The organism is Ferrimonas sp. YIN67 (assembly GCF_057219095.1).
Genome location: NZ_JBXVVJ010000010.1, coordinates 114,149 through 171,819, shown reverse-complemented (window position 1 = coordinate 171,819; position 57,671 = coordinate 114,149). Strand labels below are relative to the sequence as shown.

41 protein-coding genes are annotated in these 57,671 nt (G+C 58.3%); 19 read left to right on the top strand and 22 right to left on the bottom strand.

Annotated elements, in window-relative coordinates; translation table 11 throughout:
- Positions 1–25 precede the first annotated feature (25 nt).
- The 5 genes from AC2D8U_RS18630 to AC2D8U_RS18610 all read right to left on the bottom strand — a co-directional run bounded on the left by AC2D8U_RS18630 (position 26) and on the right by AC2D8U_RS18610 (position 8,159).
- Complete coding sequence (locus AC2D8U_RS18630) at positions 26–1,303, bottom strand: glycosyltransferase (protein ID WP_484620582.1); 1,278 nt, start codon at positions 1,301–1,303, stop codon at positions 26–28.
- Positions 1,300–2,031: an acyltransferase gene (locus AC2D8U_RS18625; protein ID WP_484620581.1), complete on the bottom strand. Its 732-nt coding sequence runs from the start codon at positions 2,029–2,031 to the stop codon at positions 1,300–1,302. Before AC2D8U_RS18625 ends, AC2D8U_RS18630 begins: the two co-directional genes overlap by 4 nt.
- A 77-nt stretch (positions 2,032–2,108) precedes the next feature.
- Positions 2,109–5,843 carry an autotransporter assembly complex protein TamB gene (gene tamB / locus AC2D8U_RS18620; RefSeq protein ID WP_484620580.1) on the bottom strand — a complete coding sequence of 1,245 codons (3,735 nt, stop codon included), beginning with the start codon at positions 5,841–5,843 and terminating at the stop codon, positions 2,109–2,111.
- Complete coding sequence (locus tag AC2D8U_RS18615; protein ID WP_484620579.1) at positions 5,840–7,612, bottom strand: autotransporter assembly complex protein TamA; 1,773 nt, start codon at positions 7,610–7,612, stop codon at positions 5,840–5,842. Before AC2D8U_RS18615 ends, tamB begins: the two co-directional genes overlap by 4 nt.
- Positions 7,613–7,850: 238 nt before the next feature.
- Entirely contained in the window at positions 7,851–8,159 is a 309-nt protein-coding gene (locus AC2D8U_RS18610) for a hypothetical protein (RefSeq protein ID WP_484620578.1), read from the bottom strand.
- 86 nt (positions 8,160–8,245) lie between these two features.
- On the opposite strand from AC2D8U_RS18610, the gene AC2D8U_RS18605 reads away from it, so the two are divergent.
- Together AC2D8U_RS18605 and cysE are read left to right on the top strand one after the other, a co-directional pair.
- Complete coding sequence (locus AC2D8U_RS18605) at positions 8,246–8,662, top strand: CBS domain-containing protein (RefSeq protein WP_484620577.1); 417 nt, start codon at positions 8,246–8,248, stop codon at positions 8,660–8,662.
- Positions 8,663–8,766: 104 nt separating this feature from the next.
- Positions 8,767–9,552, top strand: a complete 786-nt coding sequence (cysE, locus tag AC2D8U_RS18600; protein WP_484620576.1) for a serine O-acetyltransferase — start codon at positions 8,767–8,769, stop codon at positions 9,550–9,552.
- Positions 9,553–9,629: 77 nt separating this feature from the next.
- Here the strand turns inward: cysE and AC2D8U_RS18595 are convergent, their stop codons facing one another.
- Together AC2D8U_RS18595 and AC2D8U_RS18590 are read right to left on the bottom strand one after the other, a co-directional pair.
- Positions 9,630–11,189 (bottom strand): tannase/feruloyl esterase family alpha/beta hydrolase, encoded by a 1,560-nt coding sequence (locus AC2D8U_RS18595; protein ID WP_484620575.1) that lies wholly within the window; start codon positions 11,187–11,189, stop codon positions 9,630–9,632.
- Positions 11,190–11,297: 108 nt separating this feature from the next.
- Positions 11,298–12,311: a DUF2860 family protein gene (locus AC2D8U_RS18590; protein ID WP_484620574.1), complete on the bottom strand. Its 1,014-nt coding sequence runs from the start codon at positions 12,309–12,311 to the stop codon at positions 11,298–11,300.
- Positions 12,312–12,552: 241 nt separating this feature from the next.
- On the opposite strand from AC2D8U_RS18590, the gene AC2D8U_RS18585 reads away from it, so the two are divergent.
- On the top strand, positions 12,553–13,464 hold the full coding sequence (locus AC2D8U_RS18585) for a LysR substrate-binding domain-containing protein (RefSeq protein ID WP_484620573.1): 912 nt from the start codon (positions 12,553–12,555) through the stop codon (positions 13,462–13,464).
- Positions 13,465–13,545: 81 nt separating this feature from the next.
- Here AC2D8U_RS18585 and AC2D8U_RS18580 read toward each other — a convergent pair whose 3' ends face one another.
- Positions 13,546–14,157: a LysE family translocator gene (locus AC2D8U_RS18580; protein ID WP_484620572.1), complete on the bottom strand. Its 612-nt coding sequence runs from the start codon at positions 14,155–14,157 to the stop codon at positions 13,546–13,548.
- Positions 14,158–14,451: 294 nt separating this feature from the next.
- Between AC2D8U_RS18580 and AC2D8U_RS18575 the strand changes: the two genes are divergently transcribed.
- The gene (locus AC2D8U_RS18575) at positions 14,452–15,219 is read left to right on the top strand and encodes a DeoR family transcriptional regulator (RefSeq protein ID WP_484620571.1); all 768 of its coding nucleotides are present in this window, start codon (positions 14,452–14,454) and stop codon (positions 15,217–15,219) included.
- Between the two features lie 68 nt (positions 15,220–15,287).
- The gene (gene ybaK / locus AC2D8U_RS18570) at positions 15,288–15,761 is read left to right on the top strand and encodes a Cys-tRNA(Pro) deacylase (RefSeq protein ID WP_484620570.1); all 474 of its coding nucleotides are present in this window, start codon (positions 15,288–15,290) and stop codon (positions 15,759–15,761) included.
- 4 nt (positions 15,762–15,765) lie between these two features.
- Here the strand turns inward: ybaK and AC2D8U_RS18565 are convergent, their stop codons facing one another.
- On the bottom strand, positions 15,766–16,026 hold the full coding sequence (locus AC2D8U_RS18565) for a DUF5062 family protein (RefSeq protein WP_484620569.1): 261 nt from the start codon (positions 16,024–16,026) through the stop codon (positions 15,766–15,768).
- A 56-nt stretch (positions 16,027–16,082) separates the two neighbouring features.
- A complete protein-coding gene (locus AC2D8U_RS18560) occupies positions 16,083–17,318 on the bottom strand; it encodes a diguanylate cyclase domain-containing protein (RefSeq protein WP_484620568.1) in 1,236 nt (411 codons plus the stop codon).
- Here AC2D8U_RS18560 and AC2D8U_RS18555 point away from each other — a divergent pair.
- A complete protein-coding gene (locus tag AC2D8U_RS18555; RefSeq protein ID WP_484620567.1) occupies positions 17,304–17,438 on the top strand; it encodes a hypothetical protein in 135 nt (44 codons plus the stop codon). The genes AC2D8U_RS18560 and AC2D8U_RS18555 overlap by 15 nt on opposite strands.
- A gap of 14 nt (positions 17,439–17,452) precedes the next feature.
- On the opposite strand, the gene AC2D8U_RS18550 is transcribed toward AC2D8U_RS18555, so the two are convergent.
- Together AC2D8U_RS18550 and AC2D8U_RS18545 are read right to left on the bottom strand one after the other, a co-directional pair.
- Entirely contained in the window at positions 17,453–18,589 is a 1,137-nt protein-coding gene (locus AC2D8U_RS18550) for a response regulator (RefSeq protein ID WP_484620566.1), read from the bottom strand.
- Entirely contained in the window at positions 18,586–22,440 is a 3,855-nt protein-coding gene (locus AC2D8U_RS18545; RefSeq protein WP_484620565.1) for a hybrid sensor histidine kinase/response regulator, read from the bottom strand. Before AC2D8U_RS18545 ends, AC2D8U_RS18550 begins: the two co-directional genes overlap by 4 nt.
- A 563-nt stretch (positions 22,441–23,003) precedes the next feature.
- On the opposite strand from AC2D8U_RS18545, the gene AC2D8U_RS18540 reads away from it, so the two are divergent.
- Positions 23,004–24,404: a glycoside hydrolase family 30 protein gene (locus tag AC2D8U_RS18540; protein ID WP_484620564.1), complete on the top strand. Its 1,401-nt coding sequence runs from the start codon at positions 23,004–23,006 to the stop codon at positions 24,402–24,404.
- Positions 24,405–24,619: 215 nt separating this feature from the next.
- Here AC2D8U_RS18540 and asnB read toward each other — a convergent pair whose 3' ends face one another.
- Complete coding sequence (gene asnB, locus AC2D8U_RS18535; protein ID WP_484620563.1) at positions 24,620–26,284, bottom strand: asparagine synthase B; 1,665 nt, start codon at positions 26,282–26,284, stop codon at positions 24,620–24,622.
- A 345-nt stretch (positions 26,285–26,629) separates the two neighbouring features.
- Here asnB and AC2D8U_RS18530 point away from each other — a divergent pair, with 345 nt between their 5' ends.
- The 4 genes from AC2D8U_RS18530 to AC2D8U_RS18515 all read left to right on the top strand — a co-directional run bounded on the left by AC2D8U_RS18530 (position 26,630) and on the right by AC2D8U_RS18515 (position 33,881).
- Positions 26,630–29,284: an alpha-L-fucosidase gene (locus tag AC2D8U_RS18530; RefSeq protein WP_484620562.1), complete on the top strand. Its 2,655-nt coding sequence runs from the start codon at positions 26,630–26,632 to the stop codon at positions 29,282–29,284.
- Between the two features lie 66 nt (positions 29,285–29,350).
- Positions 29,351–30,898 (top strand): sulfatase family protein, encoded by a 1,548-nt coding sequence (locus AC2D8U_RS18525; protein ID WP_484620561.1) that lies wholly within the window; start codon positions 29,351–29,353, stop codon positions 30,896–30,898.
- 79 nt (positions 30,899–30,977) lie between these two features.
- Positions 30,978–32,462, top strand: a complete 1,485-nt coding sequence (locus AC2D8U_RS18520) for a sulfatase-like hydrolase/transferase (protein ID WP_484620560.1) — start codon at positions 30,978–30,980, stop codon at positions 32,460–32,462.
- Positions 32,463–32,477: 15 nt separating this feature from the next.
- Positions 32,478–33,881, top strand: coding sequence for a sulfatase family protein (locus AC2D8U_RS18515; RefSeq protein ID WP_484620559.1), 1,404 nt, complete (start codon positions 32,478–32,480; stop codon positions 33,879–33,881).
- A 243-nt stretch (positions 33,882–34,124) separates the two neighbouring features.
- On the opposite strand, the gene AC2D8U_RS18510 is transcribed toward AC2D8U_RS18515, so the two are convergent.
- Entirely contained in the window at positions 34,125–35,048 is a 924-nt protein-coding gene (locus AC2D8U_RS18510; protein WP_484620558.1) for a LysR family transcriptional regulator, read from the bottom strand.
- A 461-nt stretch (positions 35,049–35,509) separates the two neighbouring features.
- Positions 35,510–36,883 carry a serine hydrolase domain-containing protein gene (locus tag AC2D8U_RS18505; RefSeq protein WP_484620557.1) on the bottom strand — a complete coding sequence of 458 codons (1,374 nt, stop codon included), beginning with the start codon at positions 36,881–36,883 and terminating at the stop codon, positions 35,510–35,512.
- 777 nt (positions 36,884–37,660) lie between these two features.
- Here AC2D8U_RS18505 and AC2D8U_RS18500 point away from each other — a divergent pair.
- The 4 genes from AC2D8U_RS18500 (at position 37,661) to AC2D8U_RS18485 (ending at position 44,858) form a co-directional block, all read left to right on the top strand.
- Complete coding sequence (locus tag AC2D8U_RS18500) at positions 37,661–40,345, top strand: alpha-L-fucosidase (protein ID WP_484620556.1); 2,685 nt, start codon at positions 37,661–37,663, stop codon at positions 40,343–40,345.
- A 564-nt stretch (positions 40,346–40,909) separates the two neighbouring features.
- Positions 40,910–42,358 (top strand): sulfatase family protein, encoded by a 1,449-nt coding sequence (locus AC2D8U_RS18495; protein ID WP_484620555.1) that lies wholly within the window; start codon positions 40,910–40,912, stop codon positions 42,356–42,358.
- A 77-nt stretch (positions 42,359–42,435) separates the two neighbouring features.
- Positions 42,436–44,028 carry a sulfatase family protein gene (locus tag AC2D8U_RS18490; protein ID WP_484620554.1) on the top strand — a complete coding sequence of 531 codons (1,593 nt, stop codon included), beginning with the start codon at positions 42,436–42,438 and terminating at the stop codon, positions 44,026–44,028.
- Positions 44,029–44,204: 176 nt separating this feature from the next.
- Positions 44,205–44,858, top strand: coding sequence for a cupin domain-containing protein (locus AC2D8U_RS18485; RefSeq protein ID WP_484620553.1), 654 nt, complete (start codon positions 44,205–44,207; stop codon positions 44,856–44,858).
- A 74-nt stretch (positions 44,859–44,932) separates the two neighbouring features.
- Here AC2D8U_RS18485 and AC2D8U_RS18480 read toward each other — a convergent pair whose 3' ends face one another.
- On the bottom strand, positions 44,933–46,192 hold the full coding sequence (locus AC2D8U_RS18480; RefSeq protein ID WP_484620552.1) for an NRAMP family divalent metal transporter: 1,260 nt from the start codon (positions 46,190–46,192) through the stop codon (positions 44,933–44,935).
- A gap of 318 nt (positions 46,193–46,510) precedes the next feature.
- Between AC2D8U_RS18480 and AC2D8U_RS18475 the strand changes: the two genes are divergently transcribed.
- Both AC2D8U_RS18475 and AC2D8U_RS18470 read left to right on the top strand, forming a co-directional pair.
- Positions 46,511–46,777 (top strand): DUF4212 domain-containing protein, encoded by a 267-nt coding sequence (locus AC2D8U_RS18475; RefSeq protein WP_484620551.1) that lies wholly within the window; start codon positions 46,511–46,513, stop codon positions 46,775–46,777.
- A 4-nt stretch (positions 46,778–46,781) separates the two neighbouring features.
- The gene (locus tag AC2D8U_RS18470; RefSeq protein ID WP_484620550.1) at positions 46,782–48,536 is read left to right on the top strand and encodes a sodium:solute symporter family protein; all 1,755 of its coding nucleotides are present in this window, start codon (positions 46,782–46,784) and stop codon (positions 48,534–48,536) included.
- A 54-nt stretch (positions 48,537–48,590) separates the two neighbouring features.
- On the opposite strand, the gene AC2D8U_RS18465 is transcribed toward AC2D8U_RS18470, so the two are convergent.
- Complete coding sequence (locus AC2D8U_RS18465) at positions 48,591–48,818, bottom strand: hypothetical protein (protein ID WP_484620549.1); 228 nt, start codon at positions 48,816–48,818, stop codon at positions 48,591–48,593.
- 239 nt (positions 48,819–49,057) lie between these two features.
- Here AC2D8U_RS18465 and AC2D8U_RS18460 point away from each other — a divergent pair, with 239 nt between their 5' ends.
- Positions 49,058–50,905, top strand: coding sequence for a DUF294 nucleotidyltransferase-like domain-containing protein (locus AC2D8U_RS18460; RefSeq protein ID WP_484620548.1), 1,848 nt, complete (start codon positions 49,058–49,060; stop codon positions 50,903–50,905).
- Positions 50,902–51,570 (top strand): exonuclease domain-containing protein, encoded by a 669-nt coding sequence (locus AC2D8U_RS18455; protein WP_484620547.1) that lies wholly within the window; start codon positions 50,902–50,904, stop codon positions 51,568–51,570. The genes AC2D8U_RS18460 and AC2D8U_RS18455 overlap by 4 nt, the downstream gene beginning before the upstream one ends.
- Positions 51,571–51,756: 186 nt before the next feature.
- Here AC2D8U_RS18455 and AC2D8U_RS18450 read toward each other — a convergent pair whose 3' ends face one another.
- From AC2D8U_RS18450 to AC2D8U_RS18430, 5 genes are all read right to left on the bottom strand, one after another.
- A complete protein-coding gene (locus tag AC2D8U_RS18450) occupies positions 51,757–53,085 on the bottom strand; it encodes a sulfatase-like hydrolase/transferase (protein ID WP_484620546.1) in 1,329 nt (442 codons plus the stop codon).
- 244 nt (positions 53,086–53,329) lie between these two features.
- Entirely contained in the window at positions 53,330–54,661 is a 1,332-nt protein-coding gene (locus tag AC2D8U_RS18445) for a sulfatase-like hydrolase/transferase (protein WP_484620545.1), read from the bottom strand.
- A gap of 276 nt (positions 54,662–54,937) precedes the next feature.
- Positions 54,938–55,438, bottom strand: a complete 501-nt coding sequence (locus AC2D8U_RS18440) for a DUF6691 family protein (protein ID WP_484620544.1) — start codon at positions 55,436–55,438, stop codon at positions 54,938–54,940.
- A gap of 11 nt (positions 55,439–55,449) precedes the next feature.
- A complete protein-coding gene (locus tag AC2D8U_RS18435; protein WP_484620543.1) occupies positions 55,450–55,848 on the bottom strand; it encodes a YeeE/YedE family protein in 399 nt (132 codons plus the stop codon).
- A gap of 73 nt (positions 55,849–55,921) precedes the next feature.
- Positions 55,922–57,574, bottom strand: a complete 1,653-nt coding sequence (locus tag AC2D8U_RS18430) for an FAD-dependent oxidoreductase (RefSeq protein WP_484620597.1) — start codon at positions 57,572–57,574, stop codon at positions 55,922–55,924.
- Positions 57,575–57,671: the final 97 nt, after the last annotated feature.

Here is a 57,671-nt window from a genome sequence, read left to right as displayed (position 1 = left end):
TGTCACTGTCATCGGCCGGTCAACTCTATGCCAGGTGCTTAATGCACCCTCTTCCCTGCAGTGAACCGGGGAGTTCCATCAGCAGGCGTTCGAACTGCTGAGCTAGCACCTGAGGGTGGAATGACGTTGAGAACCCGGGATGCGGTGTTTGGCTGTCAAGATCCCCCCGAGCCTTGGCTCGGACCAGGCGTGTCAGACTCTCCTGCCATTGCTCTGGGGTGTTGGCGACTTCATATTGCCGGCCGTACTGCCGCAACAGATCCAGGCTGTCGCCTTCGGGCAATTGGGCCAGAATGGGTTTGCCACAGGCCAGATAGTCGATCAGTTTGGCGGCGATGTGGGTATCCCGGGTGCCGGGATCCGGCTCCCCCTTATTGATGAACAAGAGATCGGTTTGAGCCAAGAGGCGCCCTAACTCCTCCTTGGGCTGGCTGGAGTAGCAAGTGATGTTTTTCTGAATGCCCAGAGTGCGTGCCCAATGGCTGACGATGGCATTACCGCTGCCGGCACAGTGGAAGTGCCAGGGATGCGCAAGCCGAGATAGGGCTTTGAGCAGGGCTTCGGGAGAGCGGCGAAAACCATCCCAACCGCCCAGATAGGTGATGTGAAGGCAGGGATCGTGAGCGGGACCAGGGTGAAGGCGATCGAAGGGGGCGTCGAAGCCGTTGGGGAGCAGGCTAACCGGAGTGGGCGTGAGCTGGCGGTAGTAGGCCTGATCGCTGGGAGAGGTGACGATCAGTGCATCTGCCATGGTGACCAGTCGATGCTCCCAGTGGTGATCGGCGCCAATCCCATGATAACCGGAGCCCCCCCAGCCATCACGAAAGTCCAGAACCAGGGGCAGGTTGAAACGGCGTTTGAGCATCATGCCAACGACGGCGGCGCTAAAGGGGGGACAGGAGACGTAGAGGCAGTCCGGACGTTGCTGATGGATCTGCTTGCAGGCGGCCCGGTAAGCTGGCCAGATCCAGCCCCACTCAAGATCGAGAAACCAGAATCGGCGCGCGATCTCGAAGTCTGTTTTTTCTGTCAGCCCCAGAGCCTTGCGGCCCCGTCGAATCAAGGCGGTTGGCCACTGCCAAAGGGGAGCTATCGGCAGGGGGCTGATCCTATCGCAGGGGATCGGGCGCAGGGAGTCCGGGATCCGGCCGTTACCGGGATGAAACGGGCTGTCTCCGGCAACGCTGCTGATCACCCGGCATTGGTGTCCACGGGCGTGCATATGGCTGAGAAACCTCTGAGTCCGCAGGGTTCCGACACTGGTGTGGGGAGGATAGTAATAGGCCAAGGTGAGCAGATTCATATTGTCTCCTCCAGGCTGTGCTGAGCTGGGCTTAGGGGACGGATCACCTTTGCCGGGACACCGCCCGCCAGCACATTGGCGGGGAGATCGGATGTGACTACGCTGCCCGCAGCGACCACGGTGCCACGACCTATGGTGACACCGGCGCCGACAAAGACCCGGCTGCACAACCATACGTCTGGCTCGAGCACGATGTCACCACACTGTTCATCCAGTTCAGGTGCGCCATCCGCCCGGGCCCTGGCCCCCAGGGGATGGCCGGGGAATCCGGCGAGCTGACACCCTCCTGCCAGGCGGACGTTGTTGCCCAGGTATACGCGGTGACCCACCGAGATGGTACATTGCCAACCTATGTCGCAGTTATTACCGACGATCAGGTGAGGCCGATGACTGCTCGCCCTGCCAAACAGGCTGCTCTTGCCGCAGATCCGGCAATCGGCGCCGATGGTCAGTTCGAGAGGGCCAGCCACCTGAGGCATGCCGCCGTAGAGGTGCAGTCGAGGGGCATCATGGGTCAGCCGGGTTTTGAACAGGGGCAGAAAGTAGAGTTGCTGCCCAACTCCATGGAGCAGTGCGATGCTGGCCAAATGGATCTGGTAGAGGGGACCAAATAGCCAGGGGAGCCGTGGCAGTTGCAAATTGCGAAGCGACTTATAGCTGCTAAACAGGAATTGACTGATTGGATTATCTCGTTGTTTTACCCATTTTTTCAGCGTTGATGTCGTCATGCCCTTGTCCTCTCTTTGGTGGAATTACCGGCCAGTGAGGGGACGCTGCGAAAATCGCGCCAAAATGGGCGCCCAGATCAGTCGATATCGAAGGAGTAATAGAGATCCAGTGATTGTTCGGCGACGTCGGTCATGGCGCTGACCGCTTCCAGCCAGAGGCGTTGCATCAGATCGTAGCGCACGGTTAGCTCGTTGATGGACTCAAACACGCCAACCCCGTACTTGATGTACAGCCGGCGACCGACATAGCCGCTGATGGTGATCTGGGTCTCCTCACCACTGCCTTCTGCATCCAGAGAGACATCCCGAAACCCCAGCCCCTCCCCAAGGGTGGTGACCAAGCCCCCCGTGGTCCCAACACCCAGGCTGACTGCCGCCGAGGCAAACAGGGAGCTCCCACCGTCGGAGGCGTTGAGCCCCTGTCCCCGGGTCAGGTAGGAGAGGATCTCCTGTTGCTCCATGGCCGGGGAGGAGAACAGGGTTAACTGCGGGGTCGCAGGCGTACCTGTGATCCGCACTCCCGCAGTCACATCATCCACATCAATTGTCCTTGAAGCCTCGACGTCAAGATTGGGCAGGGTGGGAGGGCCATTGAAACTGACCTGTCCTCGCTCGATGGCGAGTCGTTGGCCAAATGCCCGGAAGCGCCCCTTCTCCAGGGCTAATTCGCCAAAGGCCTGCAGGGGTTGGCCCGGACGTTGACGCAACGTCAGATCCCCGCCAAGCGTACCGGTCACCCCCAGCGCACTGATCTGAATGTTGTTGTCTATCAGCAAGCGAAGATCCATCGCAGTGCGGGTACTTAACGGGCTTTGGCTATCGACTCGACCGTCGACAAACACCACATCATCGCTGATCTGAACTGTCCCTTCCGGCAGGCTCTCTAGGATGAGGCTGCCTTGGGTCAGGCGCAGATCCCCCGTGAGCTGGATCTGTTGGGGGGTCAGGGCAAGGGTGAGATCTGGACTGGCTTCCAGTACCAGCAGGGGGGGATAGAGCACGCTCAGGCGTTCACCCTGCAGTTGTAACTCTGCCGACAGCCCCTGTTGCCAGGCTAGCGTTCCGGTCAGCTTCGCTTCTCCTTCCCCCATACGGGCGAGGCCTGACAGCTGGGCGTGATCGCCAACAAACTGGGCTGTTATCGAGGCGGCGTCCAATGTCGTAGGATTTCGAATCGAGCGCAGTTGCCCTTCCCGAATGGCGAGCTGGCCATGAAGCAAGGGAGCCTGGAGGGAGCCGGAAAAGGCAAGCTGGCCATCGAGCTTGGCTTCGGCCACCGCCAGGCTGTCAAACCAGGCCAGGTAGGGAGCCAGGTCCAGCGATTGGCTCTGCAGGCTGCCACTGAGTGTATAGGGGGCCTCACTGCCCAGGTTAATCGTGAGATCCAGGCTGCGAGCCTGGTCGACATCGGCCTGAGCCTGCAGGCTGACGCCGGAAGGGTCGAGCTGCAGATGGGTGTCGAGGCGTTGCCAGGTCAGCAGGCTCGGGGGGAGGCCGTCCCCCTGATCCAGTTGCACTTGCCCCTTTTCGGTACTCAAGTCCAATAACAGACGGGGTAATTGTCCGGGCTGCCAACTGACGCTGGCACTGCCCTCAAGGGCAGAGTGTGGTTTCAGGCGCGAGGGGAGCCAGGGCTCAAGCATCATCGCTGCATCCGCTTGCACTGTGGCCGCCAGGGCACCACGCTCTCCGATCAGGGCCGGTCCGGTCAGACACAGATCACTTCCTCGGGCTTGCCAGCAATGCTGGCCGATCACCAGATTGCGCGCGGTGGGATCGAGGCGCAGGGTGGCGCCCTGACTCATGCGCCAGGGCCAATCCCTGACCGAGATCACCCCTTGAGTCCACTGGCCCAGCCACAGGGCCGGTTCCTCCTGCCACTGCCCCGCAAAGGCGAGCCTGACGGGCACCTCGCCATCAAGCCTCAGTTGGGCCTTTTGCTGGAGATCCCCGCCGTCAGCCGTTAGTGACAGTGCCCCGAGCTGGGTTTCTCCATATTGGTTACTCTGGCTGCTGACACTCAGGGAAAACTCATGCTTCTGACGGGGTCGATAGTTCGCCTGAAGGGCAATCTCCTCGAAGTGTGCCGTTTGCCAGCTCAGTGTCGTGCTTCGGCCACTGAGTTTCAGTCGGGGCGCCTGCGCGTCTCCCTCAACCGATAATGTCAGTTCAAGATCACCGGCCAGGTTGGGCTCCCAGCGACTGAGATCGCTTCCGATCAGTTGACCTTCGACCTGCCATTGTCCCTGATCCAACCCCCCATTTAGCGTCAAGTCAGTATCGTTGAAGGAGAGATTGATCTGTTCGGCGTAGCCTCGCCACTGTGAATCCAACTCGCCACTGCCCTGGAGGCGCAACGGGTACCCCAACAGCTGACCGTCCAGATCGGCGTCTTGCAGAGCAATCTCCCAGCCTTGATCTTGCCAGTGGCCACGGCTGTGTAATCGGCCGTTGAGCTTCGGGCTTAGCTTAGGGAGGTACTGGCTCAGATCCAGTTCCTGGGCGCTTAGCCAAGCCTGCCAGCGCAGTCCCTGGGCATAGTCGAGGTTACCTTTGAGCCAGGCATGACCCATCTCGCTGTCGAGTTGAGCGCGGTGTAAGGTAACAATCTGGTCGGCATGCTTCCCCCGCAGGGCCATATCGATGGGCGGGAGGGGGCCGCTTTGCAGTCTTCCCTCCAGGGTGAAACTCTGTGCGTCCAGATCGCCAGTGGCGACCAGGCTTACTTCCTGGGCAAGCCATGTGGGGTCTCCCGTCAGGGGCCATTGCAGAGCGTGACCGGACAGGGAGAGTTCAAATGGCAGGCTGGATGAGGTGAGGGAGAGCCACCCCGTCGTATCGCCAGCCAAGCCACTGTCACTGTGCAGGGAAAAATGTAAGCGTTGGAGATCCCCGCTGATCTGGCTTTGGAAGGCTTGGTCGGTCAGCTGCGGCAGCCAGGGGAGGCCGGTAAGACGACCCACCAGGCGCGCCTCCAGCGGATAGTTGTCGCGGAAGTCCAGGCTGATGTTTCCCTGAGCCTCTCCCCAGTTGTGCTCCAGCGTGAAATCGGCCAGTGTCAGGAGGGTATGATGCCAACGCCCTCGTGTGTTGAGGTGGTGGATGTGGTGAAACTGGTCACCGATCCAGACTCGGCTATCACGGATCTCGGTGCCGTGCAGGCGGATCTCGAAGGGCAGGGGGACTTCGGGCAACTGGGCCAGGGGCCAGGTGTCGTCCTCGGGATCACCTTCCGCCAGGGGAATACGGATCTCGGCACCATCGAGCCGAGCGTCGGTCAGGGCCAGCAGGATGTTGTCGAGGGCAACCTGGCCGCTAAGCTGTTCGGCATTAAACTGCATATCGTCGACCCGGACCCGGATCTGGCTCAGATCCGCCTGTGCCACATCGATGCGCAGCGGCAGATGGATCCCGCTGTAACCGGAAGGATCCACAACTTCAGACGAGAGGGTGGACGGCGTCTGTTCGTCATCCAGATCCAGATCCACCTCCACCTTGACCTTGGCCGCGCGAACCTTGTCGGCACAGATCCTTTGTGTCGTCAGGCAGTGCAGACGCCACTGAACGGCGACGTCTTTCACTTCAACGCGAACCGAGTCCAGCTCCAGCACAAAGTGGGAAAGGGCCAGATCGCGATTGAGGCTGCCGCTTTGATAGCGCAGGGAAAGGCCGGGCACCAAGGCATCCAGTGCAGTCACCAGCACGGCACTGCCCGGTGCGGTGCCTACCAGCAGGGCGAAGAGCATCAACAGCATCAGGGGCAGGGCCAGTAGCCATCGCAGGATCTGTCTCAGCCTCTTTGTCCTGGTCATAACTCCGCCCCTATGGTGATGTGCAGCCGCCATGGGGTATCGGGTTCACTGATCCCAAATCCGAGATCCAGACGAATGGGTCCCACGGGTGAGATCCAGTGTATGCCACCGCCGACCGAGGTCACGATACTGAAGGCCTCGGAGTCGTAGGTATCAAAGGCGTTACCGGCGTCGATAAAGGTAGCGAGTCGCCACTTGTCTTTGACGTAATACTGGTACTCCAGACTGCCCACCAGCAGGTAGCGACCGCCGGCATTGATGGTGGTTGGTGATTCGGCGTCCTCATCGATCACCACTTTAGGGCCCAGGGACTGATAGCGAAATCCTCGGATCGATTGATCCCCCCCCGCGAAAAAGCGCAGGGAGGGCGCCAGCTCCAGCAAGGAATCGTCGTTGACCATATTGGTTCCGATATCGAGGCGAGAGCTGAGCCGGTGGCGAGGCCAGGGGGTGGTGACCCAACGCAACTGACCCTGAAATCGGGTGATCCTCTGGCTGGCGATCACACCAGGTTCGCCATGCTCCAAGCGGTAGTGTTGGCGAAAACCTCGGCTGGGATCCAACTGAGGCCCTGAGCGCCGGGTGCGCAGAAAGCTGATCCCTGGAAGCAGGTAACTGGCCTGGGAGTCCAAGGTGGACTGGCGCCAGTTCTCATTGAGATAACGCAGATAGAAGGTACGCACCCAGCCCGAATTGGTCACGGTTCGGCGGCCGATGGTCCCCTGGTACTGGGTGCTGTCGATGTCGCCATACTTCTCTTTACCGACACTGGCCCTGAGTTGCAGTTGATCGTTAAGAGGGTGATCCAGGGGGATCCGGTATTCGAAACTGAGTTTGGGATTCAGCTCGGAAAGCTCTGCCTTGGTCTCCTGGCTGTGGCCGTACCGGTTGACGACCGGAGTACGCCAGGTGGTTGAGAGACGGGCTCGAGTGTCAGTGGCATAGCCGACGCCGACCTCAATGGAGTGGCGGGGCGGGGGCGACAAGCCGGCTTCGACCGGGATCAGCCCATCCTCGGCCTCCTTGGGGTGAGGCAGTACCTTGACGTCCTTAAAATAGCCTGAGCTGAACAGGCTGTTGGTGAGCTTGCCGATCTCGACGCTGTGATAGGGGGTACCGGGCTTAAAGGGGACCAGTTTTTGCAAAATGTCCGGGTTGAGCTCCGAGGCCCAGAAGTTGACTTCGCCCAGTCGGTAGCGTCGACCGCTGTCATACAGCAAGATCAGATCGGCGCGATTGCGGTCTCGATCGATCTCCAATCGCTGCACTCGCATTGCCCCATCGAAATAGCCACGTACCAGTCCCAACGAGATAAGATCGGCTTTGAAACGCTCGTAACGACCATGATGCAAAACGTCACCGGGCTTGAAAGGCGCCTCGTCCAGTTTCTCGATAAACGCTGCATCGTTGCGTGCATCCCCTTCAAGTAAGAGCAGTACATGTTCGAGCCGGACCGCTTCGCCCGGTGAGATGGTCAGGGTGAGGTGCCAGTCTTTCTGCGCACGGACCAGCGTTGGGGTGATCTGTGCCTGGTAATAGCCCATGGCCTGCATCGCTTCCTGGGCTTTCTGTTCATAACTGAACAGGAAACTGGCGCGCTCGGCGGCGCTCTTGGGCAGGGGAGAGAGATGACCCTTGATGTTGTTTGCCAGTGCACCCTTGACCCCCTTGAGCGTTAGTTTGAGTCCGCCGCCGGGATCATACTGGGTCCCCAGCCGAGTCTTGGAGGGACGGGGGCCGGTGAGCTCGTTGGAGGGTGCTTTTGCCATTAGGTTGCTGCTGGCAAAAACGGTTAGCAGAATAAGCAACGCGCGCAGCAAAGCGACTCCTGTCGGCTGTGTGCCTGTCTACCCGGTGTGGCCACGGGAACAGGGAGGTTGGAAAAACAGGTTAATTTTAAAAGCTTAGACCTTGATAGCCAATCAAAAAGCCTGATAAAAGGACAATTGACCAGAACCGCGCTAACCGGCCTGCCCGTTTGCCCCCCATTACGGGGGTACCGCCTGGTTACAGCAAGAGGTGTTCACCATTGTCGAGCGCATTACTGGCCGCGAAGGGGATCCCTTTTTGCTGTGCCCTTGAGGCTGGCTTATGGCGGGTGATGCCTTTCCTGGCTGTTGAGCCGTTCATACGCCAATGAACGAAGGCATTGGCCACATGGATTTGACCCATGTCATCGAAGCTTACTGAAATTGATGCGGTTATCCATCGCCAATGGAGTCTTTCTTGTTTCAGTGTGGCAGTATGCTGGGTAAGGATTTTGTTGGTCGCGGCGGCTAAGGGCGGCGTGCTGGTGAAAATTTGTCCTGCTGTCATTCGAATGCAGCAATCGTCATTTTGCGCTGCCCGTTGCGTCGGGATGGCGCTATGGTTAGGTAGTAAACACGCGAACAGGAGATGCGATGGAATCGGTAAAAGTTTTGGACTACATGGACCGTCACCCGGTGTTGCTGACGTCATCGATGCCCTTATCCGTTGCGGTAGAGACACTGTTGGCCGCAGGCCAAAGTGGTGCATCTGTCGTTGATGCAGAGGGATATTTGCAAGGGTTTGCCTCGGAGCAGGATTGCCTGGCACTGATGCTCAAGAGCAGTTATCACTGTGATCTGACGGCGACGGTTGCCGACGTAATGCGTACCGACGTTTTGACGGTCACGAAGGAGAGTTCGGTACTGAGTCTGGCGGAGCAGATGTTGGAGCAAAAGCCCAAGATCTATCCTGTGGTCGATGAGGGCAAGGTTGTGGGTATGATCGACCGTACTCGGGTACTCAAGGCGGTGGCAACGCACCTGAAGGAGTGCTTCCGTCACGCAGTGTGATTTTTTTGCTTTCGGGCAAGTGAAATCATGCCAATAAAAAGCGGTCAGACAGGCCGCTTTTGCCTTACTATTGAAGGCTGGTGAGGAAGTTGGAGAGTCAAGTAATGAAAAAGCAGATCTGGGAGCAGCTACGTCGCGAGGCTGAGGTGGTCACCCAGAACGAACCCTTGCTGACCAGTTATGTTCACACCTGCGTGTTGAGCCACCGTAGCCTGGGGGGAGCCTTGAGTTTTCTCCTCGCCAACAAGGTCGCGGATGAGGTGATGTCGGCGGTAGTGCTTCGGGAGTTGTTGGAGGAGGCCTATCTCAAGGATGAAAGCATCATTGATTACGCTGCTTTCGATCTGGATGCGGTCTTCCATCGGGATCCGGCGATCAAAAAGCAACTGACCATTTTATTGTATTTGAAAGGATTTCAGTCCATTCAGTTGCACAGACTGGCTCACTACCTGTGGAACAGCGGGCGCCAGGCACTGGCCCTGTTCCTGCAGAGTCGCAATTCCGAAGTGTTTGGTATCGACATTCACCCTGCGGCCCGGATCGGCAAGGGGGTGATGTTTGATCATGCGACGGGCATTGTGGTCGGGGAAACGGCCGTGATTGAGGACAATGTTTCTATCCTGCAGTCGGTCACCCTTGGCGGAACGGGCAATGAGTCCGGAGATCGCCATCCGAAGATCCGCTCCGGGGTCATGATCGGAGCCGGTGCCAAGGTGTTGGGCAATATCGAGGTGGGCGAAGGTGCCCGGATTGGGGCGAACTCCGTGGTGCTCAATCCCGTGCCTGCTCATACGACAGTGGTCGGGATCCCGGCACGGGTTGTCGGTAAGCCGACCAGAGATCAGCCCTGTGAAACCATGGATCAGAACTTTCTCAGCGACGGGATTTAGACCCGTCAAAGCAAGCTAAACGCCGCGCAAATGCGCGGCGTTTTTCATTGGTTTGGGCGAGTGACGCCGGTCCTCGGCTAGGGTGAGACACAACGGAAGCTGTCGACAGCGCGCGGATCGCCTTCGCCCTTGTACTGCAGCACCTGGGGGTAGGCACAGACCGGGCGAGCGCCATCAGGCGTGCCCTGCTCATCGAGCCAATGGGCGGTCAGTGCTTGGGGCGCTTCGCCGCTCTCGACCCAAAGGTCGATCTCATCCAGGAAGTTGACCCAGGAGGGGCCAGGGCCGCCAAAGCAGTGCTCCACACCGGGCATCATAAACAGACGCACATCCTCGGAGGCGCTGCTGTCGTGATCGATGACCTGGTCGTAGTAGCCGATCACCGCATCCGCCGGCACTGCCGCATCGGACCAACCGGAGTAGACCAGCATCTTACCGCCGCGCTGACGAAACGCGGAGAGATCCGGATCCGTGGCATTAAGGGTGTTGGCCACCGCCGCACCGTCCTGACGCAACCGGTCGTAGTCAGTATCCACATAGCTCCAATCATGGTCGTGATAGATAAAGTGGCGCATGATCCCAAGACCAAAGCCGTACATGGCGCTGGGCAACTGGGGCTCGGCATGGCCGCCGACACTGATCCCTGCCTGGAACCCTTCGTCGTCCTCTGCCCCGTCAGCCAAGCCTCCGGTCAACCAGCGCGACCAGCCACCGGCGGCGGTTTCACCGCCAAAGGGAAAGCCATAAAACAGCGCATTGCCCTGGCTGTCCCTGGGTCCCTGGTACACCACTTGCGCGGCGGCCAGCTGCTGGGCGCTCAGGCAGTCCTGGGTTTCTCCCTCGGGACACTGCAAGGTGGCAATGTCGAAGTCGCACAGGCGGGGATCATTGAGGTAACCGTCTTTCAGACCATTCTGGCCGTCACACTGGGCCAGATAAGCCGATTCGATCAGCGCTTGCTCGGCCGGCCCGATCACCGCCTGACGCAGATCGTTCGGATCCGGGTACATCGCATGAGTGATCTGGGTAGCCAGCGCAGCCACACCAACGAAGTCATAGTTCGGTGCACCGACCACGATGGCGTCAAAGTCATCGGGATAGCGCTGCGCAGCCATCAGGCCTTGGCCACCGCCGCGGGAGCAGCCGGTAAAGTAGCTGCGATCGATCTCGCTTTGGTAATGGTTCTGGATCAACGCCTTGGCGGTGACCGTGGTGCGATGCACCGCTTTATGGCCAAAGTTAACCAGGCGCTCCAGGTTGTTGTGGGCCCAGCTGGCGTCAATGGGGTGGGCCTGATGGCCGGTGTCGGTGCCCACGGTGGCGTAGCCGGATTGCAAGGCGCCAAACATCAAGGCGGTGTTTTGCACCGTACCGACGAAGCCGCCGCCACCGCCCATCACGAACTTTTGGTTCCACGCCTGGGGCAGCAGCAGTTCGAAGTGGATCTCTTGTCCTATCACCCCCTCGACCTTGCAGTGGGGAACGGGCGCGGCTTGTGCGGTGGCTGCGGTCAGCCGCACATCGGGCAGGGTGGCAAACTGCTCAAGATCGCAGCTTAGCGGCTGGGCCTGGGCACTGACCGCCAGAAGCGGTAATGCGGCCAGGCTGAGGGAGGGAAGGGCGTTGATGCGTGTCATGATCTGCTCCGGTTATCCAGGATTCAGGGACGGTCGTCGGGTCAGCCGGACCCGCTTTGGCTGAGAGAGGCAGCCAAAGGGGCAGGGCAAGGGGTCTGTGGGGCGATATCAGAAGCGGTAGATCACGCCCAGGGTGAGGTTGGTCACATCCATGTCGTGAAACGCCACGTCGTTATCGGATTGGTAATAGGCAGCCGAGAACAATCCGGTCAGGTTTTCGTAACCAAACAGGCGGTTGCGAAAGGTGTTGAGGCCGATCCCCAGTTCCTTGGAATCGGTTTTCGTATCGAACACCGGGTTGAGCTCATCGAAGCTGACACGTCCGGCAAAGCCGTTGAGGACGTAGGTCCAGTCGCCAATGATGTGGGTGTAGGTCAGTTCGGCCATCAGGCGATCGTTGGCGATGGCGCTACCTTCGGCGTTACGCTGGCGGTAGATGATCGACGGCGTCAGGAACTGAGTGGCGCTGATCCCGTGGTGGTATTTCAGCTCAAAACGGTGATCTTCGCCGTTACGATCGAGGCGCTGGCGTTCGGCTTGGCTCAGATCCAGCCCTTCACCGCTGCGCTCTTCATCGATGTCGATGTTACGAAAGGTGTAGCTCGCGCTGACGTTGCTGTTGGCGATCTGTTCCCACTCCAGGCGCACCCCTCGAGAGCCCCGGTCGGTTTCGTTGCGGGGGGCGCCGATCAGGTAGGGATCGGCCCACACCTCGGTGGGCAGCCCGGAGAACACCAGTCCGGCAGAGACGATCCCCAAGTCGTCAAGCTGGTGGCGTACGCCCAGTACCTGGGTCAGATCAAAGCGCACGGCGTCTTGGATCCGGTTACCTAAGACCAGTTGGGTGCGACCGTTGGCGAAGGTGTAACGCAGATCCAGGTAGGGAGCCAGGATAGAGGTGGACTGGCTGCCCGGTGCATGGTCCAGAGCGTCGACCTGACGGTCGCTGAGGTTATTCATGCCGTTGCCAGCGATCAGATTCGAGGCGTAGTCCATATGGCTTGCAGTGATCCCAACAAAGCCTGAGAAGCCGGCCTCCTGGGGGATCGGGGAGGGCAGTGCCTGGGCGCCCGCAGTGGCAAGTGTGATGGCGGTGGCGAGGATAAATTTTTGCGTTTTCATGGTCAGTGTCTCTGTCGGCAGTTTGGGTTGCGGCTCTCCCCAATACGGCAAACAGTGGGGTCCTGAGCTTTACGTTGAAGCCATGATGTCATTAAATCGGAGCCGATTCTGGTTTGCGGCCTGCGCAAATTTGCGCAGAAGTTGGCCTGCCCTGCTTAACATTGAATAGTACGCACAGGTGGAAGTATAGTGATAGTGCCGCCGTTCGCAGTCCGGTGGCAATCTTGGAATGGGAGGTGGCATGAAGCCGGTACTGGATCTCAATCTGCTCAATACCATCTCGGTACTGGTCAGCGACCCGAGGCTGAGTAGCGCGTTAAACCGTTTGGGAGTCAGCCGCTCGACGCTGAATCGGGGATTGGCAAGCTTGCGTGAGCACTATCAGGATGAGCTGTTTACCTTGGTCGATGGCGCGTTTCGGCCAACCGCCCTGGCTCAAGAGCTGGCTGGCCAGATCACCCCCGCTGTGGAGACCCTGAATTCGGCGTACGAAAAGCGCAAGGAGTTCGATCTCGCTCAGATCTCGGGAACTTTGAGGCTGTATGCACCCGCCACCTTAGGCGAGTTGATCACGGCCGAGCTGCTGGCATTGCTGGCGCAGGCCAAAAGCCCGCTACGATTGGAAAGTGTGGTCTGGTCCAGCCATGGGCCTGCGCCCTTGGTGACCGGTGAGATGGCGTTGTGCGTCGATGTGTTCCCGCTGGAGCTGGGGCGTGATCTGGTGCAACGTCGATTGGGCTGGGTGCCGCTCGGGGTCTATCTGCGTCCCGATCACCCCTTATGTCAGCGCGAGCAGCTCACCCTGGCGGATCTGGCGGATCTGCCCATGGTCCGGCAGTGGGCCGGAGAGACCCGCCATTATGGCACGCTGGCCCGGGAGGCGGCTTCTGCCGTACCCAATGTCGCGGTCAGCGTGACGACCGTATTGGCGGCATTGCGCTGTGCCGAACGCTTTAATTACGGGGTGATCGCCGCCAATTGCTACCAGCAAGAGGTCGGAGACCGGCTGACTTGGCGTCCCTTGATGCGCACTGAGGGGCCCATCGCGCTGGAATATGGCCTGTACTTTCATCGCAGTTGGTACAACCACCCGCTGATGTTGGCGCTTGAGGGGATCCTGCACCAGTGCCATGAGCGAATATTTGAGGAGTAGCCAAGCCTTATGTTGCACCTGGAGAATGACACAGCCCCTCCCCTTATCGTGCTAGGGGAGGGGGGCTGATGGGATCTTCAGTTAGATCCAAACGACACGAATGGCCAGCACCGTCAGGATCAAAGCCGTCGCCCGATCCAGCCACACGCCATTGTGCTTGAGCCAGCCCATCAGGGGCGTCCGGGCGACGCCCAGGGCGACTAGCGCATACCATAGGGCATCAATACCGCCTGCGGTGGCCATCATGATGATCTTGTCGGCCCACCCTGCATCCTCGTGAACAAATTGGCTGAAGAGGGCCAGGAAGAACAAGGCGATCTTCGGATTAAGAAAGGCCACCAGGAATCCGCCGCTGAATCCTTGATAGCGGCGATAGCTGCCTTCCCCGTCTTGAGCGGCAGCGGCTGCCGGCTTTGGCTTGATCGCCTGCCAAGCCAGATACAGCAGGAAAGCGGCACCCACATAGCGGATCCCATCGAACAGACCAGGGGTTTGGGTGATCACCAGACCCAGGCCCATGGCCACCAGCAGGGCATAGAGGGCGATCCCCAGGCCATGGCCGACGGCGGTAAGCAGACCTCGGCTGATCCCGCCAGCAACGGTATTGCGGATCACCAGGGCCAGGGAGGGGCCCGGGCTGATGGCACCCAGGGTGCAGATTGTGGCCAGGGAGAGCCAGAGAGTGAAAGACATTGGAGTCCTTGTGGTGGAAGAGCACTATTCGCATAGGATAACGAAATGATCATAAAGGGAAAAACCCTTCGTGAATCGGGCTTGTTTCACAATTCGAAACCCCTAGGGGAAAGCTTGTAAACTTAGGAGGGCGTCAAAGCTGTGATGTGGCTCGGGTCGATGGGATCGGGCTGGGCGAAGCGCGACAAACGCATCGCGGGAGTTGAGTTCCGGCGGGGCTCAGGTAAAATCTACCGACTGATTGAAAGGTAAGACCTAATTACCGTTTTTGGCTAGGCATTGAAGGTTGGCAATATGATCCCTGCGGAGCGACAACGAATCATTCTAAAAATGCTGGAGTCTCGTGAGATCTGCACCATTGGTGAGTTGACCGAGAAACTGGGCGTTTCCCATATGACGGTGCGACGGGATATCGCCAAGCTGGAGAGCAAGGGCCGGGTATTCTCCGTCGCCGGTGGCGTTCAGCGTACCGAAACCGTGCGGGAAGAGCTGACCCACCAGACTAAGAAAAGCCATAACATAGAGATAAAGCGCGCTTTGGGCAGGGCTGCCGCACAGATGATCCCGCCTCGGGCAACCGTCTACCTGGATGCGGGCTCCACCATGATGGAGGTCGCGCGCCAATTGGTTGATCGTGATGATATCCTACTGGTAACCAACGACTTTTTTATCACCGCCTATTTGGCCGAACACGGTCGTTGCGAGATCTACCATACCGGGGGCAAGGTGGACCGGAGGAATAACTCTTGTGTTGGCCAGCAGGCCAAGTCATTCCTTAAGCAATTGAATATTGATGTTGCCTTTATCGCTTCGGCTTGTTGGGACAATCGTGGGATCTCCTCCCCCAGTGAAGACAAGGTGATGGTCAAGCAGAAGGTGGCGATGGTGTCCCGTGAGGTGATCCTGGTCTGTGACTCGAGTAAGTTTGGCAAGACGGGTACCTTCCTGGCATTGCCGAACGAGGCGTTTGATCGCATGTTGACCGATGACGGATTGCCTGCGGGTTACTCCGAACAACTGGCGCAAAACGATGTTGAGGTGGTGCTGGTTCAACCCGAATGAACGGTACTGATTGCGCGACACTAGCCGCCCAGGGCCTGGAGTAAGGCTCATGGGCTTTTGAGGTTCCCATGACTCCTGCGGTGAAGCTGGCGGAAAAAGCCAAGATCCCCTTTACATTGCATCAGTATGACCATGATCCGGGCGTCGACTCCTTTGGGCAGGAAGCGACCCAGGCGTTGGAGCAGGATCCCAGACAGGTGTTTAAGACCCTGCTGGCGTCGAATGAGACGGGAAAGCTGTGTGTCGCGGTGGTGCCTGTCGCCGGATTGCTGGATCTGAAGTTGTTGGCCAGGGCCTGGGGAGCGAAGAAGTTGGTGATGGCTCCCCCCGCCGAAGCCGAGAAACAGACCGGCTACGTGGTGGGCGGGATCAGCCCTTTGGGTCAGAAAAAGCGCTTGCCGCTGTTTCTGGATGAAACGGCTCGAAGCTTCAAGCGGATCTACGTTTCAGCCGGACGGCGAGGTTTGGAGATCGAGCTGTCCCCGGCCGATCTGGTGCGACTGACCGGGGGAAAATGGGCCGAGCTGGCCCGGGAACGATAGGCGGCTATTGCAGCAGGGGATGATCTTTGGGCAGTTTGCCGGCAATCCATTTTGCCAGGCGTTGACGCATATGCAGGCCATTTTCCTGCTCCTCGGGCAGGGGAACCAGCAGCTTGTCATTGACCAGCAATCGATAGATACACTCTACTTTTTGATCGGCTGAATCGGTTGGCCCAAATGTTTTGAAACCCCGCTTAACGGCGTAATCCTGGCCGACCTCAAGCGCTTTTTTTAAGAGTTCTTTTTCGTGTTTCAATTTTTTCATGGAAGGCTCCTTTGACCACACCAGCTTAACGCAAAGCATCCCGTGAAGGCGATAGTTCAACTCACCCTATCAGCAGTTTGCGCCACCAGTTGCAAGCAGGGAAGGCCTTCCGACTCTCCCTCCCTACGCAGCATCGAACGCTCGAAAAGCGCATAGGCCGAGCCTCGGTCCTTTTGCTTCTTGGCTTTATACATGGCGACATCGGCGTATTTCACCAGCTCAATATCGTCCACCGTGTGATCCGGAGCCATGGCGAGCCCAATACTGACACCGACCCCCTCTTCTAATTCCAAAGCCGGAAGGGGCACACTCAGGTTATGGATGATTTTCTTAACGACAACTTCCACGTTCTCCAGCGTGTATAAGTCTTTTAACACTATCAGGAACTCATCACCGCTTAGGCGAAAGACCAGATCTGTTGAGCGGACCGATTGCCTTAGGCGTTGCGCACAGTTGACGATAAGTGTATCGCCAGCGTCATGGCCCAGGGTGTCGTTGATCAGTTTCAAGTTATTGATATCAATAAAGAGTACTGAGACTTTGCTCTTTTCTCTGATGGCATCTCGGATCCCGCCTTGCAATTGGGCAACCAGGGAGGTTCGATTGCGAAGGCCGGTCAGTTCATCGCGCTCGTGCTTCTCCGACAGGGAGGCCTGATCCCTGTGGATATTGCCGATCTGGTGTTGTACTGCGGTGATCAGGGCGGTCAGTTCCGGTGAGCCAGAGACGTTGCGCAAAGGCTTGGAGCTGGGTAACTCCAGATCCTCCAGTTCTTTGATTATCTCTTGTAAGGCATAGAAATGCTTGAACTTAAGGTACCAGTTGGCATAGCAAAGCAATCCGAGTATGGCGAGAAAGGCTAAGATTGCGACGCCGTTCCAGTGGTTCGCTTGGCGACGCAGAGACGCCTGATGCTCTTTGAGCAGGATCTCTTCGGCTGCGAGAAATTCCTCGAGTTCGACCAGCGTTTTTTGAAATTTTTCGGATTTGAGAACCAGGTCGATGGTTTTAACAGCCTGGTGATGGGGGACACTTTGGGTGTAGTGATAGTGTTCATCCAGGCGTTGATAAAAACGACGTAAGAGGTCGAGGCTCATTTGAGCCTTGCGGTCGTTTTCCCTTCCTTTCAGGGCTTTATCAAACAGCTTGATCTGCGATTTTAATTGCGAGGCGTGCTTCAGATAGGCTTGCTGGGAGTGGCTCTCTTCCGTGTTGATATATTGGATCAGCGAATCCCAAGCTTGAGCCAAGTTGACTTGGAGCCCATGGCTGATTGTATGCAACTGGTGCATCTGAGCCATACCATCCAGCCTTTGGCCGTCCGCCTGGTGGAGCTTGTAGGCCGCCAGGCCGAGCAGGCTGCTGCCCAGGGCGGCCAGTATCAGTATTATCGTGATATGGGCTCGGGTTGACATCTTGCTATCCCTTAAGAACGTTCTAGGGCTGGGCGCAGTATGGAGGCCGGTTCAGATCCGGGGTCTCGGTCGTATGGGGCTGTCGAGGCCTGGCACAGCAGAGGTGTCGTCAAGGCCCAGATCTCCTGACGGATCCGCTCCAGCGTTTTTTGATTCAGGCAATGCAAGGTGCTTGCGTCCCAGTGTGCCTGGATCGTGAGGAACCCATCGAAGTGAGCGTCGAACAGGTCGACCAGGGCGGGATCGAAATGACTCCCTCGGTTTTTGATGAGTTCGTCCCTGGCCCGGGTGGCGGGCCAGCTGGCTTTGTAGGGGCGTTCCATGGTCAGGGCGTCGAAAACGTCGGCAATGGCGACAATGCGGGCAGCTTGGGGGATGGCATCGGCTACGAGTCCATCGGGGTAGCCCTTGCCGTCCCAGCGCTCGTGGTGAGAACGAGCGACTTGTGCGGCGATCTGAAACAGGTTGGTATCGCTGGCCGCCAGGAGTCCGTGTCCGATCAGGGTATGTTGCTTCATGATTTGACGTTCTTCGTCGGTCAGCCTGGCGGGTTTTTTCAGGATCTCGTCCGGGATCCCGACTTTCCCCAAATCATGCATGGGGGCTGCCATCTCCAGCGCTTCCGATTGACTCGGGGTCCACCCTGCCAGTCGGGCCAGGTAGCCGGCATAAGAGGCCATACGCCAGATATGGACGCCGGTGACGTCATCATTGAGCCGGCCTAACTCGCCCAGCATAAATACCGAATCGAGAAAGATTTGATGGACCACGCTTTGGGATACCAGAGAGAGGTGGGCAGCGATCCTGGCGCGGACGATCCCTGGGACTATGGGTTTGGAGATGTAATCCACGGCACCCGCTTCGAAACCGATACGCTCATCGTGATCATCGTTTTGAGCGCTGACGAAGATCACGGGAATGTTCGCCGTCCTGGGGTCGGACTTCAACATTGTGCACACCTGGTAACCGTCCAGACCGGGCATCTTCACGTCCAGCAGGATCAGATCGGGCTGATGGCTTACTGCCCAGTGAAACGCCTGATCTCCCTGTTCGAGAAGCTGAAGCTGATAATCGGCGCACAGGGTGTGTCGCAAGGCGGCCAGGTTTATCGGTTCGTCATCGACGATCAGGAGGCGGGCCTGCTTCATACTGACTCTCCTTGTTCTGCTTGGCTTGGGTCAAGGCGATGAATCCATTGCTGCGCCAAGCTGCGGTTATCCTGGTTGATGGCTGCGTCGAGGGCCTCCATGGCCTCGGTCGGCAACCTGTCCTTAAGCTTGACCGAGACCTCGGTCCAGGACGCAAGGAGCTCCTCCCTCGAGCCGCTGGCCAGGACCTGCCCCAGGGCCGTCAGTCTGGAGGACAGGGGATCGCTTGAGTCTGGGTTAAGAGAGGGCTTTTGAGAGCCTATTTCGCCATCCGTGGCACCGTGCTGGTGCAGATAGCGTTCAATGGCGGCGAGTGTTTGCGTTAAAACTCGCTCGAACTCCTCTTGTTGTGCCGGCGTTGGTGCATTGGCGACGCTTTCCTGTTCTCCAGCCTGGACGCCCAGCGCCTCCAGACCCAAGGTCAGGGCTGCACCCTTGAGTTTATGCAGGTAATGCTCTCGCGCCTTCGGACTCTCCTGCTCAAGCAGCGTCTGATTGGCCGCCATATAGTCTTGTTTGAATCTGGCGAGGTATTGGCAATAGACGGATGGGGTTCCCCAGATGAGTAAGCCTTTCTGTTCCACCAAAAATGGGCTGTCGGGATCGGGAGCGGGGACCTGGGAGAGGGTGATGATCTGCCCGGCAGGCTCCAGCAAGGAGAGAACCCGTTGTATTAACTGTTCGGGCTCGTAAGGCTTGGTCAGTACTTCGTCCATGCCCGCCTGGAGGGCGGCATGGTGTTGTTCGTTGAAGGCGCCTGCCGTGACCGCGACAACCGGCAGTTCGGCTAAGCCCAGTTCGTTACGGATGGCATGGGTGGCTGAGTAGCCATCCATGACCGGCATTTGCACGTCCATCAGTACCAGATCCACAAGTTGGGCGTGGGTTTGTAACCAAGTCACCGCTTCCTGTCCGTTTTGGGCCAGGTCCACCTTGGCCCCTTCATCTTTCAGGATCCGCTCGGCCACGTCCCGGTTGATCTCGCTGTCATCGACCACCAGAAGCCGGCGTCCTGCCAGTCGGGCCTGTGACCGCTCCTGTGTCGAGTCGCTAGGCGGGGCGTGGCGACGCTCGAGGACCTGTTCAACCGCTTTTTGGATCAGGGACGGGGTCACAGGTTTTTCGACAAAAGCATCGACAAAGCGGGCATCCGGGTGCTTCAGGATCTCGTTGTGTTTGTACGCTGAGACCATTAACACTATGGGTCGGTCCGGCGTGGTATCGAACTGACGGATCTGCTTCGCCGCCGCCAAGCCATCAAGTTGTGGCATGTTCCAATCGAGCAGCAGGAGCTCAGGAAGGGTTTCACCTTGTTCGCTTTGGGCCTTGAGTTGCTCAACGGCTTGCCGCCCATCCTCGACACAGGTGGGTTGCCACCCCAAGGTGAGACAGACCTGCCTCAGGGCCTGACTGGCTACATCATGGTCTTCGGCGATCAAGACCGATTTCAGGGGGGAGTCAACTCTGTAGCCACCCTGAACATGGCGCTCGAAAGGCAGGGTGAACCAGAAGTTGCTGCCTTGACCCAAGGTACTTTCCACACCAATCTCTCCGCCCATCAGTTCGACCAATCGATGGCTAATGGCCAGGCCGAGGCCGGTTCCGCCAACACTGCGGGTCAGTGAGCCGTCAACCTGGCTGAAGGCATCGAAGATGGAGGACAATTGATCCTGAGGGATCCCGATCCCGCTGTCGCAGATGTTGAAGGTCAGATCGAGATGCGAAGGCCCGCGTGTCTGCTGGGTAATGGTGAGCATGACATGGCCCTTCTCGGTAAATTTTAAGGCGTTGCTGACCAGGTTCAGGAGTACTTGTTGCAGGCGAGCCACATCACCGAGAAGGCACAGCGCCGGATCAACCTTAGGCTGGATCACCAGCTCGATGTGAGGATTCTCTTCGTAGTTACTCATGATCGAGGACATGAGTTCCAGCACGGAGTCCAGTTCGAAGGGTTGACGCACGACGGTGAGTTTACCCGCTTCGATCTTTGAGATATCCAGGATCTCATTGATGATATTGATCAGGCTTCGGCCAGCGACAATGATCTTCTGTACCGAGTCGGCGTATCGAGGGGGAAGGGGCTCTCTGGAGAGTAGGTGGGCCATGCCCAAGATGGCGTTGAGCGGAGTCCGGATCTCGTGGCTCATGTTGGCGAGGAAGTCGCCTCTGGCCTGTGCGGCGAGTTCAGCGCGATGCAGAGCCTTGGCCCGACTGATGGTGTTCTCTATATCCATACCGGTCCCGAGGATCTTCAGTTTGGTCTCGGTATCGAGCCGGGTCTCCACCAGCTGAGCATGGAGTTGGATATGGCGAGGCTTGCCGTCTCGCATGATCTGTACCACCTGCTCCCATTTCCGGCCCTGTTGAGGGGGGTGGGCGAGCAGACGTTCCAGCAGGGGACGGTCATCCGGAACCAGCAGCCCCAGCCAGATCTCCAACCCGGTAAATGTCTCCTCGCTGCCTGTTCCGTGGATCGCACACATTTGGCCGTCCCAGTACAGTGAGCCATCCTCCAGGTTTAACTCCCATATCCCTGTGTTGGACGCCTCTGCCGCCATGCGGGCGCGTTGGGCGGAATCTTTGACGCTCGCCTCCAAACGGTATTGCTCGCTGAGATCCATGACGGTGGCAATCACGCCAATATCCTGCTCGAACTCAAACGGGGCGATGCTGACATCCACCGGAAAGGCATCGCCACTCTTTCGCAGGCCTCGCACCGTGCTCTGCGGGCGGCCCATATTGCGTGTCTTACTGTTGTTGATAAAGTGATCTCGATAGCCCTTATGAGAGTGGCGCAGCTCGCTGGGGATCAAGCATTCAATGGATTGCCCCGTGAGTTCGTGGGCGCGGTATCCGAACATGCTGTCCAGGGCGGTATTGGTGCGTTGTATCACGCCGGACTTGTCGATCAGCAGGGAACCGATGGGCAGGTTTTGCAGCAGTTGCTTGTTGATTCGGTGAGAGCGGTTCAGTTTTTGCCTCAGGGTTTGCCAAAACAGGGAGATCAGGAAGCACAAGGCAAACAGCGGAAGGAACTGGGCAAACCAGGCGAGACCCAATGGGGCGACTTTGGCGTATTCAAGCCGAGCGATAAGGTGCCAGTTGTTGTAATGTGTTCCTGATTGGTGGGCGAGGGTGTTTGCTTTGATCTGTCGCACACTGAAGAGGGCATCAGGACCGCGCCAGATGCCTTCTGTGCTGCCGTTTATGGCGTCCATCAGTTCGCCGTGGTTGCTTTGTAACGTCAGGGGGCGGTCGTACATAAAGCCCCAGGATAGGGTGGGATCCGGACTGAGCAGCAACCGACCGTCGGCATCATAGAGTTCCATGGTACCGTTTCGGGTCAGGCGATTGATTGCTTGGATGGGGGCCAGTAGATGATCCCCCTGATAGTTTAAGAGCAGGAGTTGATATTGCTCCGGCGTGGAGCCAGGGATCTTGGTGATCAAACGAAGGGTGGGTTGGATGGGCTCGGCAATCTTGCCGTTTTCGACATTGAGATCCAGGGGGGACAGATAGATCTCTTCGTCATTGAGGCTACGGCCCGCTTCGAAATAGTAACGTTGTGATTTGTTTTGCAGGTTATGGGGAGGAGTAATGTTCGACAGTTGCAGGTTTGGAAAATACTCCAGTCTCAGTGTTTCCATGCCCTGGTTATCGAGCAGACGTATCTGAAAGTAGTTGCCAGAGCCCCGAACAAAGGTTTGCAATGTTTCCAGGAGCGCTTGGCGATTAGTGCTATCCGGTTGTTGGACAAAGTTTTTTAGTTCCGGTTTCTGCCTGAGATAGGCGATATCATCGCCGATCCTTTCCAGGGCAAGGGCCATGCCTTGGGCTGTGATCTCCGTCATCAGCTCTTGCTGCTGATGCGCGGACTCTAGCAGGCTATGACGATTTATCAGTTGTACAACCAGTAGCAGTAAGGCGACCGGCAGAAAGAGTGCTGTGGCTCGCAGCCATGTGGTGCGTTGAAACAATTTATGACTCTCCACCCTTAACTCTCCTTGTCAGTGTGGATCACTGTTTTTGCGATAAATTCGCATTGAACAGTCTTTTTCTTAATCTAATTCAATATAGTCGGTGAGCATATTGCGTCAACTTCTTGAGATTGGCGGAATTTTGACGACTTGAGCCAGAAAAGGACGTCACCGGAATGGGGGATATCCTAAAGTGCGGCTTCGGGGGCTCCATCACCGATAAAAATGTGACAAGTCTAACGTGAACTTGTCACTTGTTTACGTTTTCCCTATACCTTCGGGCCAGGTGCTATGACAGCATGTAGAGCGCAGTTCATCTCTTACCATGGCGCTGGTTCTGCAGGCTCCTTCGGTCTGTATTGATGGACATGTAAGCGCTCACAGCTTGGTTGGCTGACGTACGATAAATAACAATAGATAAACGGAGTTATTCCCCAATGCCCCCTCTTTGCCGTTTCAGTAAAGTCAGCTTGGCTTTGCTTTCCACCCTCGTCTGCGGCGGCGTCGCTCAGGCGGCCCAAGTACATTATGTGACTTTAGCCGAGGGTGTGCAGATCACAGCGGATCCGGTACAGACACAGGATCAAGGTGCCCAGGCGGTTGTGGCGGGCGCCGACATTATCCAGATCCGCACTCGCTCCGTGATCAATGAGCACTTGATCGGCATGGGAGGCGCGTTCAACGAGATTGGCGGTGAAGCCTTTGTCCGCCTGCCCAAAGAGCAGCAGAAAATGTTGGCCCAGGCCCTCTTTTCTCGTGATAAGGGCAGTGGCCTGACCGTCAACCGCACGGCGGTTGGCTCCAGCGACTTTGGTTTTGATGCCTACAGCTACAGCGAAGTGGCCGATGACTACGAGATGGCCCATTTCTCCATCGAACGGGATGAAAAATCGGTGATCCCCTTTATGCAGGCAGCCATGGCCGAAAACCCGGAGATGATGGTTTTTGCCTCGCCCTGGAGTCCACCCGCCTGGATGAAAGAGTCCGGCATGATGGATCGGGGGCGTCCACGCCATATCGAAACCAGTGTGCTGAAGTCCGATCCCAAGATCTACCAAGCGTATAGCAGCTACTTCGTCAAATATGTGCAGGGATACGCCAAACATGGGATCAGCATCGATCGTCTGTTGATCCAGAACGAGCCGGATATCGTCACCCGTTACCCCTCCTGTGATATGCCGCCGGAGCAGATGGCCGAGTTGACCTTCAACCATGTTATCCCTGCATTCGAGCAGGCGGAACTGGATACCGAGATCTGGGCAGGCGCTTTCCGCGGTCACCGTGATGATGCCGCGGCCTTTACTACCTTGCCTGGCTCGGAGAAAGTGGCTGGCGTGGGGATGCAGTACGCCCGCGAAGATCAGGTGGAGCACCTGTTCTTTCAGGGCATTCCTGTCATGCATACCGAGAGCAAATGCTACAACGGCCGCAACACCTTCGAGCAGGCGCGAAGCCGTTTCGAAGAGGTGGCGAGTTGGTTTAATGCGGGCTCTGAAAACTTCGCCTACTGGAACATGGTGCTTAACGAAGAGCAGTCCAGTGGTTGGAACTGGCGCCAGAACAGCCTGGTGACCGTGGACCGTGACGAGGGCAGCGTGACCTTTAATCCGGATTACCTGCCAATCTCCCTGCTCAGCCGCCATATTTTGCCTGGAGACAGCAGCGTGCTGGTTAAGGGCGCCGATCCGGCCATGGCTGTGAAGCGTGAAGGGACTCTGGTTGTCTTCCTGCAAAACGATGAGGCCGAGCCTCAGCACAAGACGGTGAAGATCGACGGAAAAGAGCACGGTGTGGTGCTGCCTGCGTACAGCCTCAGCGCGGTTGAGTTTACGCTGTAGTCGGTCATGTCGCCCGGTACGCGGGTCGAGTCTTAATAAGATCCAAGGCCGGGAACGGCTTTGGATTTTTTATGCCACTTCAGATCCAACCCGCCGATAAAAGTGGTGCCATCGGGTTTCTCTTCTCAGGCGAGCCATCCGTGGTACAAGGTTGATCGAAGGGAAACCCCAAAAAGGCCCGCATGTGCGGGCCTTTATTGCCGTGTGGCTACGGATCAGTAACTTTCGTTGTGGACCGAGAGCACGGCGCGGCCCGATGGATCGGTGACCGCAGAGAGGCTTTCGTCCCAGGCCAGGGCCTGTGGTGTGGAGCAGGCGACCGATTTGCCACCGGGTACACATTTGGCGCAGCTGTCCAGTGGGAACTGCTCGGCGAACAGGGTACGGAAGAGATAGGCTTCCTTGGTGTCCGGTGTGTTGTGCGGGAACTTGAAGTGGGCGTTGGCCAGATCGGCATCGCTCACTTGAGTCTCCGCGTACTCCTTGATGGAATCGATCCAGGAGTAGCCGACGCCGTCACTGAACTGCTCCTTCTGACGCCAGGCGACCGACTCGGGCAGGTAGTGGGCGAAGGACTCGCGCAAGACCTGCTTTTCGATCCGCCCCTCTTTGATCATCTTGGCTTCCGGGTTCAGCCGCATCGCCACATCGATGAACTCCTTGTCGAGGAAGGGCACGCGCCCTTCGACGCCGAAGGCGGCCATCGACTTGTTGGCGCGCAGGCAATCAAACTGGTGCAGCTTGGCCAGTTTACGTACCGTCTCTTCGTGAAATTCCTTGGCGTTTGGTGCCTTGTGGAAGTAAAGGTAACCGCCGAAGATCTCATCGGCGCCTTCGCCGGAGAGCACCATCTTGATCCCCATCGCCTTGATCATGCGGGCCATCAGGTACATGGGCGTGGAGGCGCGGATGGTGGTCACATCATAGGTTTCGATGTGGTAGATCACATCGCGGATGGCATCGATCCCCTCCTGCACGGTGAAGTGCAGTTCGTGGTGAACCGTGCCCAGGTGCGCCGCGACTTCGGCGGCGGCGACCAGATCCGGTGCCCCCTCCAGGCCGATGGCGAAGCTATGAAGCTGTGGCCACCAGGCAGCGGTGTCTTCATCTTCCTCGATGCGACGGGCGGAGAACTTCTTGGCCAGGGCCGAGGTGATGGAGGAGTCCAGTCCCCCGGAAAGCAGGACCCCGTAGGGCACGTCACACATCAACTGGCGTTTGACGGCGGCTTCCAGAGCTTGACGCAGTTCATCCCGACTGGCCGGGTTGTTCTGAACTTCGCCATAGTGTTCCCAGTCGCGCACATAGTAGTGCACCGGGCTGCCCTTCTTGGAGTCGAGATATTTACCCGGCAGGAACTCTTCGATCTGGGTGCACACAGGCACCAAGGCTTTCATCTCAGAGGCAAAGTAGAGGTTGCCCTGCTCATCGTGTCCCTGATACAGCGGGATGATGCCAATGTGATCGCGGCCAACCATATAGCGTTGATTCTTCTTGTCCCAAAGGACAAAGGCGAAGATCCCGTTGAGCTTATCGAGGAAGTCCACACCGTACTTATGGTACAGCGCCAGGATCACTTCGCAGTCAGAACCGGTCTGGAATTCGTAACCAACGCTGAGCTCTTCGCGCAGTTCGCGGTGGTTATAGATCTCACCATTGACCGCCAACACCAGGTTGCCGTCCGGGCTGTAGAGGGGCTGGGCGCCGTTGTCGATATCGACGATGGCCAGCCGCTCATGGGCCAGGATCGCCTGATCATCGGCATAGATCCCGGACCAGTCCGGGCCTCGGTGACGCAAGGTTTTCGCAAGTTTTAAAGCGGATTGGCGCAGCTGGGCCGGATCCGATTTCAGCTCTAATATGGCAAAGATCCCGCACATAGGGACAACTCCTTTGGACCTTTATATTTTGTTCGGGGGAAGGCTCAGACTGCCATGGGCGATTGGGGAAACCAAGCCTGACAGACACTTGAGCAGGGCTTTGCTTATGAGGTGAGGTGAACTGCTTATACCTTGCGCATGAGGACCTTAAGCCACCCATCCCCGGGGCATCTCTTGAGACAGCAGATCAGGTATCCACAAAAGGTGAGTTGCTAAGGAATTAGATCAACCCTTACCGAGATTTACGTAAATTTGAGGCTTTGGCTGTCTCGGCGAGGTCGTCTTTCCGATATTGTGTGGCAACCCTTCCCAAGTGAGGGGAACAATAAAGAGTTGGAGTAGATAGTGAAAAAATTGCAAGCAGCGCCCCGGCTGTCGGCGTTGGCCGGTTGCCTGATGAGCGCCTGGATGGTGCCAAGTGCCTTGGCCGCTCAGCCTGTCGGCTCTGCGGCGGTGATCGCCGGTGGTGTTGATCTGGATGCCACCCGCGAAGAGCGCATGAGTTGGTTCCGCGATGCCAAATTCGGCATGTTCATCCACTGGGGCGTGTACGCCATGTGGGAAGGCCAGTACCAGGGTAACGATACCCCGCGTTACGCCGAATGGATCTGGAACAACGGCCGCATTCCGGCCAACGAATACATCGAGATGGGCAACCAGTTCAACCCGGTGAATTACGATCCCAAGGCCTGGGCCGAGATGGCCGAGCAGGCGGGCATGACCTATATGGTGATCACCGCCAAGCACCACGACGGCTGGGCGCTGTGGGACACCCCGACCTCCGACTGGGGCGTCAAAAACACCCCTTGGGGCAAAGATCTGCTGGGCCCGCTGAAAGATGCCGCGACCGATGCCGGCCTGCGCTTTGGTTTCTACTACTCCCAGTCGCTGGACTGGGGGAATCAGGGGGACGAAGGCGGCGTGCACTGGGACAAGAGCTACACCGAGTACGGCCCGGACAAATCCACCTGGCCGGCACGCCTGGATCAGTACCACCGTGAGATCGCTCAGCCTCAGGTGGAGGAGCTGACCACCCGCTACGGCGATCTGGATATCTTCTGGTGGGACATGCCCAAGAGCATCACCGACGCCCAGGGCCAGAAGCTGGCGGACATTCTGTGGGGCAATCAACCGCACATCGTCTCCAACGGCCGCCTGACCGGTCGGAATAACGCCGTCGATTACGGTGACTTCGATACCCACGAGCAGTCCATCCCGGCGGTCCCACAGCTGGACAGCTACTGGGAAAGCTGCATGACCATGAACCACACCTGGGGTTGGCGCGTCTCGGATCACGACTGGAAGAGCACCACCACCTTGATCCACAACCTTACCGGCGTGGTGGCCAAGGGCGGTAACTACCTGCTCAATATCGGGCCCAAGCCGGATGGCAGCTTCCCGCAAGCCTCCATCGACCGCCTGCATGAGATCGGTCTGTGGATGGACGTGAACGGCGAGGCCATTCACGGTACCGAAGCCACCCCGTTCCTGTTCCAGCAGGCGTTCAACGGCGCCGTGACCCAGCGTAAGCACGATAAAGGCACCACCTTGTACCTGCACGTCTACGACTGGCCGTCGGATCAGCAGCTCAAGGTATTGGGCGTCGGCAACGACAAGATCAGCGCCTATCTGCTGGCCGATGCGGACAAGACACCGCTGACGATCGAGCGCGACAGCAAAGGCCTGAACATTGCCGTCCCAGATCAGGCACCGGATCCCCACAGCAGCACCGTGGTGCTGGAAGTGATCGGCGAACTGGAGATCTTCGAGGTGGGCGGCGTGATGACCGCCGATGGCATGACCCTGCGGGCACTGGACGCAGAGCGTAAAGGGGTGAGCTATGAAGCCTGGCACAACAGCCTGCGTGATTGGGATAACCCTGACAGTGCCGCCAGCTGGTCGGTGGACTTCAACGAGCCGGGCCGCTACGCCATTGAGATGCTGCACGGCAATATGGAAGACGCCAAGCTCAAGCTGACCTTGGGTGACTACCAGAGCGAGTTGTTCATTCCCGCCACCGGCGAGACCAACATGCGCAACAAGTACCTCAAGCCGGGCATTGTCGGCGAGCTGGTGGTGAAAGAGGGCGGCGAGCAAACCCTGAGTCTGTCGCCCGTGAAAGGGACGGCGCCTTTGTCCTTCTCCGAACTGACGGTCAAGCACCTGCCGGACGCGCTGCAGCGCCCCGATGGCAACATCACCCTCAATGCGCTCAGTGCGGATCACCCGGGTCAGGCTGAGATCCGTCGTGGTGCCCGTCACCTGCTTGAGGGGCAAAAAGAGACGTTTAACTGGGTGTCCACCATTACCCGTCAGGCGGGTCACTTCGATGCGGTGATCCGCTATCAGAGTGAGCAGGCGCAGCAGCTGGCGATCTGGGTGGGTGAGCAGCGTTACGACTTCACCCTGCCGGCCACCGGTGCCTTTGTTGAGCCGCTGGATATCCATCTGGGTCAGCTCAACCTCAGCGAGTCCGGTGCCACGCCGATCCGCATGGAAGTGACGGCCAAGGGCAGCTTGGACTTCTATGGCATCGAGCTGTACGAAGCCAACTTCTTTGCTGCGGCCCAGGCCGAGGGGCAGCCACTGGCCACCCAGTTCCCCATCGCTCGGGCGCGATACAGCCACACGGACCGCGGCCAGCACCCCCATGCCTACTTTGCTGACAAGGTGCTCGACGGCAAGCGGGAGACCCGCTGGATCCCGGACTTCCGTCAGCCCAAGCAGCGATGGTTTGAGATCGATCAGGGCGAAGCGGTGACCATCAAGACCATCACCACCCAGATCACCGCGCCCAAGAACAACGGGATCCCGCTGGACAAGCTGATCCTCACGGTGCGTTATCAGGACGCCGCTGGCCAGTGGCAGACGCTGACCGAGCTGTCGGCGGCCGAGGCCAACCAGGGCTTTGCCGTGGACAAGACCGCTCGCCAGTGGCGCTTCGAGTTCAGCCAGCAGCGCGGCAACTTCTCCGTGCGCCGGGTTGAGATGAGCCAGTAACCCGGAATAAGCCGTTGAAGCCGCCGTTGGGCGGCTTCTTTTTGAACCCCGTTATCGAGCAGAACAATGACTTTAGGACGTTCTCTATCCCTGGCCGCCGGCGGCTCCCTGCTGCTGGCAGGCTGTGGCACGGCCGAGCAACACCTGCATACGCCATCGACGAAGGCCCCCAACCTGCTGATCATCTACGCCGATGATCTGGGCTACGGCGATCTGGCTATTCAGAATCCCAACGCCAAGCTGACCACACCGAACCTGGATCAGCTGGCCCGTGAAGGGATCCGCTTTACCGATGCCCACGCCTCCTCGGCGGTGTGTACCCCCAGCCGCTACGCCCTGTTGACCGGCAACTACCACTGGCGCCGGGGCCATGGCATTGTCGGCAGCTTCGATCCCTCCTATTTCAATCCCGGTGAATACACCCTGCCGCGGATGTTGCAGCAGGCCGGCTACCATACCGCCGCTTTTGGCAAGTGGCACCTGGGCTGGGACTGGGATGCGATCAAGCAACCCGGCGCCAAAGAGATCGGGGAAGGGCGTCAACGCTACTACCCGGCCGATGCCTTTGACTGGACTCAGCGCATTCCCGGTGGCCCGGTGGATCTGGGCTTCGATTATTACTTCGGTGAGGATGTGATCAACTTCCCGCCCTATACCTGGTTTGAAAATGACCGTGTCCTGGCCGCACCGACCCAGCAGCAGGAGTTCCATAAGACACCGCCGAAAGAGGGCGGCTGGGAAGCCCGGCCTGGACCGAGTGTGGCGGACTGGGATCCCTACACCGTGTTGCCGACGTTGGCAGAGAAAGGGGTGGAATACTTGAAGCAGCAGGATGGCAAGCAGCCGTTCTTCATGTACTTCTCCTTGCCGTCGCCCCATGCGCCGATCATCCCCAACGACGAGTTTGACGGCAAAACCCAGGCGGGCCCTTACGGTGACTTCGTCTACCAGACGGATCATGTGATTGGCCAGTTGCTGGACACCCTGGAAGCGCAGGGCCTGGCGGACAACACCATCGTGGTTTTCTCCTCCGACAATGGCGCGGAGAAGTACATGGTGCAGCGCTGGAACAAATATGGCCATGACAGCTCCGGCGGCCTGCGCGGCATGAAGCGGGATCTGTGGGAGGGGGGCCATCGAGTGCCGATGATCATCCGCTGGCCGGAAAAATTGGCCGGCGGCCAGGTGTTGGATCAGACCATCAGCCACGTCGATGTCATGGCGACCATGGCGGGCCTGACGGGCACACAACTGCCCGAGGATGCGGCACTGGACAGCTATGATCTGATCCCGTTGCTGATGGGGGAGTTGGGCGAGGCTCAGCTGCGTCAAGGCACGGTGCAGAATACCGGTCCCGGCGTGTACGCCATTCGCCAGGGGGACTGGTTGCTCATCGACCACCACACAGGCAGTCACAATAACAAGGTGCCCAAGGTGTACTGGACACTCAGCGGTACCGAGCCGGATGAAAAAAGTACTCAGGGTCACCTGTACAACTTAAAGGTCGATCTGGCTCAGAAGGACAACCTGTTCCAGCAATACCCAGAGCGGGCTGAGCAGATGAAAGAGCTGCTTCAGCGCTACCTTGATGACGGGCGCAGCGTGCGCCGTTAATGTCGCTTTTTTTCTCTTCATGACAAGCATGCCAGCCTGAAAATTCCGGGCTGGCATTGGATAGCGCAAGGAAAACATAATGATAAAAAACACCATGATGCTGGCTCCGCTGGCACTGTTCACCGGCCAGGCGCTGGCGGTGGACGTCGCACAACCGGCAAAGCCCAACATCATCCTGATGATGGCGGATGATCTGGGCTGGGGGGATGTCGGTTACCAGTGGGATACACCGATCGCGACGCCTGGCCTGGACGAGATGGCGGAGCAGGGGCTGCAGTTCTCCCGCTTCTACTCGGCGGCCCCGGTGTGCAGTCCGACCCGAGGGTCTCTGATGACCGGTCGTCATCCGTTCCGTTATGGGATCTACTTCGCCAATGTCGGCCATATGAAGCATGAAGAGATCACCGTCGCGGAGATGCTGCAAGACATGGGCTATGCCACCGGACACTTTGGTAAGTGGCACCTGGGCACCCTGACCAAGGACGTACTGGACGGTAACCGGGGGAGCAAAGTCCCGGAGCATTACTCGCCGCCATGGGAGCACGGTTTTGAGCGGGTGTTCAGCACCGAGTCGAAAGTGCCTACCTGGGATCCCCTGCTGAAACCCAAGAAGGGCCCCTACAAGTATGGTTGGGCCCCCATTGAGAACAAGGATGATGCGATCCCCTACGGCACCCATTACTGGAATGAGAAGGGCGAGTCGGTCACCGATAACACCGAGGGGGATGACTCCCGAGTGATTGTCGACCGGGTGATCCCCTTTATGCAGGAAGCGGTCGAGGCGGATCAACCGTTTTTCGCCGTGGTCTGGTTCCACACCCCGCACCTTCCCGTGGTGGCCGGTCCTGAGTACCTGGCGATGTACCCGGATGCACCGAGCCTGCACCATGCCAACTACTATGGCGCCGTGACCGCGATGGATGAGCAGATCGCCCGGATCAATGGGGAACTGGCGCGTTTGGGGATCAAGGACAATACCTTGATCGCCTTTACCTCGGACAACGGACCGGAGAGTCACCATCAGGGGGAGAAGATGCAGCCGGGCAGCGCCGGGCCGTTTCGTGATCGCAAGCGCAGCCTGTACGAAGGCGGCATTCGGGTGCCGGGCGTGATCGTCTGGCCGGATCAGATCGAAGCGGGCAGCGAAACCCGGTTCCACTCCAGTACCAGTGATTACCTGCCAACGATTTTGGAGATGGTGGGCGCCAGTCTGCCGGACGAGCGCCCCATCGATGGCGTCAGCCTGCTCCCGGCGTTTGCCAATCCCACGCTTGAACGGGACAGCGCCATTGGCTTTCGCAGTGGCCATGCCGCCGCCTGGTCCGATACCCGCTATAAGCTGGTGAAATCCGTCTCTCGTGATCTCAGACGTCAGGCCGATGAGTTGCTCAAGCTCAGCGATGGCCCGGCCACCTACGAGTTGTATGATCTGATCGCCGATCCTGCTGAGACCAAGGATCTGGCGGCGCAGATGTCGGAGCGGGTGAAGCAGATGGATCAGGCGCTGATCGCCTGGCTCGAGAACATGGCTGTCAGTGACAGTGGTGCGGATTATAACAACTAAAGATCTCAAACAATTATGACTTTTATACGTACGATCCCCAGCCTAGTGCTGGCGGCAACCTTTCAGGTTCAAGCCAGCGCCGAACAACCCAATGTGCTGTTTATTATCTCGGACGATCACAGCTACCAGGCCCAGGGGCATCTGGGGCTGGACAATATTCAGACACCCAATATCGATCGCCTAGCAGCAGCCGGTACCCACTTTACCCACACCTTTAACCAAGGGGCCTGGGCCGGGGCCGTGTGCGTGGCCAGCCGCTCCATGCTTAACTCCGGGGCTTTCCTCAATCGCGCCGAGTCCGCGCTGCGTACCTATCCGCAGTGGGCCGACTACATGAACGACGCCGGCTACGAAACCTATATGACCGGCAAGTGGCACGTCCCGGCGGTTGAGCCTGCTTTTAATCATATCGACTTTAAGAACTACCGTCGTGGCATGCCGCAAAGCCCCAACAGCTATAACCGTCCCTTGGATCAGGAAGATTTCGAAACGGGTTGGCAGCCGTGGGATCCGAAAGAGCTGGGTTTCTGGCGCGGTGGTGAGCACTGGACCGATGTGGTGTCCAATATCGCCATTCGACAACTTGAGGAACATAAAGAGCTGGATGCCCCCTTCTTTATGTACTTGGCTTTTAACGCTCCGCATGATCCGCGCCAGGCCCCGAAGGAGATCGTCGATCTCTACCCGGTCGAAGAGATGGTGGTGCCTGAGAGTTTCCTGCCGGTCTATCCGGATCTGGAAGAGGTGGGCTTGAGCAAGAGTCTGCGGGATGAGCGCCTGGCGCCCTTCCCACGAACCGAGTTTGCCATTCAGGTGCATCGCCGTGAGTACTATGCCTCCATCACCTACCTGGATCAGCACATCGGCCGTGTACTGGATGCCCTGGAAGCCAGTGGCCAGGCCGACAACACCTATATCGTCTACACCTCGGACCATGGCCTGTCGGTGGGTCACCATGGGATCTTGGGCAAGCAAAACATGTACGAGCACAGCATGCGCGTGCCCTTTGTGGTGACCGGTCCGGGCATTGAAGCCGGCAAGGTGATCGACACGCCTATCTACCTGCAGGATGTTATGCCCACGGTGTTGAACTGGGCGGGGATCCCGATCCCAGAGCATGTCGAGTTTAAGCCACTCAATCCTTTGATGGATGGCGAGAGCGATCGTCACTACGCCAACATCTACGGCCACTACCGTCACTTGCAACGGATGATCCGTCAGGATGAATGGAAGTTGATCGTCTACCCGGAGGCGAAGCGCCCCTTCCGACTGTTTAACCTGGAAAAGGATCCCTCGGAGATGAGTGATCTTTCCACCAACCCGGAATACCAAGGGAAGATGGACAGGTTGAAACGCGATCTGCACCAATTGCAAGTAGAGATGGGCGACTCGCTGGATCTGTCCGAACTGCTGCTCTAAGCCGTCACGGGCTTATCACGGTCAAGGCCCCGGGATCTTTCCCGGGGCCTTGTGCGTTTATAGCGGGCATGGACTGTGACATACCGTGCCGAAAACGCTCAATGGGTTAAGCTACGCTGTTGAGCTGCTGTCCCATCGAAACAGAAATGAGACAAAGCGTCATGGGTTGATATTCCTTGGCCAGCGCTCTGTGGCTCCAAGTTAGGCAGGTTTTGCTCAGTATCTAAGTCGATAGGGAAAAGGTCAGATCACCAAGGTGTCTGCCTGCTGGTTCAGGATCGCCAGGGCAGTGGCGATCTCATCGTTGAGTTCGTCCCCCAGCGCGAAGAACAGGCATAGGCCCTGGCGGTAATCTCGCTGCGCATCGCTGACTGCAACCTTGTGTAGCTGTCCTGCGGCCACCTTGGGGGCGGCGGTGGCGTTGGTCAGCAGGATCCAGCCATCCTGTTTCAGACACTCGATCGCCAACTCCAGCGTGGCGACACGCTGCACTTCATTGCCCAATACCATGCTGGCCAGCTCGCCGGGGGAGGTGGTTTGCAGCTGCAGTTGTGACAACAGTCGCAGCTCATCCATGGTGACCGCCTGCCGAGAGGCCAACGGCGAGTCCGGGTGGCAGTAGCTGGCCATTGCCATGCTGCCCAGATAGCGGGATTGCAGCCGAGCTTTGGTGCGCGGACTGTTCTCTGCCGCCATCAGTGCAAGCTGACAGGCGCCGGACTCGATGGCCTGGTAGGCGTCGTTGCGGCTGGCCATCACCAGATGGACGGTGAGTCTGGGGTAGTGTTGTTTGATCGCCGCCGTGGCTTCGGCAATCCAGGCTGGCGGGATCATGGCGTCGTAGTAGAGGGTCAGGGCATCCAGTGGCCGATCCAGCAGGGAGAAGGCGGCCAGTGAAAAATCCTGCACCTGTTTGGTGACATTGGCGGCCCGTGGATAGAGCTTGTGGGCCGCGGGGGTCGGCGTGGCTTTGCGTCCTTCGATGGTAAACAGGGCGACGCCAATGGTGTCCTCCAGTGTCATTACATGCTCTCGGATGGTACTGCGCTCCTTGTCGGTCGCGCGGGCGGCGGCACTGTAGGAGCCGTGTTGAAACACCAGGGTAAAGGCGTTGATCTGCTCTATCGATATCATCAACTGGATTGGTCGAGTTAGGGAGTAAATCATTCTAACGCTGAAACAAAAAGGCGCCAAGCTGTGAGCTTGACGCCTTTGTTTGCCACTGTCCCAATCTGTTGTTGAATGTGTAATTTGCTTTTAAGTGATGACTTTACGCATCAATCAAGTCCGATGCCGCGCTGGCGGCGGCAGCCAAAGAGGGCAGGCCCTCTCTGGACTCTCCCGGCCTCCATCGTCGCAAAATCCTTGCTCCCATGGCCTGATTCTGCGGCACCGGTGCGAGTCGGCGTCCTGCCTCCGCGCACCGCTCCGGCCATCCTTGGCCCTCGGCCTTGACTCAATCCATTCCGCTCTGGCGACTCAAAGTCGGCGAAAAACGGGTGGATCATCGAGGTTTGTCATCAAAATCTGCATATTGGCTCGCCAACAACCCCTTGCGATAGAGCCTTTGTCTCTCTGCCAAGCACGGCTTATAGGCAGGGGCGATCCTTATGCCTGGCCGTCAGCGCTTATTCTTGGTTCAGGATCTCTGCCGCTTGGCGGAAGTAGGCCGGGATCTTGATCTCACCATAAGGCGGGATGTAGGAGACGGCGGAGAAGTAGACTGCAGCAAAATCACGTTCGGGATCGATGTAGATCCCCTGGCCGGTATTGCCGTGCTTGTACATGGCGCCATCCTCATAGAACCAGTCAAACTGGTAGCCCGCCTTCACCGGCTTCTCACCGGAAATGGCGATGGCCTGACCCTCTTTGGCACCGCCGACAAAGGCCGTGGCGTCACCGGAGGCGCGGATCTGCTCCAGCAAGGTTGGGGTCACCACTTGCTCATGGGCCACCTTGTTCCAGCTTGGGGTATACATCGCCGCGTACTTGGCGAAATCTTCCAGTGTTGAGGAGACTATCCCCAGATTGAGCGGCGTACCATCCTGGGACAGGTGCATCGCCAGTGGCATGCGTGCGCCGAGCTTGCCCCAAATGCGCTCTTCAACCACGTCGGATACCCGCTTGCCGGTCACTTCCTGGATGATCATCCCCAGCACATGGGTGTTGAGGGAGGAGTAGCGCAGGCGCTCGCCCGGCTGTTCATCTTGCAGCGGTTGGACGTCGCGCAACGCGTCGAGCCAGTGGGGACGTTCGATGGAAGTGTCGGTCGAGGTGACGGTGCTGCCGACGAAGCGGACAAAGACGCCGTCGGGATCGAGGATCGACGAGTTGGTCTCTTCGTGATCCAGACCGGCGGTGTGGTTGAGCAGGTTCAGCACCGTTGGTTGATCCCATGCTGTGCCTTTGAGGGCCTTGGCGTACTGGGTAACCGGGGCATTGACGTCGATTTTGCCCTCTTCAATCAGCATCGCCATCACCAGGCCGGTCAGCGTCTTGGCGGAGGACATCCAGATATGCATGTCGGTTGGGCTCATGCCCGGGTAGGATTCGTACACCACCTCACCCTTGTGGATCATCATCACGCCCTGACTGCGGAACAGCGGATCCACCACATAGTCATTCAGGCTCATCGGCCCCTTGCTGTCGGTCTCCACCAGGATCTCGCCGATCTCGGCTTTGAGGTTGCGCTTGAGGATCTTCTGCTCAGGGTGAGGATTGATCAGATCAGTGCGCATCACCGATGACCAGTTGGTCAGGTAATAGAGGGTATGGTCGCCGCCCATCTGGGCGTGGAAGCTTTCGAAGCTGTCGTAGGCCCCCTGGATAAAATCCGCGTCAAAGCCCTCTTTGGCTTGGGTGACCGGCATGGTCAGCTGGGCACCGGGTGCCGCCAGATATTTCGCCAGTGGATGATCGGCCGGAACGGCTGCCAGGGTGGCAGTACTGGTGAACGACATGACCGCCAGTGTCAGTGCCTTGATGTTCGACTTTTTGGTCATCACTCTTCCTCTTGAGATTGCGTCAGGACATTTCGCTTTTTAGGGATTCTATCGGTCCGGTTGGTCGGCACAATGCGATTGTGTAGGGGAGAACCCAACAAATGTCGTGATGATTCTGGCACCCTGGTAGAATTTTGAGGTATGCCTATCGATGGTGTTAGTAAATTAATCCATCCTTCCGTTTTGCGGGCACTTACATTCGCGAGCTGTAGGTCTCTGTGTTTACACAGGTCTGTGAGCCAGACACTTCCAATCTTTGTCCTTGAATTATTAGGCTGCCACTTAATTTAACACATTGATAGTAAGGGTGTTTTGTGGGTGGCACGCACTCATAAGGCGATACAAGGGCGACTTGCCACCGCGCCCATGGGTCTCACCGATGATGGCTGAACACGGCCAGACGAAATTCATCATTATCCTAGTGGATGATATGGGCGACTCGCTGGATCTGTCCGAACTGCTGCTCTAAGCCGTCACGGGCTTATCACGGTCAAGGCCCCGGGATGTTTCCCGGGGCCTTGTGCGTTTATGGCGGGCATGGCCATCGACAGAGGGTGCCGACCGGTCCGAAAACATCCGCCGCCAAGATCCCTGTCAGGGAGCAAGTGTGTGGGTCAAGGCACGCAGGCATCGGACCGTAATGATCGGTAATAGTGAGTAAAAGTGGAAACGCCGTCACCCATATCACGTTAGTGGTGGCCCCCCTGCTGCTAGGATTGACGGCAATGCCAGCGCCATGGCGAAACAACTATAAAACAAAGAATAATGGAGTTATTCGTGTCAAACGCCGTTCCCTTTCCCCGCCTGTCATTATTGACGGGCTGTCTCCTGGCCAGCTTTTCGCTGCCCACAGTGGCTGCCCCTGCACATGGGGCCATGGACGCTCCGACGCAAGATGTCTTGATGGCCGGTGGTGTCGATCTTAATGCCACCCGAGCCCAGCGGACCGAGTGGTTCCGCGATGCCAAGTTCGGCATGTTCATCCATTGGGGCGTGTACGCCATGTGGGAGGGCCAGTATCAGGGCAACGATACCCAGCGCTACGCCGAGTGGATCTGGAACAATGCGCAGATCCCCGCCAACGAATACATCGAGATGGGCAACCAGTTTAACCCGGTCAATTACGATCCCAAGGCCTGGGCCGAGATGGCCGAGCAGGCGGGCATGACCTATATGGTGATCACCGCCAAGCACCACGACGGCTGGGCGCTGTGGGACACCGAAACCTCGAACTGGGGGGTCAAAGACACCCCATGGGGCAAAGATCTACTGGGGCCACTGAAAGACGCGGCGACCAATGCGGGCCTGCGCTTTGGCTTGTACTATTCCCAGTCGATGGATTGGGGGAACCATGGCGATGCCGGTGGCGCCCACTGGGATAAGAGCTTCAGCCCCTATCCGCACATGGATAAAGCGCAGTGGCCCGAGCGGGTGGAGCAGTACCATGCCGAGATCGCCCGTCCTCAGGTGGATGAGTTGACCACCCGCTACGGCGAACTGGATATCTTCTGGTGGGACATGGCCGCCAACATTACCGATCGCCAGGGTCAGCAGCTGGCCGATATCCTCTGGGGTAACCAGCCGCACATCGTTTCCAATGGCCGCCTGACCAGTCGCTTCAACACCCTGGACTACGGCGATTTCGATACCCATGAGCAGTCCATTCCTGCGGTCCCTCAGCTGGACAGCCATTGGGAAAGCTGCATGACCATGAACCACACCTGGGGTTACCGGATCTCGGATCATGACTGGAAGAGCACCACCACCTTGATCCACAACCTGACCGGTGTGGTGGCCAAGGGCGGTAACTACCTGCTCAATATCGGGCCTAAGCCGGATGGCACCTTCCCGCAGGCGTCGATCGACCGTTTGCAGGAGATCGGCCAGTGGATGGAGGTGAACGGCGACGCCATTCATGGTACCGAGGCCACGCCATTTCAGTTCCAGCAGGCGTTTAATGGTGCGGTGACCCGGCGTCAGCACGACAAGGGCACCACCTTGTACCTGCACGTCTACGACTGGCCATCCGATGGCGAGCTGCGCGTATTGGGTGTGGGCAACGACAAGCTCAACGCCTACCTGTTGGCGGACGACAAGCGCAGCGCGCTGAGCGTCAACCGCGACGACAAAGGCGTCACCATCGCCGTGGGCGGTGAGGCGCCGGATCCCCACAGCAGCACCGTGGTTCTGGAAGTAACCGGCGAGCTGGAGATCTTCGAGGTGGGCGGGGTGATGACCGCCGATGGCATGGTCCTGCGGGCGCTGGACGCCCAGCGAAAAGGCGCCAAGTACGAGCCATGGCACAACAGTGTGATGGACTGGCAGGGGCAAGAGACCTCACTGAGCTGGACCGTAGACTTTAGCGAGCCGGGCCGCTACGCCATCGAGATGCTCTATGGCAACAACGACGATGCGTATTTGAATTTAGAGCTGGGCGAATACCAGAGCGAGTTGTGGCTGCCCGCCACAGGCGAAACCAACATGCGCTACAAGTATCTCAAACCCTTCACTGTGGGCGAGTTGGTGGTGAAGCAAGGCGGTGAGCAAACCTTGACCCTGACGCCGCGCAACGGCAGCGCGCCGGTCAATGTGTCGGATCTGACCATCAAGCACCTGCCCGATGCGCTACAGCGCCCGGACGGCAATATCGCCCTCAACGCGCTCAGCGCCGAGTACTCGGGCAAGGCGCCAGTGCGTCACGGTGCCCGTCACCTGCTTGAGGGTCAAAAAGAGACGTTCAACTGGGTGTCCACCATTACCCGTCAGGCCGGCCAGTTCGATGCGGTGATCCGCTATCAGAGTGAGCAGGCGCAGCAGTTGGCGATCTGGGTCGGCAAGCAACGCTACGACTTTACCCTGCCGGCCACCGGCGCTTTTGTTGAGCCATTGGATATTCACCTTGGTCAGCTCAACCTGAGCGATTCCGGTGCCACGCCGATCCGCATGGAAGTGACGGCCACTGGCACCATGGATTTCCATGGCATCGAGTTGTACGAAGCCAATTTCTTCGCCGGGGCACATGACGAGGGGCAGGCTAACCAACCCGCGTTAGTCACCCAGTTCCCCATCGCCCGTGCGGCACACAGCCGTATCGATAAAGGTCAGCATCCGCAGGCCTATTTCGCCGACAAGGTGTTGGATGGCGACAGCGAGACCCGCTGGCAGCCCCATCCGCGCCAGTCGAAGCAGCGCTGGTTCGAGATCGATCACGGTGAAGCGGTGGACATTAAGTCCATTCGCACTGAGATCACGGCCCTTAAGCGCCATGGCAAGGTACTCGATGCGTTGATGATGACGGTGCGCTATCAGGACGAGCAGGGCGAGTGGCAGACGCTGACCAGCCTGCCGGCATCCCAAGCCAACCAAGGGTTTACCGTCGATCAGAAAGCGCGCAACTGGCGTTTCGAGTTCAGCTCAAAGGGGCCGATCTTCTCCGTACGTCAGGTTGAGATGACGCAATAATCTTCTCAGTCTAAATCGTAAAGCCGCCTGAGGGCGGCTTTTTGCTGCTTGCAGATCTCGAGTCGAACCGAGGCAACCGGCCGCGTGCGGTCTGTGCCAGTGGCTGGCGGATTGGACCTGGTACGCCGTGGTATGGCTGAGCCAAACGGTGATGTCGTATTGGTGACGTCCCCTTTCACCTCCCCCCGTCGGCAGGCAGGAGAGGCAAGGAGTTGAAGAGATGATAAAGGGAAGATAAGGCTTTAATACGGCAGTGATGTGGCCAAAGATTGAAACCTCTTGTTACGTTGGCGGCTTTACCGCCTAAAGCGGTGTTCGGGATCACAAGATCGCTGCCAACGCATTTCCGCATATGACGCAACCATGGCCCGGACGACCTCTGCTTACAATGCAAACATTTAACATTCTTTAAGTGTTTGTGGGTGGTTTGTTTTTGTTGTGACTTCATAATGATACGCGAAGGATTCGGCCTTGACGGCGGTGCGGGAAAGTGGATTGACGGACCGGGAAGAAAGCGCCTGGCTCTTCAATTAATGCCCCACAAAAAAATGACAAGGAATGTGTATGAGCAAGTTAACAACTGCTTTGGTTGCGGCGGGAATGGCAACTGGGTTGGCGATGCCCGTTGCGGTCGCGAGTGAAGATCACACGAATTTTATCGTTATCCTGGTGGACGACCTTGGTTACGATGAAGTGGGTTACATGGGATCGGACGATATTTTCAGCCCGAATATCGATGCCTTGGCCGCCCAGGGCACCCACTTTACTCAGGGCTATGTGACCTCTTCGGTTTGTGGCCCTTCACGAGCCGGGCTTCTCTCTGGGCGTTATCAGGATCGTATCGGGATCTGGGGCAACTTTGGGTCCAAGGCGACCAAAGGGTTTCCGCTCAACCAACCGATGTTGCAGGACACCCTGAAAGAGGCCGGCTATCGCACTGGTGCCATCGGCAAGTGGCATTTTGGTATGAAGGAGCAGTATCGGCCCTGGAATCGAAACTTCGATTATTTCTACGGTTTCCTGGCGGGTGGACACGGTTACTACGTGGCCCGTGACAGTTATAAAGCCAAAAAAGATGAATGGCCGATCCACCGAAATGAGGGAATTGTCGATTACCAGCAAGGCAATTACCTGACCGACGAATTCAGCCGTGAAGCGGTGGAGTTTATCGAACGAAATAAGGATGATCCCTTCTTCCTCTACCTGGCCTACAACGCCGTGCACTATCCCTGGGTGGCCCCACAAAGCTATATCGATCGGGTTGATGCCATGAAGGAGGGGCCGTTTGAAAATGATCTGCGCCGCATTTTGTCGGCCATGATGCTGTCGGTGGATGACGGTGTGGGTCGGATCAATGAGACCCTTGAGCGTCTGGGACTGGACGACAATACCGCCATTATTTTCCTTTCCGACAACGGCTATCAGACCAAGCTGCGACGCAAAGAACCGGAAAATCTCGCCGGGAATCCGGCCGAGCTGCGCGGTTTTAAGGGCGACACCTATGAAGGCGGGATCCGCATCCCCTTCCTGGTGAAGTGGCCAGAAGTGGTGCCGGCGGGACAGAAATATGAACAGCCGGTGATCTCCTTGGATATTGCGGCCACCATCACCCGTTCCATTGGGCTGGACGATCCCAGCACGGGGTACGATGGCGTAAACCTCATCCCCTATCTCAATGGCAGTAAACAGGAAGCGCCCCATGATTGGCTGTTCTTCCGTTATGTCCATGATGTCGCCTACCGTAAGGGGGACTGGGTACTGACCTGGAACGATCAGTTTAAAACGGCCGGGGAGACCAGTTCCCGAGGCAAACTGGATCTCGATACGGTCAATGCCATGTTGTTTAACCTGAACGAGGACGTGGGTCAGAAAACCGATGTTCGGCGCCAGTATCCGGAGAAGTTCCAGGAGCTCCATAAGGAATATCTGGATCTCATTGAGACGTTTCCGGATCCGGAGTTTCCACCCCTGTTTACGACCCCCTATACGGTCAAACACGCCGAGGATCTCTAAACCCTGCAGGCCGGGCATACGGTGATAACGTGGCCCGGCTCTCTTAACCAAGGAGCGGCGACAGCCGTCTGGTCTTTATGAATGGTCAGCCCTGTTTCACTTTGATTGGCGGGCTGCTGCTGGCCAGTAGCCTGTCGTTGCAAGCCGCACAGCGGCCCAACATCCTTTTTGTCATGAGTGACGACCATGCCGCTCACGCCATCGGCGCTTACGGCTCGCGGCTTGCCGCGTTAAACCCGACGCCTGTGCTGGATCAGCTTGCTGCCGGTGGGGTGGTCTTTGACAATGCCTACAGCAGTAACGCTATCTGTACCCCGAGTCGTGCCGCGATCTTAACTGGCCAGTATGCCCATGTGAACGGTGTCTTTGATCTTGGGGGACATTTGCCCCAAGCCAAGCAGTACCTGCCTCAACAGATGCGTAAGCTGGGGTATGAAACCGCGATGATCGGAAAGTGGCACCTGCGTACCGAACCTGACTTTGATTTCTATAAGGTTTTACGTCACCAGGGGGACTATTTCGACCCCTGGTTTGCATCCAGTGAGTCGCCACTGCCCTTCAAACAGCAAAAGGGACCGCATCGAAACCAGGTCGGAACGGTAGAGCGGATCCCCGGTCACTCCAGTGATGTGATCACCGACATCGCCCTGGAGTGGTTGGCTCAGCGTGACAAGGAGAAGCCTTTTTTCCTGATGCACCACTACAAGGCGCCCCACGATATGTTCGAGTATGCGCCGCGTTATCAAGATTATCTGGCTGGTGTGGTCATCCCGCAGCCAAAGACCCTGCAGTTGACCATGGACAAGAAGTTCGGCTCCGTGGCCCTGCGAGGTCAAGATCAGGAACTGGTAACCTTTGTCGGCTCCTCGGTATCCAGGCGTAACTCGGTGCGTAATATGGGCAGGCATATGAAGATCGATCCCGCGCTCTCTGATGAGGCGTATATGCAGGCGTCTTACCAGGAGTACCTCAAACGCTACCTGCGCTGCGTCAAGGGGGTCGATGATAATCTGGGCCGGCTATTTGCCTATCTCAAGGCCTCGGGACAGTGGGACAACACGCTGATTGTTTACACCTCGGATCAGGGGATGATGTTGGGGGAGCACGACTTTATCGATAAGCGCTGGATGTATGAGGAGTCGATGAAGCTCCCCCTGATCATGCACTACCCGGGAATGATCGCCGGGGACAGACGCAGTGATCTATTGATCAACCATACCGATTTTGCCCCCACCCTGATTGAGTTTGCCGGGGGCGAGGTCCCCGAGTCGATGCAGGGAATGAGCTTTGTCAGTGAGCTGGAGGGGCAACGACCGGAGCATTGGCGAGAGGCGACCTACTATCGCTATTGGATGCATATGGCCCATAACCATAACAATCCGGCCCACTTTGGTCTGCGCACTCAGCGATACAAGTTGATCTTCTATTACGGGGTGCGGCAAAACAAACCTCATGATGACAAGCATCCCCAGACACCGGCGGCTTGGGAACTGTATGATCTGCAACGGGACCCCGAGGAAACGACTAACCAGTACGATAATCCGGAGTACAGGGAGGTGATTGTCCGGCTTAAGCAAAAGCTGATCACCCTGAGGGAGGAGGTGGGGGAAGACGATGCGAAAAACTACCCGCACATTCAGTCAATCATTGATGCCCACTGGAATGATTGACGGCGAATGGATGGGCGTTGGTCTGCCTCGCTTATGTCCGGAGCTTAACGCGGGATCGACAGTGCATTTGTTAGGCGCGGATCCGTGCTCTTTGCTTTGCCGGTGAACAATCGGGCTGGATATTTTTACTCAGGGGTTCACACTGGCTGAACAATGAGTGACTAAGTGGGGTGGGTATGGCGTTATCGGATTACCCCGATGAGCCGGTGATCAGCGTCGGCGGTACCATGGCCTGGCAGAACAGTCCGGCCCATGGCGTATTACGAAAACGGTTGCGCCATGTTGGATCTGCGGAGGCGGGTTTGGTGACGGCTTTGGTCCAGTTTCGACCCGGGGCCTGCTTTGATCGGCACCCCCATCCCGATGGGGAAGAGATCCTGGTGCTCGACGGCGTCTTTTCCGATGAAGAAGGCAATTATCCTGCGGGCAGTTACCTGCTCAACCCCGATGGTAGCCACCATCGTCCCTTCTCCGAAACCGGTTGCCTGTTGCTGGTCAAGCTGCGGCAATACACAGGCTCAGGAAGGCAGAAGTGGGTGCTGGACAGTGGTACGCAGCCCTGGCTACCCACGTCATGCAACGGCGTCTCCAGCAAGCTTCTCTATCAACAGCCCGGTTTTCCAGAGCGGATCCAGCTTTTTCGGCTCAGGCCTGGCGCCCGTTTAAGGGAGCTTCGTCATCCCAAGGGGGCGGAGATCTTTGTGCTGGAGGGGGAGGTGCAGGATGGGGAGCAAACCTACGGCCCCGAGACCCTGATCCGACTGCCGGTCGGCCATTGCCACAGTCCGGCCAGTGCGTCGGGCTGCGTGGTGTATTGCAAACAGGGCTAGGAACGGACCTGGAGGGAGTCAAAAAACACGCCGCGCAGATGCGCGGCGTGTTTCTACCGTGGCAAAAGTGCGACTTAGCCGAGCCACTGCCACCAGACAAACAGGGCGGCAAAGCTGAACAGGAAGATCAAGCCGGTCAGGGACCAGGCGCGCATCAGTTTGCCGGGGCGCAGTGCCGGATCCGTATGGGGCGCTTTGACCAGGGCATGGTTCATCCAGGCGACGAAGGGGGTGGTGAGGAAGGCCATGATCATGGCGAACTTCAGCATGCCCAAAAGGCTGCCAGGAAACAGCATTACCATGCTCAATGCCAGCAGGGTGTTGGTCAGCACCAGGGGGCGGCTCTCGGTATGATCCGGATCCGTCCCCTTGAGGTTGCCCCAGGCGGCACAGCTGACCCGGCTGTAGCCGTCGATACAGGTCAGGGCCGAGCTGAAGATGCAGCACACGGCCGCCACGATCACCACCAGCTTGATGGTGTCACCGAAGATCATGGCGTAAGCGTCGGCCAGTTGCCCGGCAAAGCCGGCACCGCTTTTTGACAGTTCGATGCCACTGCCGTGCATCAATTGCACCCCGATGGCCAGGAAACACAGGGCCAGGAAGGCGGTGCCTATGTAGCCCACATTCATATCAAACAGCACGTTCTTCATAACGGGGCGCTGGCCCTGGTATTGGCTGCGAGACCACACCGAGTTCATGGCGGAGATCTCCACCGGAGCAGGCATCCAGCCCATCAGGGAGATGAGGAAGCCCAGGGAAGCCAGGGTCCAGGGCGAGGGGCCGACAAAGTCTGCCGGCGCCACGGGCGTGCGGCTCAGGGCGAGGCCGGCGACGATCAGCGTCAGTACGGCCAGCAGGGCAACCACGGATTTGGTTACCCTGTCGACCATGCGGTAATGGCCCAGCAGGATGATGCTCAGACAGATCGCCGCCAGGGAGACGGTGATCAGCTGTTGCGGTACCCCGGGGAGTAGCCACATCAGCAGGGCGGTGGTCAGGCCCAGCAGGGCGGCGATGTTTACTACCCCGGCAAACAGGTTCAGGCCCAGGAAGAGGGCCAGTACCGGTTTGCCCAGCCGAGCGTAGCCGGCCAGCAGGGACTCTCCTGTCATGGCGCTGTAGCGGGCGCCGTATTGGAAGAAAGGATACTTAAGCAGGTTCACCAGGATAATCAGGGCAGCCAGCTGCCAGCCATACAGGGCGCCAGCCTGGGTTGAGGCCACCAGGTGTGAGCCGCCGATGGCGGCGGCGGCCATCATGATCCCCGGGCCCAGTATGGCCACCCCGCGACGGGTTATGGGGGCATCGAGGGTTTGAGCAGTTTGTGTCATGGCAATCATCCTTATTGCATTTTTATTCTAATTTGGATGTCTGGCCATCCGTTTTCAGCCAAAGTACCTAATCACTCAGAGCCTTAGCAAGTGGAAATTACGCTGGTCGGTCAAGTGGTTGCGACCAAAGTCTAAGCAACACCCTGGAATCGGGTTCATAACGGTGAAATTGAACTTAAATCCAATTAAAACATACCGTTAACATCCTTTGGCTGTTCAGGGATCGCCGGATGTTTGACTAAGGTCGATCTTCCTCACAGTTTTTCTCTTGCTAGGTTAGCTGCTGACTATTCCAACAAATGGAAACGGGGAGCGGTTATGGCTTTTGAAAGCAATGAACAGGCGAAAGCGTACTGGCGGGAAAATATCCGCCTGATGCTGGGTCTTCTGGCGGTCTGGTTTGTGGTGTCCTACGGATTTGGGATCCTGCTGGTCGACGTACTGAATATGGTGCACCTGGGGGGCTTTAAGCTCGGCTTCTGGTTTGCGCAGCAGGGGGCCATCTATGTCTTTGTGGCGCTCATCTTTGTCTACGTATTCAAGATGAATGCGCTGGACAAAAAGTACAACGTACACGAGGACTGATGCGATGGATCTGCAAACACTCACTTACATCGTGGTGGGCGCGACCTTTGCCCTCTACATTGGCATCGCGATCTGGGCCAAGGCCGGATCCACCAAGGAGTTCTATGTGGCCGGTGGTGGTGTACACCCCATTGCTAACGGCATGGCGACGGCGGCGGACTGGATGTCGGCCGCCTCCTTCCTCTCCATGGCGGGCCTTATTGCCTTTATGGGTTATGACGGCGCCGTCTACCTGATGGGCTGGACCGGTGGCTATGTGCTGTTGGCCCTGTGCCTGGCCCCTTACCTGCGCAAATTCGGCAAGTTCACCGTGCCGGACTTTATCGGTGATCGTTACTACTCCCAGACCGCCCGGACCGTGGCGGTGATCTGCGCCATCTTCGTTTGCTTTACCTATGTGGCAGGCCAGATGCGGGGCGTGGGCGTGGTGTTCTCCCGTTTCCTTGAGGTGGACGTCACGACCGGGGTGATCATCGGCATGGTGGTGGTGTTCTTCTACGCCGTACTCGGCGGCATGAAGGGGATCACTTACACCCAGGTGGCCCAGTACGTGGTGCTGATCACCGCCTACCTGGTACCGGCCGTGTTCATCTCCATTATGCTGACCGGCAATACCTTCCCTCAGATCGGCTTCGGCTCTGAACTGCTCAGCGAGCCGGGGGTCTCGGTGCTGGATAAACTCGATGGCCTGATGGCGGAATTGGGCTTTAGTCAGTATACCGACGGCTCCAAGTCCACTGTGGATGTCTTCTTTATCACCGCCGCCCTGATGGTGGGTACCGCTGGCCTGCCTCACGTGATCGTGCGCTTTTTCACCGTGCCTAAGGTCTCCGATGCACGGATCTCCGCCGGTTGGGCCCTGGTGTTTATCGCCCTGCTGTACACCACGGCTCCGGCGGTCGCGGCATTTGCCCGGATCAACATGATTGACACCATCAACGGCAGTGACGGTCAGGGGACCCTGTACTCAGAGCGTCCCCAGTGGATCAAGAACTGGGAGCAGACCGGTCTGATCGGTTTCTCCGGTGCCGATGACAAGGTTAAGGCGACTGGTGATGGCGCGCAGAAGGCCGAGCAGGGAGTGATGTTCTACTCCGGTGATGAACGCAACAACATGAAGATCGACCGGGATATCATGGTGCTGGCCAACCCAGAGATCGCCAAGTTGCCCAACTGGGTGATCGCCCTGGTGGCAGCGGGCGGGATCGCGGCGGCCCTGTCGACCTCGGCAGGCCTGTTGCTGGTGATCTCCACCTCCATCTCGCACGATCTGCTCAAACGGAACCTGATGCCCAATATCTCCGACAGGCAGGAGTTGACCTACGCACGGATCGCAGCGGCCGTCGCCATCTGTATTGCCGGTTATCTTGGGATCAATCCACCCGGCTTCGTGGCGCAGGTGGTCGCCTTTGCCTTCGGCCTTGCCGCGTCCTCCTTCTTCCCGGCCATCATCATGGGGATCTTCTCCAAGAAGATGAACAAGGAGGGGGCGATTGCCGGCATGATCGTGGGGATCACCTTCACCGCGGGCTACATCCTGGCGTACAAGGGCGTGTTCTTCGAGCCGCTGATCGCCAACAAGCCCGAGAACTGGCTGTTTGGGATCTCCCCGGAAGGGATCGGAACCTTGGGCATGGTGCTGAACTTCATCGTCGCCTTTGCCGTGAGCAAGGTAACGGCAGAGACTCCAGAAGATGTGCAGGATCTGGTGGAAAGCATCCGTTTCCCGAAAGGATCCGGCGCCGCCACACACCACTAAAAGGGGCATAGCGCTCAATCAAAAGGGCAGCCCTATGGGTTGCCCTTTGGCGCTTTAGGCGGCTAACGTGAGAAAAAGGATGCGCACTAGAATTCCAATAAATAACAGGACAATACCACTTCGGTACAGGCGAAACTCAGCCATATTGAGGTCTTTGAGCTGGCCGATCCAGATCTGCATAAGGGCCCGCCAACGACCGGTACGGCGAATGTAGAGCCCCAGAGTCAACAGCACCATGGCCGCTCCGGCCAGCAACAAACACGCTTGAATGAGTTCGAGCACAACACTCTCCTTGTTGATTTTTATGTATACCAATCGTACTCAGTATTTGAACGATTCAGAAGCCTTCTCGCAGGGCTGATGAAAAAGCGCCCGAATTCACAATGAGCGCTGCGTTAGCCAAGCTTGCTTTAGAGCCACTAGAGCGTCGTTTGACTGCCTTGCCTAAAGCTCTTTATCTATCAGCTGAATGAGTAAATACTGGGTGTGATTGGTCTTTTTCAGGGAATTGAGAGGCATACATGAACACATCCGAACTGGCCCCGATCGAGGATTTCCTGGCGAGCCTGGTGCCCTTCGATCAGCTTACTCCCGAGGCACTGGCCAGCGCCGCCCGGGGAATAGAGATCGCTTACTATGCCAAGGCCCAGGGACAGGTGCCGGTGGATTATCAGCATCCCAATCTCTATATCGTCCGCAACGGCGCCTTCGAGGTGCACAGCGAAGCGGGGGATCTTCTGGACCGTCTGGGAGAGGGGGATTACTTCGGTTTCCCTTCACTGTTGACCGGTGAGGCAGTGAGTAATGTGATCCGGGTGCTGGAGGATGGCCTGGTCTATATCCTTAGCGAGCCGGCGTTTCAGGCCCTGCGCAGCGAAAGTCGGGAGTTTGATCGTTTCTTCAATCGCAAACACGCCGAGCGGTTACGCTACAGTGCCCGCTACCTGGCGCGGGATCATCAGAGCACAGCCCGGGTAAAAGCCGTGATGGCCAGCCCGGCCCACTGCATCGAGCCAGGTTGCAGTGTCCAGCTGGCGGCCCAGCGAATGACGGAGCATAGGATCAGTTGCCTGATGGTCACTCAGGAGGACAAATTGGTGGGGATCCTGACCGATCGGGATCTGCGCAGTCGGGTGCTGGCCCAGGGGCGAACCGCCGATAGCCAGCTGTCCGAAGTGATGACCCAGCCGACCCTGTCGGTTGCACCATCGACTCTGGTGTTCGAAGCCATGCTGATCATGAGTCGGCACAATATCCATCATCTGCCCGTGGTGGAGCAGGGTAAGCCTGTGGGCGTGGTGACTGTAACGGATCTGATCCGACTGCAGCGCTCCGATCCCCTCCACCTGATCGGCGAATTGGAGCGGCAGACTGATCGGGAGGAGGTGATCAAGCTGGCGGGTCAGTTCTCCGTGTTGATGCGCGCGCTGATCCAGGCCGATGCCCGCGCCGAGGAGATAGGTCGTGTGTTGACCTTGCTGACCGACACCCTGGCCCGTCGTCTGCTGGATCTGGCCCAGGCCGAGCTGGGTCCAGCCCCAATGCCCTGGTGTTGGCTCGCCTTTGGCTCCCAGGCGCGGATGGATCAGGCGGGCAAGTCCGATCAGGACAATGGCTTGCTGCTGGCTAGGGAGCCCAATGAGTCGGAACGCCTGTATTTCCATCAACTGGCAACCAAAGTCTGTGACGGACTCCACGAGGCGGGTTACGTCTATTGTCCTGGCGGGATCATGGCGATGAACCCCAAGTGGTGCCTCAGTGCCAAAGGTTGGGAAGGCCAGTTTCGGCGCTGGACCCAGGAGCCCGAGCCCATGGCGGTAATGCACGCCAGCATCTTCTTCGATCTGCGCCCGGTGGCGGGTAATATCACACTCGGACAACACTTGCAGCATGCGGTGCTGGAGCAGTGCAAGGGCAACCAGATCTTCCTGGCGATGATGGCGGCCAATGCCGGACAGCTCAGTCCCCCCCTGGGCTTCTTCCGTCAACTGGTGCTGGAGCGGGACGGTGAGCAGCGCAAGGCGCTGGATCTCAAGCACAAGGGCGTGACGATCATCAATGACATTGCCCGGATCTATGCCCTGGCCTGTGGCAGTACGGCGGTCAGTACCCCCAAGCGGATCCAGGCGGCGATGAAGGCGGGATTGCTTACCCGCAAAGACGCCCTGAATCTGGCCGATGCCCTGGAGTTTATCGCCTACCTGCGCCTGCAAAATCAAGGACGACAACTGGAAGCGGGTGAAATGCCCAGTAACTGGCTCCCTACCCGGCAGATCTCCGGGCTGCTTCGCCACCAGCTTAAGGACGCCTTTGCCGTGGTTGCCCGGGCCCAGGATGGCGTCAAGCTCAAATACGGGCGCACCTTATGATCAACACCCTGAGATTTCACTGGGCGCGACGGCGAAACCGAGTGCCAGCCCTGATCCCCTTCTTCGAAGCGGGCCCGCCGGATCTGAGCCTGGACTATCGCCGCGCGCCCCTGCTGGCCCTGGATCTGGAGTTGACCGGTTTAAATCCCCAGCAGGATGTCATCCTCTCCATCGCCTGCGTGCCAGTGGAAGCGGGCAGGGTGCAGTTGGACCGGGCCTGGCACCAGATCGTTCGCATCGACGGTGAGGTGGGTAACAGTTGCACCATTCACGGCATTCGCGATCTGGACATGGCCCAGGGGGACAGCCTGTGTAAAGCCCTGGCGGCTCTGGTGCCCCGGCTGGCGGGCCGGACTTTGATCTGCCACAACGCCCTGCTGGATCTCGCTTTTCTGCAAAAGGCGTTTCAGGAGTGTTTCGGCGCCGCCCCGCCACTGCTTGCCCTGGATACCCTGAAGATCGAACAGCGTCGTTTCGCCCGCCGTGGCGATACGCCCAGATCCGATGAATTGCGCCTGGGCAACTGTCGTGAGCGCTATGGCCTGCCCATCTACCCGGGCCATAATGCCCTGATCGACGCCATCGCCTGCGCCGAGGTGCTGCTGGCCCAGGCCAGCGCCATGGCAGGACGCAAGCCGCTGCCGATTACGGCCCTGCTGGGTTAGGGGGTTAGGGGGATTGCCGACGTGAGTGTGACAACTGGGGCGATCACCACAGATGCATTTCACCGGTATTCGCCAACTCGGGAGCGATGGCGCTTTCGAAGAGCAGGCAAGCTTGGGGACAATGGCTCTTCTGGCAGGATAAGAAACACAAACGGCGCCGAAGCGCCGTTGTGTTGGGAGGGGAGATCAGTCCCGCTCGATCTTGCCCTTGTATTTGCCCCAGCCGGAGGGGCCGACCTCGGCACTGATCTCGAGCCAGGTTTGGCGTAGCTCTTCGGCTTTCTCGGGCATTTGGCGCAGCAGGTTGTTTTGCTCGCCCATGTCGTCGGCCAGGTTGAACAGGCCCGGCTCCTCTTTCTTGTTCTGAACCAGTTTCCAGTCACCGTCACGGATCGCCCAGCTGTCACTGTAGCGCCAGAACAGGCGGTCATGAGGGGATTCGGTGGTTTGGCCGGATAGCACGGGCAGGATATTCTTACCATCGAGTTGCCACTCGGGATCGATCTCACCTCCTGCGAGCTTGACCGTGGTGGGGAAGAGATCCAGGGCGCTGATCATGGTGTCTGAGCGGGTTCCCGCGGGGATCACTTCAGCCAATTTGGCCGCGAAGGGAACGCGGATCGCCCCTTCAAAGGCACCGGCTTTTTCACCGCGCAGGGGGCCATTGCTGCCGCCATGCTCCCATTTGCCACCGTTGTCGGAGAACAGCACAATCATGGTGTTATGGGCGACGCCTTGCTCCTCGAGTTCTTTGAGGATCCGCCCGATATTGTTATCCATGTTGCTGATCATCGCGGCGATGGTCTGGCGCTTGCCCAGGTGTTTGAATCGGGCCAGATCTTCGTCCGGTGCCTGCATCGGCGCATGGGGCGCGTTGAAGGCCACTTCGAGGAAGAAGGGCTTATCGGCATTACGACGAATGAAGTCAACGGATTCCCGACCAAAGGCATCGGTCAGGTACTCATCTTCCCGCTCGACGAGTTGATCGTTGCGCCAAAGCAAACGGTTCGCATTGTCTTCGATGTAGTAGGTGGAGGCGCCGTTGTTGAAGCCAAAGTATTCGTCGAAACCGCGATTGTAGGGCTGAAACTCTTCATCTTTACCGTCATGGAACTTGCCTACCAGGCCGGTGTGGTAGCCCAGGGTCTGCAGGTACTCCTGGATCATCAGCTCGCTGGTTGCGGTGCCGCAATCCTGACATTTACGCCCGCCGTTCCCTTCATAGCCGAAGCGATGCTGGTAGCGGCCGGTATGGAAGCCAGCCCGGGATGGACCACAGACGGGGGCGGAGACGTAGGCCGTGGTCATGGCCACGCCGGCCTCGGCGATCTGATCCATATAAGGGGTTGGGATCTCGGTGGAGCCGTTGAAGCCGGTATCACCGTAGCCCAGGTCATCGGCGACGATCCAGAGGAAGTTGATGTGGTCGCTTTGCTCCGCAAGGGCGATGGGAGTGGTGCCCAGCAGGGCGGTGGCGATGGCCCAGGGCAGGACACTTGTGCGTGATGGCAGCATGCTCTATTGAATTTCCGTTTATACAAAGGGGTGTTTCAAGCAAAGTTACCACCACAAAAGCTGGCAAGCAGTTAACTTGGCATAGGTTTACTTGAATTTGTGTTATTTGCCGTATGTCTCTGTGAGAGCGGGAGCTGTAGGCAAGACAGGGGGGCTTGCCGGGGGAAACTCAAGATGATGGTGGGCACAGGGTACAACGGCGACCCTAGGATCGCCGTTGTACCATGCCGGGGCGGGTTTGAACTCAGTCCCGCTCGATTTTGCCCTTATGGCGGCCCCAGGCGGCAGGGCCGACTTCGGCGCTTTTCTCTAGCCAGTTTTTCCGCAACGCTTCCGCTTTCTCCGGCATGGTGCGCAGCAGGTTGTTCTGCTCGCCCATATCTTCGAGCAGGTTGAACAGGCCGGGTTCATCTTTCGCGTTCTGTACCAGTTTCCACTCGGTATCCCGAATGGCCCAGCTGTCGCCATAGCGCCAGAACAGCATTTCATGGGGGGACTCGGTGGTCTTACCGGACAGCACAGGCAGGATGTCCTTACCATCCAGGTTCCAGTCCGGCTCAATCTCACCCCCGGCCAGCTTGACCGTGGTCGGGAAGAGATCCAGGGAGCTGATCATGGTGTCGGAGCGGGTGCCGGCTGGGATCACGTCCGGCAGTTTGGCGGCGAAGGGAACCCGAATAGCGCCTTCGAAGGTGCCACCCTTTTCACCGCGCAGGGGGCCGTTGCTGCCGCCGTGCTGGAACTTGCCGCCGTTATCGGAGAAGAGCACGATCATGGTGTTATCGGCGATCCCCTGTTCTTCCAATTCATTGAGGATACGGCCGATGTTATCGTCCATGGCGCTGATCATCGCCGCCAGTTTCTGTCTATCGCCCAGATGTTTAAACGTTTCCAGGTAGTCATCCGGGGCCTGCATCGGCGCGTGGGGCGCGGTGAAGGCGACTTCCAGGAAGAAGGGCTTATCGGCGTTACGCTGAATGAAGCCGACGGCCTCACGGCCCATGGCGTGGGTCAGGTACTCGTCTTCCCGTTCGACCGGTTCGGCGTTGCGGCGCAGCATGCCTTTCTTATTGTCACCAATCCAGTAGGCAGACGCACCGTTATTAAAGCCGAAGTAGAAGTCGAAGCCGCGGTTATAGGGTTGGAATTTTTCCCCTTTGCCATCGTGGAACTTACCCACCATGCCCGTGTGGTAGTCCAGGGTCTGCAGGTACTCCTGGATCATGGTGATATCGGGCGGGGTGCCGCGCATCTCCGGCTGCGCCGGCCCTACGTTGCCTTCATAGCCCCAGCGGTGCTGATAGCGACCGGTATGGTAGCCCGCACGAGAGGGACCGCAAACGGGGGCCGTGACATAGGCCGTGGTCATGGCTACGCCAGCTTCGGCGATCTGATCCATAAAAGGGGTTGGGATCTCGGTGGAGCCGTTAAATCCGGTGTCGCCGTAGCCCAGATCGTCGGCGACGATCCAGATGAAGTTGATGTGCTCATTGGCGTCGGCCAGGGCGACGGGACTGGTGCTGAGCAGTCCGGCCGCGAGGGCGCCGTGCAGTGCATTTTTGCTGGTCGGCATCATAGTTGTTCTTCTACCTGTTGATGATGGGAACAAAAAGTCGAGTTAAATTAGCATGTCGGGTTCCGCATGAAAGCCGAGCTGACGTTGCTTTACGCGGATTTGAAAGGAAAGGCCGGACACATCACACGGTAGAGTGGTTGCCGAGAAAGGCGATATGCGTGAGTGGGATCCACGGCGAAGGGAGGTGACATTTGTGTTCGAGACACGAGGGGGCGTCGGAGAAAGGGCACCGCTGCGGTTGGCACGGTGCCCTTTTGATGAGTGTGCGAGTCGGCCTCAGGCCGCTTCTTGGCTCGTTTGGGTATTGGTATTCGCGCTCTTCCTGTCACGTTGCGTCGTGATGGCACAGCCAATGGCGATCCCCACAATCATGGCCGCGACGAAGGCGAGGGTGCCCAGGTTACCCAGCCCCAGGTTGGCCAGCGCCGGTCCAGGGCAGATCCCGGCCACGCCCCAGCCCAGGCCAAACAGCGCGCTACCTGCCAAGAGGGAGCGATCGATGCGGGTGGATTTGGGCTGATGGTAACGACACTCCAGTACAGGGGCGCGCTCGGCGGCCAGGCGTGGCTTGACTATGAAATGGTAGGTGGGCACGTAGATCCCCAGGGCACCGGCCATCACCAGCATCAGGGTCGGGTCCCAACTGCCATCCAGCAGGCCTTTGAGGTTGATAAAGCCGATCACCTTGGCCGGTTCGGCCAAACCGGAGAGGAATAAGCCCAGGCCAAACAGGGCACCGCAGATCAGGGCGCTCAGCATAGGAAGCAATTTTTTCATGACTGGGTTCCTTATCCGTGCAACAGGGTGGCGGCGAGGGCGGCACTGCCCATAAAGGTGGCGGTGGCCACCAGGGAGCGGATGGAGAGGCGGCCCAGGCCGCAGATCCCGTGGCCACTGGTGCAGCCATTGCCGATGAAGGCCCCCAGGCCCACCAGCAGGCCAGCGATGATCAGCAGCGGTAGGCTCACCAGGTTGTCGGCGCTGGTACCGCCGATCAGTGCGAGCAGGGAGCCACTGCCGATCAGGCCCAGCAGGAAGGCGTAGCGCCAGCCATTGCCCGGGGTGTTGGTCAGGGCACCGGCCAGGATCCCGCTGATCCCGGCGATGCGGCCGTTAAACAGCATCAGGCCGATGGCGGCGATACCGATCAAAACACCGCCCAGTAGGGCGGAAAGCAGTTCGTTCATTGTCGTTTCTCGTTAGCGGAACAAAGCCCGCTACCTCTGTAGCGGGCCAAAACAGTCGGACTTCAGGCCCGGTTTAGAAGCGGGCGTTGACCTGTTGATAGGTCTTGTAGCCGCCGGTCAGGTTCTTGGCGGTAAAGCCGTGGTTGACCAGCATGCGGTAGGCAACATGGCCCCGCAGGCCGACCTGGCAGAACAGCAGAATTTCCTTGTCCTTAGGCAGTTCGCCCAGACGGTCGCGCAGCTGATCCACCGGGATATTGATGGCACCTTCGATGGTGCCGGTGCGCTCCAATTCGCCGGGATTACGCACGTCGAGCAGGATCTGCTGATCGCTCGGCGCGTCCATCTCGGCACTGTGGCAGATCCGCAGATCGCCCTTGATGGTGTTGCTGGCGACGAAGCCGGCCTGGTTGAGGACGTCCTTGGCGGAGCCAAACGGCGGCGCGTAGGTCAGCTCCATCTCCTGCATATCAAAGACCGTCAGGCCGGCGCGGATCGCCACGGCCAGCACGTCGATACGCTTGTCGATGCCATCGCGGCCAACGGCCTGGGCACCGAGGATCTTGCCATCGACGGGGTTAAACAGCAGTTTGAGGGAGACGGGGTGGGCGCCCGGGAAGTAGCTGGCGTGGCTGGCCGGATGCACGTAGATCTTCTCAAAGGGGATCTCGCTGCGCTCGAGGCGCTTCTCGTTTAGGCCGGTGGCCGCCACGGCCAGGCCGAACACGCGGCAGATCGCCGTGCCCTGAGTCTTGTTGTAGGACTCATCCGCACCAAAGATATTGTTGGCGGCAATACGGCCTTGACGGTTGGCGGGGCCTGCCAGGGGAATGAGGGCCTTTTCACCGGTGAGCAGATCCACCTCTTCGATGGCATCCCCCACGGCAAAGATGGCCGGATCCGAGGTGCGCATGCGGTCATCTACGGCGATCCCGCCCAGCGCACCGATGGCCAGTCCCGCGTCCACCGCGAGTTTGGTTTCCGGCTTCACGCCGATGGCGCTGATCAACAGTTCGGTCTTGAGCTGCTCACCGTTACTCAGGAACAGCTGCAGGCCGCCCTGGATCTGCTCGACGGCCTGCAGGCCTGTGCCCAGGCGCAGATCGACGCCGTGATCGACGATCTCCTGGTGCACCATGTTGGCCATCTCAGGGTCGACCGGTGCCATCACCTGGTTGGACAGCTCCAGCAGGGTAACGTTGATCTTCAGCTCGCGCAGGGCTTCCATCATCTCCAGGCCGATAAAGCCGCCGCCGACCACGGTGGCATGGCTTGGCTGGTTCGCCTTGATGGCGGCGATGATCCGATCCATGTCCGGCAGGTTGCGCAGGGAAAAGGTACGGGGCGTCTGCAGACCCGGGATCGGCGGCGTTACAGGAGCCGCGCCGGGGGAGAGGATCAACGCATCGTAGGACTCTTCGTAGGTTTCGCCGGTGACCGTGTGCTTGATCCGCACGGTTTTGGCGGCACGATCGATGGCCACGACCTCGTTCTGCAGGCGAACGTCCACGTTGAAGCGGGACTTGAAGCTCTGTGGCGTTTGCAGTACCAGGGCATCACGGGAGGCGATCTCACCGCTGACATGGTAGGGCAGGCCACAGTTGGCGAACGAGATGTAGTCCCCCCGTTCGAACATAATGATCTCCACCTCTTCGTTGAGGCGGCGTGCCCGGGCGGCGGCCGAGGCACCACCGGCGACACCGCCGATGATCAATAGCTTCTTCACACTCATTCTTTTTGCTCCCTTGTGCCCTGATAGGCGTTCTACTTATGCAGTGGCGCTAATTTAGCGGTTTCTAAATTTATGGGCAATGGGGTTGGCT

Bases quoted from the DNA above. Each gene is read 5' to 3' on its own strand.
- AC2D8U_RS18630 (WP_484620582.1), bottom strand. From the start codon at position 1,303: ATGAATCTGCTCACCTTGGCCTATTACTATCCTCCCCACACCAGTGTC.
- AC2D8U_RS18625 (WP_484620581.1), bottom strand. From the start codon at position 2,031: ATGACGACATCAACGCTGAAAAAATGGGTAAAACAACGAGATAATCCA.
- tamB (WP_484620580.1), bottom strand. From the start codon at position 5,843: ATGACCAGGACAAAGAGGCTGAGACAGATCCTGCGATGGCTACTGGCC.
- AC2D8U_RS18615 (WP_484620579.1), bottom strand. From the start codon at position 7,612: ATGGCAAAAGCACCCTCCAACGAGCTCACCGGCCCCCGTCCCTCCAAG.
- AC2D8U_RS18610 (WP_484620578.1), bottom strand. From the start codon at position 8,159: ATGACAGCAGGACAAATTTTCACCAGCACGCCGCCCTTAGCCGCCGCG.
- AC2D8U_RS18605 (WP_484620577.1), top strand. From the start codon at position 8,246: ATGGAATCGGTAAAAGTTTTGGACTACATGGACCGTCACCCGGTGTTG.
- cysE (WP_484620576.1), top strand. From the start codon at position 8,767: ATGAAAAAGCAGATCTGGGAGCAGCTACGTCGCGAGGCTGAGGTGGTC.
- AC2D8U_RS18595 (WP_484620575.1), bottom strand. From the start codon at position 11,189: ATGACACGCATCAACGCCCTTCCCTCCCTCAGCCTGGCCGCATTACCG.
- AC2D8U_RS18590 (WP_484620574.1), bottom strand. From the start codon at position 12,311: ATGAAAACGCAAAAATTTATCCTCGCCACCGCCATCACACTTGCCACT.
- AC2D8U_RS18585 (WP_484620573.1), top strand. From the start codon at position 12,553: ATGAAGCCGGTACTGGATCTCAATCTGCTCAATACCATCTCGGTACTG.
- AC2D8U_RS18580 (WP_484620572.1), bottom strand. From the start codon at position 14,157: ATGTCTTTCACTCTCTGGCTCTCCCTGGCCACAATCTGCACCCTGGGT.
- AC2D8U_RS18575 (WP_484620571.1), top strand. From the start codon at position 14,452: ATGATCCCTGCGGAGCGACAACGAATCATTCTAAAAATGCTGGAGTCT.
- ybaK (WP_484620570.1), top strand. From the start codon at position 15,288: ATGACTCCTGCGGTGAAGCTGGCGGAAAAAGCCAAGATCCCCTTTACA.
- AC2D8U_RS18565 (WP_484620569.1), bottom strand. From the start codon at position 16,026: ATGAAAAAATTGAAACACGAAAAAGAACTCTTAAAAAAAGCGCTTGAG.
- AC2D8U_RS18555 (WP_484620567.1), top strand. From the start codon at position 17,304: ATGCAACTGGTGCATCTGAGCCATACCATCCAGCCTTTGGCCGTCCGC.
- AC2D8U_RS18560 (WP_484620568.1), bottom strand. From the start codon at position 17,318: ATGCACCAGTTGCATACAATCAGCCATGGGCTCCAAGTCAACTTGGCT.
- AC2D8U_RS18550 (WP_484620566.1), bottom strand. From the start codon at position 18,589: ATGAAGCAGGCCCGCCTCCTGATCGTCGATGACGAACCGATAAACCTG.
- AC2D8U_RS18545 (WP_484620565.1), bottom strand. From the start codon at position 22,440: ATGACGGAGATCACAGCCCAAGGCATGGCCCTTGCCCTGGAAAGGATC.
- AC2D8U_RS18540 (WP_484620564.1), top strand. From the start codon at position 23,004: ATGCCCCCTCTTTGCCGTTTCAGTAAAGTCAGCTTGGCTTTGCTTTCC.
- asnB (WP_484620563.1), bottom strand. From the start codon at position 26,284: ATGTGCGGGATCTTTGCCATATTAGAGCTGAAATCGGATCCGGCCCAG.
- AC2D8U_RS18525 (WP_484620561.1), top strand. From the start codon at position 29,351: ATGACTTTAGGACGTTCTCTATCCCTGGCCGCCGGCGGCTCCCTGCTG.
- AC2D8U_RS18520 (WP_484620560.1), top strand. From the start codon at position 30,978: ATGATAAAAAACACCATGATGCTGGCTCCGCTGGCACTGTTCACCGGC.
- AC2D8U_RS18515 (WP_484620559.1), top strand. From the start codon at position 32,478: ATGACTTTTATACGTACGATCCCCAGCCTAGTGCTGGCGGCAACCTTT.
- AC2D8U_RS18510 (WP_484620558.1), bottom strand. From the start codon at position 35,048: ATGATTTACTCCCTAACTCGACCAATCCAGTTGATGATATCGATAGAG.
- AC2D8U_RS18505 (WP_484620557.1), bottom strand. From the start codon at position 36,883: ATGACCAAAAAGTCGAACATCAAGGCACTGACACTGGCGGTCATGTCG.
- AC2D8U_RS18495 (WP_484620555.1), top strand. From the start codon at position 40,910: ATGAGCAAGTTAACAACTGCTTTGGTTGCGGCGGGAATGGCAACTGGG.
- AC2D8U_RS18490 (WP_484620554.1), top strand. From the start codon at position 42,436: ATGAATGGTCAGCCCTGTTTCACTTTGATTGGCGGGCTGCTGCTGGCC.
- AC2D8U_RS18485 (WP_484620553.1), top strand. From the start codon at position 44,205: ATGGCGTTATCGGATTACCCCGATGAGCCGGTGATCAGCGTCGGCGGT.
- AC2D8U_RS18480 (WP_484620552.1), bottom strand. From the start codon at position 46,192: ATGACACAAACTGCTCAAACCCTCGATGCCCCCATAACCCGTCGCGGG.
- AC2D8U_RS18475 (WP_484620551.1), top strand. From the start codon at position 46,511: ATGGCTTTTGAAAGCAATGAACAGGCGAAAGCGTACTGGCGGGAAAAT.
- AC2D8U_RS18470 (WP_484620550.1), top strand. From the start codon at position 46,782: ATGGATCTGCAAACACTCACTTACATCGTGGTGGGCGCGACCTTTGCC.
- AC2D8U_RS18460 (WP_484620548.1), top strand. From the start codon at position 49,058: ATGAACACATCCGAACTGGCCCCGATCGAGGATTTCCTGGCGAGCCTG.
- AC2D8U_RS18455 (WP_484620547.1), top strand. From the start codon at position 50,902: ATGATCAACACCCTGAGATTTCACTGGGCGCGACGGCGAAACCGAGTG.
- AC2D8U_RS18450 (WP_484620546.1), bottom strand. From the start codon at position 53,085: ATGCTGCCATCACGCACAAGTGTCCTGCCCTGGGCCATCGCCACCGCC.
- AC2D8U_RS18445 (WP_484620545.1), bottom strand. From the start codon at position 54,661: ATGATGCCGACCAGCAAAAATGCACTGCACGGCGCCCTCGCGGCCGGA.
- AC2D8U_RS18440 (WP_484620544.1), bottom strand. From the start codon at position 55,438: ATGAAAAAATTGCTTCCTATGCTGAGCGCCCTGATCTGCGGTGCCCTG.
- AC2D8U_RS18435 (WP_484620543.1), bottom strand. From the start codon at position 55,848: ATGAACGAACTGCTTTCCGCCCTACTGGGCGGTGTTTTGATCGGTATC.